The organism is Natrinema sp. SYSU A 869 (genome assembly GCF_019879105.1).
Taxonomy (GTDB): Archaea; Halobacteriota; Halobacteria; order Halobacteriales; family Natrialbaceae; genus Natrinema.
Genome location: NZ_CP082249.1, coordinates 3402327 through 3457621, shown reverse-complemented (window position 1 = coordinate 3457621; position 55295 = coordinate 3402327). Strand labels below are relative to the sequence as shown.

General features: G+C 62.9%; 59 protein-coding genes and 3 pseudogenes (2 of these 62 cut by a window edge). 34 read left to right on the top strand and 28 right to left on the bottom strand.

Annotation, left to right across the window (positions count from 1 at the left end):
* From crtI to K6I40_RS25335, 4 genes and pseudogenes are all read left to right on the top strand, one after another.
* A pseudogene (gene crtI, locus K6I40_RS25350) lies at positions 1-82 on the top strand (phytoene desaturase family protein); it begins 1408 nt to the left of the window's first position.
* A gap of 109 nt (positions 83-191) precedes the next feature.
* A complete protein-coding gene (locus tag K6I40_RS25345) occupies positions 192-1064 on the top strand; it encodes a prenyltransferase (RefSeq protein ID WP_222918106.1) in 873 nt (290 codons plus the stop codon).
* A 130-nt stretch (positions 1065-1194) separates the two neighbouring features.
* Positions 1195-2046 (top strand): bisanhydrobacterioruberin hydratase, encoded by an 852-nt coding sequence (cruF, locus tag K6I40_RS25340; RefSeq protein ID WP_255682173.1) that lies wholly within the window; start codon positions 1195-1197, stop codon positions 2044-2046.
* Positions 2047-2129: 83 nt separating this feature from the next.
* Positions 2130-2291, top strand: a complete 162-nt coding sequence (locus tag K6I40_RS25335) for a hypothetical protein (protein WP_222918104.1) — start codon at positions 2130-2132, stop codon at positions 2289-2291.
* A gap of 378 nt (positions 2292-2669) precedes the next feature.
* Here the strand turns inward: K6I40_RS25335 and K6I40_RS25330 are convergent, their stop codons facing one another.
* The 3 genes from K6I40_RS25330 to K6I40_RS28755 form a co-directional block, all read right to left on the bottom strand.
* Positions 2670-3623, bottom strand: coding sequence for a phytoene/squalene synthase family protein (locus tag K6I40_RS25330; RefSeq protein ID WP_222918103.1), 954 nt, complete (start codon positions 3621-3623; stop codon positions 2670-2672).
* Between the two features lie 121 nt (positions 3624-3744).
* On the bottom strand, positions 3745-3822 hold the full coding sequence (locus tag K6I40_RS28760) for a hypothetical protein (RefSeq protein ID WP_255682172.1): 78 nt from the start codon (positions 3820-3822) through the stop codon (positions 3745-3747).
* Between the two features lie 36 nt (positions 3823-3858).
* Positions 3859-4134, bottom strand: a complete 276-nt coding sequence (locus K6I40_RS28755) for a bacterio-opsin activator domain-containing protein (protein ID WP_255681863.1) — start codon at positions 4132-4134, stop codon at positions 3859-3861.
* 265 nt (positions 4135-4399) lie between these two features.
* Between K6I40_RS28755 and K6I40_RS25320 the strand changes: the two genes are divergently transcribed.
* Both K6I40_RS25320 and msrB read left to right on the top strand, forming a co-directional pair.
* Positions 4400-4561, top strand: coding sequence for an anaerobic ribonucleoside-triphosphate reductase (locus K6I40_RS25320; protein ID WP_222918102.1), 162 nt, complete (start codon positions 4400-4402; stop codon positions 4559-4561).
* Between the two features lie 123 nt (positions 4562-4684).
* On the top strand, positions 4685-5086 hold the full coding sequence (msrB, locus tag K6I40_RS25315; RefSeq protein ID WP_222918100.1) for a peptide-methionine (R)-S-oxide reductase MsrB: 402 nt from the start codon (positions 4685-4687) through the stop codon (positions 5084-5086).
* A 74-nt stretch (positions 5087-5160) separates the two neighbouring features.
* Here msrB and K6I40_RS25310 read toward each other — a convergent pair whose 3' ends face one another.
* Entirely contained in the window at positions 5161-7560 is a 2400-nt protein-coding gene (locus K6I40_RS25310) for an MEDS domain-containing protein (protein WP_222918083.1), read from the bottom strand.
* A 367-nt stretch (positions 7561-7927) separates the two neighbouring features.
* Here K6I40_RS25310 and K6I40_RS25305 point away from each other — a divergent pair, with 367 nt between their 5' ends.
* Positions 7928-8134: a DUF2196 domain-containing protein gene (locus K6I40_RS25305; protein WP_222918081.1), complete on the top strand. Its 207-nt coding sequence runs from the start codon at positions 7928-7930 to the stop codon at positions 8132-8134.
* A 168-nt stretch (positions 8135-8302) separates the two neighbouring features.
* Positions 8303-8476 carry a hypothetical protein gene (locus K6I40_RS25300; RefSeq protein ID WP_222918079.1) on the top strand — a complete coding sequence of 58 codons (174 nt, stop codon included), beginning with the start codon at positions 8303-8305 and terminating at the stop codon, positions 8474-8476.
* A gap of 43 nt (positions 8477-8519) precedes the next feature.
* On the opposite strand, the gene K6I40_RS25295 is transcribed toward K6I40_RS25300, so the two are convergent.
* Positions 8520-9182 (bottom strand): ERCC4 domain-containing protein, encoded by a 663-nt coding sequence (locus K6I40_RS25295; protein ID WP_222918077.1) that lies wholly within the window; start codon positions 9180-9182, stop codon positions 8520-8522.
* Positions 9183-9278: 96 nt separating this feature from the next.
* Here K6I40_RS25295 and K6I40_RS25290 point away from each other — a divergent pair, with 96 nt between their 5' ends.
* The 4 genes from K6I40_RS25290 (at position 9279) to K6I40_RS25275 (ending at position 14374) form a co-directional block, all read left to right on the top strand.
* Entirely contained in the window at positions 9279-12251 is a 2973-nt protein-coding gene (locus tag K6I40_RS25290) for a bacterio-opsin activator domain-containing protein (protein ID WP_222918075.1), read from the top strand.
* A gap of 113 nt (positions 12252-12364) precedes the next feature.
* Positions 12365-12511 carry a rubrerythrin-like domain-containing protein gene (locus tag K6I40_RS25285; RefSeq protein ID WP_222918073.1) on the top strand — a complete coding sequence of 49 codons (147 nt, stop codon included), beginning with the start codon at positions 12365-12367 and terminating at the stop codon, positions 12509-12511.
* Position 12512: 1 nt separating this feature from the next.
* A complete protein-coding gene (gene gdhB, locus K6I40_RS25280) occupies positions 12513-13838 on the top strand; it encodes a glutamate dehydrogenase GdhB (RefSeq protein ID WP_222918071.1) in 1326 nt (441 codons plus the stop codon).
* A gap of 365 nt (positions 13839-14203) precedes the next feature.
* Positions 14204-14374, top strand: a complete 171-nt coding sequence (locus K6I40_RS25275; protein ID WP_222918069.1) for a hypothetical protein — start codon at positions 14204-14206, stop codon at positions 14372-14374.
* A gap of 64 nt (positions 14375-14438) precedes the next feature.
* Here K6I40_RS25275 and K6I40_RS25270 read toward each other — a convergent pair.
* Together K6I40_RS25270 and K6I40_RS25265 are read right to left on the bottom strand one after the other, a co-directional pair.
* Positions 14439-15059: pseudogene (locus tag K6I40_RS25270) on the bottom strand (IS5 family transposase); the annotation flags it as partial.
* A 348-nt stretch (positions 15060-15407) separates the two neighbouring features.
* Positions 15408-16037, bottom strand: a complete 630-nt coding sequence (locus tag K6I40_RS25265) for a phosphoribosyltransferase family protein (protein WP_222918067.1) — start codon at positions 16035-16037, stop codon at positions 15408-15410.
* 123 nt (positions 16038-16160) lie between these two features.
* Here K6I40_RS25265 and K6I40_RS25260 point away from each other — a divergent pair, with 123 nt between their 5' ends.
* Positions 16161-16937 carry an NAD(P)H-hydrate dehydratase gene (locus K6I40_RS25260; protein ID WP_222918065.1) on the top strand — a complete coding sequence of 259 codons (777 nt, stop codon included), beginning with the start codon at positions 16161-16163 and terminating at the stop codon, positions 16935-16937.
* A 15-nt stretch (positions 16938-16952) separates the two neighbouring features.
* Here the strand turns inward: K6I40_RS25260 and K6I40_RS25255 are convergent, their stop codons facing one another.
* Positions 16953-17609, bottom strand: coding sequence for a class I SAM-dependent methyltransferase (locus tag K6I40_RS25255; RefSeq protein ID WP_222918063.1), 657 nt, complete (start codon positions 17607-17609; stop codon positions 16953-16955).
* Between the two features lie 364 nt (positions 17610-17973).
* Here K6I40_RS25255 and K6I40_RS25250 point away from each other — a divergent pair, with 364 nt between their 5' ends.
* From K6I40_RS25250 to K6I40_RS25235, 4 genes are all read left to right on the top strand, one after another.
* Entirely contained in the window at positions 17974-18264 is a 291-nt protein-coding gene (locus tag K6I40_RS25250) for a hypothetical protein (RefSeq protein WP_222918061.1), read from the top strand.
* A gap of 136 nt (positions 18265-18400) precedes the next feature.
* On the top strand, positions 18401-18865 hold the full coding sequence (locus tag K6I40_RS25245; protein WP_222918059.1) for a response regulator: 465 nt from the start codon (positions 18401-18403) through the stop codon (positions 18863-18865).
* 125 nt (positions 18866-18990) lie between these two features.
* Complete coding sequence (locus tag K6I40_RS25240) at positions 18991-20067, top strand: alanine--glyoxylate aminotransferase family protein (RefSeq protein ID WP_222918057.1); 1077 nt, start codon at positions 18991-18993, stop codon at positions 20065-20067.
* Positions 20068-20449: 382 nt separating this feature from the next.
* Entirely contained in the window at positions 20450-22288 is a 1839-nt protein-coding gene (locus K6I40_RS25235; RefSeq protein ID WP_222918055.1) for a carbon starvation CstA family protein, read from the top strand.
* A gap of 81 nt (positions 22289-22369) precedes the next feature.
* Here the strand turns inward: K6I40_RS25235 and K6I40_RS25230 are convergent, their stop codons facing one another.
* Entirely contained in the window at positions 22370-22978 is a 609-nt protein-coding gene (locus tag K6I40_RS25230; RefSeq protein ID WP_222918053.1) for a hypothetical protein, read from the bottom strand.
* Positions 22979-23235: 257 nt separating this feature from the next.
* Here K6I40_RS25230 and K6I40_RS25225 point away from each other — a divergent pair, with 257 nt between their 5' ends.
* Positions 23236-23430, top strand: a complete 195-nt coding sequence (locus tag K6I40_RS25225; protein WP_222918051.1) for a hypothetical protein — start codon at positions 23236-23238, stop codon at positions 23428-23430.
* A gap of 35 nt (positions 23431-23465) precedes the next feature.
* On the opposite strand, the gene K6I40_RS25220 is transcribed toward K6I40_RS25225, so the two are convergent.
* Complete coding sequence (locus tag K6I40_RS25220) at positions 23466-23708, bottom strand: hypothetical protein (protein ID WP_222918049.1); 243 nt, start codon at positions 23706-23708, stop codon at positions 23466-23468.
* Positions 23709-23895: 187 nt separating this feature from the next.
* On the opposite strand from K6I40_RS25220, the gene K6I40_RS25215 reads away from it, so the two are divergent.
* A complete protein-coding gene (locus K6I40_RS25215; RefSeq protein ID WP_222920481.1) occupies positions 23896-24165 on the top strand; it encodes a hypothetical protein in 270 nt (89 codons plus the stop codon).
* 104 nt (positions 24166-24269) lie between these two features.
* Positions 24270-24473, top strand: coding sequence for a hypothetical protein (locus tag K6I40_RS25210; RefSeq protein ID WP_222918047.1), 204 nt, complete (start codon positions 24270-24272; stop codon positions 24471-24473).
* On the opposite strand, the gene K6I40_RS25205 is transcribed toward K6I40_RS25210, so the two are convergent.
* Positions 24474-25721 carry a GTP-binding protein gene (locus K6I40_RS25205; protein ID WP_222918045.1) on the bottom strand — a complete coding sequence of 416 codons (1248 nt, stop codon included), beginning with the start codon at positions 25719-25721 and terminating at the stop codon, positions 24474-24476. It lies immediately after the preceding gene.
* A gap of 73 nt (positions 25722-25794) precedes the next feature.
* On the opposite strand from K6I40_RS25205, the gene K6I40_RS25200 reads away from it, so the two are divergent.
* From K6I40_RS25200 to K6I40_RS25190, 3 genes are all read left to right on the top strand, one after another.
* Positions 25795-26091: a hypothetical protein gene (locus K6I40_RS25200; protein WP_222918044.1), complete on the top strand. Its 297-nt coding sequence runs from the start codon at positions 25795-25797 to the stop codon at positions 26089-26091.
* On the top strand, positions 26091-27065 hold the full coding sequence (locus K6I40_RS25195; protein WP_222918042.1) for a TRC40/GET3/ArsA family transport-energizing ATPase: 975 nt from the start codon (positions 26091-26093) through the stop codon (positions 27063-27065). Before K6I40_RS25200 ends, K6I40_RS25195 begins: the two co-directional genes overlap by 1 nt.
* A 371-nt stretch (positions 27066-27436) precedes the next feature.
* On the top strand, positions 27437-28636 hold the full coding sequence (locus K6I40_RS25190; protein WP_222918030.1) for a redox-regulated ATPase YchF: 1200 nt from the start codon (positions 27437-27439) through the stop codon (positions 28634-28636).
* A gap of 295 nt (positions 28637-28931) precedes the next feature.
* Here K6I40_RS25190 and K6I40_RS25185 read toward each other — a convergent pair whose 3' ends face one another.
* Positions 28932-30920: a hypothetical protein gene (locus K6I40_RS25185; RefSeq protein ID WP_222918028.1), complete on the bottom strand. Its 1989-nt coding sequence runs from the start codon at positions 30918-30920 to the stop codon at positions 28932-28934.
* 198 nt (positions 30921-31118) lie between these two features.
* Positions 31119-31529 (bottom strand): SRPBCC family protein, encoded by a 411-nt coding sequence (locus K6I40_RS25180; RefSeq protein ID WP_222918026.1) that lies wholly within the window; start codon positions 31527-31529, stop codon positions 31119-31121.
* A gap of 209 nt (positions 31530-31738) precedes the next feature.
* Between K6I40_RS25180 and K6I40_RS25175 the strand changes: the two genes are divergently transcribed.
* On the top strand, positions 31739-33406 hold the full coding sequence (locus K6I40_RS25175; RefSeq protein ID WP_222918024.1) for a fused MFS/spermidine synthase: 1668 nt from the start codon (positions 31739-31741) through the stop codon (positions 33404-33406).
* Between the two features lie 56 nt (positions 33407-33462).
* Here K6I40_RS25175 and K6I40_RS25170 read toward each other — a convergent pair whose 3' ends face one another.
* A complete protein-coding gene (locus K6I40_RS25170; protein WP_222918022.1) occupies positions 33463-34257 on the bottom strand; it encodes an ArsR family transcriptional regulator in 795 nt (264 codons plus the stop codon).
* 238 nt (positions 34258-34495) lie between these two features.
* Here K6I40_RS25170 and K6I40_RS25165 point away from each other — a divergent pair, with 238 nt between their 5' ends.
* Positions 34496-35476: a DMT family transporter gene (locus K6I40_RS25165; protein WP_222918020.1), complete on the top strand. Its 981-nt coding sequence runs from the start codon at positions 34496-34498 to the stop codon at positions 35474-35476.
* A 75-nt stretch (positions 35477-35551) separates the two neighbouring features.
* Here the strand turns inward: K6I40_RS25165 and pth2 are convergent, their stop codons facing one another.
* Entirely contained in the window at positions 35552-35890 is a 339-nt protein-coding gene (pth2, locus tag K6I40_RS25160; protein WP_222918018.1) for a peptidyl-tRNA hydrolase Pth2, read from the bottom strand.
* A 327-nt stretch (positions 35891-36217) separates the two neighbouring features.
* On the opposite strand from pth2, the gene K6I40_RS25155 reads away from it, so the two are divergent.
* Positions 36218-36496 (top strand): HalOD1 output domain-containing protein, encoded by a 279-nt coding sequence (locus tag K6I40_RS25155; RefSeq protein ID WP_222918016.1) that lies wholly within the window; start codon positions 36218-36220, stop codon positions 36494-36496.
* Between the two features lie 56 nt (positions 36497-36552).
* Here the strand turns inward: K6I40_RS25155 and K6I40_RS25150 are convergent, their stop codons facing one another.
* Positions 36553-37368, bottom strand: coding sequence for a hypothetical protein (locus tag K6I40_RS25150; protein ID WP_222918014.1), 816 nt, complete (start codon positions 37366-37368; stop codon positions 36553-36555).
* Between the two features lie 220 nt (positions 37369-37588).
* Here K6I40_RS25150 and dcd point away from each other — a divergent pair, with 220 nt between their 5' ends.
* Positions 37589-38191 carry a dCTP deaminase gene (gene dcd, locus K6I40_RS25145; RefSeq protein WP_222918012.1) on the top strand — a complete coding sequence of 201 codons (603 nt, stop codon included), beginning with the start codon at positions 37589-37591 and terminating at the stop codon, positions 38189-38191.
* Between the two features lie 82 nt (positions 38192-38273).
* Positions 38274-39353, top strand: coding sequence for a Vms1/Ankzf1 family peptidyl-tRNA hydrolase (locus tag K6I40_RS25140; protein ID WP_222918010.1), 1080 nt, complete (start codon positions 38274-38276; stop codon positions 39351-39353).
* Positions 39354-39425: 72 nt separating this feature from the next.
* Here the strand turns inward: K6I40_RS25140 and K6I40_RS25135 are convergent, their stop codons facing one another.
* Positions 39426-40658 (bottom strand): hydroxyacid-oxoacid transhydrogenase, encoded by a 1233-nt coding sequence (locus K6I40_RS25135; RefSeq protein WP_222918008.1) that lies wholly within the window; start codon positions 40656-40658, stop codon positions 39426-39428.
* Between the two features lie 113 nt (positions 40659-40771).
* On the opposite strand from K6I40_RS25135, the gene K6I40_RS25130 reads away from it, so the two are divergent.
* Positions 40772-41758: a hypothetical protein gene (locus K6I40_RS25130; RefSeq protein ID WP_255681862.1), complete on the top strand. Its 987-nt coding sequence runs from the start codon at positions 40772-40774 to the stop codon at positions 41756-41758.
* Between the two features lie 47 nt (positions 41759-41805).
* Here K6I40_RS25130 and K6I40_RS25125 read toward each other — a convergent pair whose 3' ends face one another.
* Entirely contained in the window at positions 41806-42633 is an 828-nt protein-coding gene (locus K6I40_RS25125) for a DUF2250 domain-containing protein (protein ID WP_222918006.1), read from the bottom strand.
* 103 nt (positions 42634-42736) lie between these two features.
* Here K6I40_RS25125 and K6I40_RS25120 point away from each other — a divergent pair, with 103 nt between their 5' ends.
* A complete protein-coding gene (locus K6I40_RS25120; RefSeq protein WP_222918004.1) occupies positions 42737-43534 on the top strand; it encodes an alpha/beta hydrolase in 798 nt (265 codons plus the stop codon).
* Between the two features lie 127 nt (positions 43535-43661).
* Here K6I40_RS25120 and K6I40_RS25115 read toward each other — a convergent pair whose 3' ends face one another.
* Positions 43662-44939 (bottom strand): YihY/virulence factor BrkB family protein, encoded by a 1278-nt coding sequence (locus K6I40_RS25115; protein WP_222920456.1) that lies wholly within the window; start codon positions 44937-44939, stop codon positions 43662-43664.
* Between the two features lie 261 nt (positions 44940-45200).
* Here K6I40_RS25115 and K6I40_RS29075 point away from each other — a divergent pair.
* Positions 45201-45400, top strand: a pseudogene (locus tag K6I40_RS29075) (hypothetical protein).
* Between the two features lie 11 nt (positions 45401-45411).
* On the opposite strand, the gene K6I40_RS25110 reads toward K6I40_RS29075, so the two are convergent.
* Together K6I40_RS25110 and K6I40_RS25105 are read right to left on the bottom strand one after the other, a co-directional pair.
* Positions 45412-46530, bottom strand: a complete 1119-nt coding sequence (locus K6I40_RS25110; protein ID WP_222918002.1) for a tRNA (guanine(26)-N(2))-dimethyltransferase — start codon at positions 46528-46530, stop codon at positions 45412-45414.
* A 159-nt stretch (positions 46531-46689) separates the two neighbouring features.
* Complete coding sequence (locus K6I40_RS25105; RefSeq protein ID WP_222918000.1) at positions 46690-47886, bottom strand: ATP-binding protein; 1197 nt, start codon at positions 47884-47886, stop codon at positions 46690-46692.
* A 213-nt stretch (positions 47887-48099) separates the two neighbouring features.
* Between K6I40_RS25105 and K6I40_RS25100 the strand changes: the two genes are divergently transcribed.
* Positions 48100-48456, top strand: coding sequence for a hypothetical protein (locus K6I40_RS25100; RefSeq protein ID WP_222917998.1), 357 nt, complete (start codon positions 48100-48102; stop codon positions 48454-48456).
* A 211-nt stretch (positions 48457-48667) separates the two neighbouring features.
* Here K6I40_RS25100 and K6I40_RS25095 read toward each other — a convergent pair whose 3' ends face one another.
* The 6 genes from K6I40_RS25095 to K6I40_RS25070 form a co-directional block, all read right to left on the bottom strand.
* Positions 48668-49867 carry an orc1/cdc6 family replication initiation protein gene (locus tag K6I40_RS25095; RefSeq protein WP_222917996.1) on the bottom strand — a complete coding sequence of 400 codons (1200 nt, stop codon included), beginning with the start codon at positions 49865-49867 and terminating at the stop codon, positions 48668-48670.
* Positions 49868-51078: 1211 nt separating this feature from the next.
* Positions 51079-51741 (bottom strand): imidazole glycerol phosphate synthase subunit HisH, encoded by a 663-nt coding sequence (gene hisH / locus K6I40_RS25090; RefSeq protein ID WP_222917994.1) that lies wholly within the window; start codon positions 51739-51741, stop codon positions 51079-51081.
* A 53-nt stretch (positions 51742-51794) separates the two neighbouring features.
* Positions 51795-52253, bottom strand: coding sequence for a hypothetical protein (locus K6I40_RS25085; RefSeq protein ID WP_222917992.1), 459 nt, complete (start codon positions 52251-52253; stop codon positions 51795-51797).
* Between the two features lie 128 nt (positions 52254-52381).
* Positions 52382-52978 carry a uracil-DNA glycosylase gene (locus tag K6I40_RS25080; RefSeq protein WP_222917990.1) on the bottom strand — a complete coding sequence of 199 codons (597 nt, stop codon included), beginning with the start codon at positions 52976-52978 and terminating at the stop codon, positions 52382-52384.
* Between the two features lie 244 nt (positions 52979-53222).
* On the bottom strand, positions 53223-53801 hold the full coding sequence (locus K6I40_RS25075; RefSeq protein ID WP_222917988.1) for a DUF99 family protein: 579 nt from the start codon (positions 53799-53801) through the stop codon (positions 53223-53225).
* Positions 53802-53804: 3 nt separating this feature from the next.
* Positions 53805-53981, bottom strand: a complete 177-nt coding sequence (locus K6I40_RS25070) for a DUF5786 family protein (protein WP_222917986.1) — start codon at positions 53979-53981, stop codon at positions 53805-53807.
* Between the two features lie 220 nt (positions 53982-54201).
* Between K6I40_RS25070 and K6I40_RS25065 the strand changes: the two genes are divergently transcribed.
* Positions 54202-54813, top strand: a complete 612-nt coding sequence (locus K6I40_RS25065; RefSeq protein ID WP_222917984.1) for an MBL fold metallo-hydrolase — start codon at positions 54202-54204, stop codon at positions 54811-54813.
* 91 nt (positions 54814-54904) lie between these two features.
* On the opposite strand, the gene K6I40_RS25060 is transcribed toward K6I40_RS25065, so the two are convergent.
* A complete protein-coding gene (locus K6I40_RS25060; RefSeq protein ID WP_222917982.1) occupies positions 54905-55054 on the bottom strand; it encodes a 50S ribosomal protein L40e in 150 nt (49 codons plus the stop codon).
* A 91-nt stretch (positions 55055-55145) separates the two neighbouring features.
* On the opposite strand from K6I40_RS25060, the gene K6I40_RS25055 reads away from it, so the two are divergent.
* Positions 55146-55295, top strand: partial view of a hypothetical protein gene (locus K6I40_RS25055; RefSeq protein WP_255681861.1) — the beginning only. The gene runs 780 nt beyond the window's last position; only the first 150 of its 930 coding nucleotides appear in the window; its start codon is at positions 55146-55148; its stop codon lies beyond the right edge, outside the window.

Here is a 55295-nt window from a genome sequence, read left to right as displayed (position 1 = left end):
CGGAATCGGCGTCCCGATGTGTCTCATCAGTGGCGACCTCACGGCCGAGAAAGTGCTCGAGGATCACGGTATCGAGGGCTGACCGTGACGGAACCACGAGGGAGCAATCGGGGCGACCGACCGAACCGACCGGCTCTCCGAACCGAACCAACCGTCCGCGGCGGACGGCCCACGCACTCGAGACACCAGCGATGACCTCGGGACCGACGGCGACGAGCGAGGACAGCGTCGGCGAGCAGTTGTCGTACCTGCTGACGCTCTCACGGCCGCGGTTCTGGCTCTATCTGGCCGGCCCGGTCCTCGTCGGGGTCGCCTACGCCGCGGCGTCTGTCGAAGACCTGTTCACGCCGGCCACGATTGCGTTGTTCGCATACTTCCTCTTCCCGGCGAGCGTCTTTCTCTACGGAATCAACGACATCTACGACCGGGAGATCGACGCGGCGAACCCGAAGAAGGACGATCGGGAGGCGCGCTATCGGGGCCAGCGATACGTTCCCGCCGCCGTCGCCCTCTGTGCGGCCCTGCCACTGCTGTTCGCGCCGCTGCTCGCGACGGCCGCGATACCGTGGCTCGTTGTCTTTCTCGTCCTCGGCGCGGCCTACAGCGCCCCACCGGCTCGGTTCAAGACGACGCCGCTGCTTGATTCGGTCTCGAACGGCCTCTACATCACGCCGGGAGCGGCTGCGTACGCCACCGTCGCCGGTGCGCAGCCACCCGTCCTCGCGATTGTCGGCGGCTGGCTGTGGGCCATGGGAATGCATACGTTTTCGGCGATCCCCGATATCGAACCCGATCGTGAGACCGGAATCCGGACGACCGCGACGGTGCTCGGGAAGCGACGGACCGATGCCTACTGTGGCGCGTGCTGGCTGGCGAGTGCGGCCGCCTTCGGCGCGCTGGACGGTCGGTTGGGTGCACTCCTGCTCGTGTACCCGGCACTCGTCGTCGTGATCACCACCGCGGGCGTCGCCGTCGACCGCGCCTACTGGTGGTTTCCGGTGATCAACACCGTCGTCGGCGCGCTCCTGACTATGGGCGGCCTCTGGAGGCTCCTCTATGGATAGCGGAGACCCGACGCGCTCGCCCTCGAGTTCGAATTCGGACACGGACGGCGACGCGGGCACGGACGTCAACGCAGGTACGGACATCGACTCAAGCCCGGACGGAGACGACGACGCATCGAAGACGAGGGGGATGAACGAGACGACGCGAGTGACAGTTCAACGGCGACTCGAGGTGATCGTCCGCGAGAACCGATTCACCATCGCGGTGATCTTCCCGGTCATCGGCGCGATGATGCTGGTCGCCAGCGCCGAAGGGCATCTCCCGTCGCCGCTCGCGTACAATCCGCTGTTGATCCTGTTCGGGACGCTGGTGATGCGCTCGCCGCTGGTTGTCGCCCTGCTGCCGACGGTCGACCGGCGGGCAGTCGCGTTCCTCGGGATACTGACGGCCTACACCTACGCCATCGAACTCGTCGGCGTCCGGACGGACTGGCCCTATGGCGCGTTCGAGTACGGGATTCGGCTCGGGCCGATGCTGGGCGGTGACGTGCCGCTGGCGCTGCCGCTGTTTTTCGTCCCGCTGGTGCTCAACGCCTACCTGCTAACGCTGCTGATCCTTCGGGAACGAGCTGCACGCACCATCCTCCGATTGCTCGCGGCGATCGCCGCCGTTGTCGCAGTCGATCTGGTTCTCGATCCCGGGGCCGTCGCGATCGGATTCTGGGAGTACGTTCCACCTGGCGGCTACTACGGTGTTCCCGCGTCGAACTACTGGGGATGGCTCCTCTCGGGGACCGTCGCCGTCGTCCTCGTCGATCGGGCTTTCGATCGCGCGGTCCTACTCGAGCGCGTGCGGACCTGTGAGTTCGCACTAGATGATCTGGTGAGTTTCGTCCTGCTGTGGGGAGCGATCAACGTGCTCTACGGGAATTGGCTGGCCGCTGGCGTCGCTGGCCTGTTCTGTCTCGGTCTGTTCCGGACTGATCGCTACGAGCCGGCGATGGTCGCAACGGTACTCCCCAAGCGGTGGCGAAGCCGATGACGCTCGGCAATTCGGTGGCGTGCCGACGGACGGGACGAACATGCCGGCATTCCACTTTTCCTCGTGACTGTTCTGCTAGCCGTATGGCAACCCGAGAGTCGATCGAGTGTCCGGTCTGTCGCGAGCCGCCGGCCACCGGCCAGCAACTCGAGGAGCATCTGCTCGCCGAGCACACCAAGCGAAAGTTGGCGAAGTTCATCGTCGCCGAAACGACTGCGCTGGCTACCGACGATATCTCCGAATAACGCGGCCGCGTCGACCCGTGTTATCCTGGCTCGCTCAAACGAATAGGCCGAGATGGCGTCGCCGAACACGGGCAACAGTACCACGGCGGCGAGCGTTAAGGCGAGCCATACGCCGAGACCGATCGCCGTCGTTCGGGCCATTTGCCGTTCCTCATCGATGGTATAGTAGCCACTGAAAGTCACTGCACACCCGATCGCACGACGGTAGCGCGGTTCGGAACGAGCTACGTGAGCGAGAACCACGGACTATGCGATCGGCGTGTGAATCGTTTCAGTTGGTTCTATAGTAGAGTTCGACTCTGCGGACATATGCTAGTGTTCGAACCCAACAAGGACGAAAGAAGAGCCACTATATCGTGGGGCTTGATAACCTAGTGATTACGACTGAGTCGGAACGCTGTCCCCATGTTCCGGACTCCGACGGTCGCGTTCGGTCGTCGGCACCGCCGAGACCCGCTGGAACACCGCCTCGGGATCACGATTCCAGTGCCAGTGCCAGCGCGTCTTCGCGAGACACCACAGTTTCCGGGCCGTCGACAGCGACGGCTCCCGTGAGAGCACGTCGTACCCCTGATTGCGGATGACGGTATGGTGTTCCGCGTAGAGGACCGCCGCCAGCAAGACCGGGAGTTGGCAGTCCGCTGGCAGGTACCGGATCCCGGCGACGCCCTCGCGGTAGAGTTCCTCCGTGCGCTGGAGTTCGGCTGCCATCGCTGCCGCGAACGACTCGGAGTGCTCGAGTCGCTCGATCTGTACCGGGTCGACCCCGTGATCCCGAAGCGTCTCCTGTGGGACGTAGATCCGATCGCGCTCGAGGATGTCCTCGCGGACGTCTCGCAGGAAGTTGGTCATCTGGAACGCCTCGCCGAGTGTGACGGCGTGGGGGATCGCGACGTCCTCGGCGTCGGGCTCCATGATCGCGGTCATCATCACGCCGACCGACGCGGCCGACCCGCGCATGTAGGACTCGAGGTCGCCGTAGGTCTCGTATCGGCTGGTTTCGATATCGGTCGCCATCGCGTCGATGAACGTGTTGATCTCCTCGTCGTCGATTCCGTAGCGCTCCCGGAGTTCCCCGAACGCCTCGAGCACCGGGTCGTCGGGCTCGCGCTCTCCGAGCCCCTTGGCCCGGAGATCCTCGAGTTGGGCCCGCTGTGTCGCCGGATCGACATCGGCGGCGGCGTCGACGACTTCGTCGGCGATCCGAAAGAACGCGTAGAGGACGTGGGTCGCATGTCGCACTCGCTCGGGGAGAAACCGTGTTGCGAGATAGAACGTCTTCCCGGTCCGTTTCTGTATCGCCTTGCCTGCGTCGATGTGTTCCTGTTGCATTCTCTGCCCTGTTGACCCTGCCGCCAGTGAACGGATGTATACGGTACGACAGATACGTATAAAATAACCACCCCTCACTATGTTTAGCCGGCCCGGAGACGGCCTGCTGGCGGCGTTGTCATTACTTGAAGAGTTTGTCGAGCAGTTTCCGCTGGGCGGTCCGCAGGTGCTGGTGAAACATCGACTGGGAGATGTCCATTGATTCGGCTACCTTCTCGCTCGATACATCGCGGGGTCACTCGAAACAGTTCGCGGAGGAGGCCGTCCGAAGCGCCGTGAGCTGGCGGTCAGTCAGCGACGACTCGAGACGCGTCGTGGCGTCCTCTCGAGTGGGCGTCGGTCCCTCGGTCTCGTAGCAACTAACGGGTTCAACGGGGTCGGATCGCCGCTCGAACAGGACGTACGCTGAGCGGGCGGAGCGCCCGTTCAGGAGTTCAACGGTGAGGTCGGTGACGGCATCGGCGACCATCAGCTCCGAGATTACTGTGCCGTACTCGCTGAGTGCCGCCACCAGCCCATCGTTAGCGGCAACCTTGAGGATGGTTCCGCCCTCGTTTTCAGAGAGGATGAAACGATGGGACCGACCGAACTGGGTCGACGACGGCGCGTCACTGGACCCGGCCCGACCGAGTCGTCCTGTCTACACTCAACCCCTGACTGACGACATACTCGCGACCGATCGTCACGCGGCGATCGGTCGCACAACCCATTGGCGTCCGTGACGTTCTTCGACGGCCGAACAAACTCCTATGTGAGTCTATGGCATATCCAGAGACATGGTAAGCGACCAGATGACACACGAACGGTCACGGTGTCGGAACTGCGGATTCGAAGCACCCGGCGGGGACGACGAGTGGCGGCGGATCACGGTCCCGAAACTGGGCCGAATGACCCAATGTCCCGACTGTGGGAGTACGGACGTCATCACCAGTCGGTAATCGCGATACCCGGGTCGACAGGTTCGCTGCGGCCGTCCCCATCCCCACCCCGACTCGTCGAGTGACCGGCGAGCGGGTCGCCACGCAGACAGACTCTTGAGTGCCTCGCCCCTACTGGTATCTATGAGCAACGAGGCAGATCACGCCCCGACGAGCGACGACGAGTGGCGCGAACGACTGAGCGATGAGGAGTATCGAATTCTCCGCGAGGCGGGCACCGAGACGCCGTTCAGCGGCGAGTACGTCGATCACAAGGACGACGGCTCCTACGCTTGTGCCGGCTGCGGAGCCGAACTCTTCGATTCGGAGACCAAGTTCGACTCCAGTTGTGGCTGGCCCAGTTTCTACGACGTCGACGACGACCGAGTCGAAACCCGAACCGACACCAGCCACGGCATGCGCCGCACCGAGGTTGTCTGTGCGAACTGCGGCGGCCATCTCGGCCACGTCTTCGAGGACGGCCCCGACCCGACCGGCAAGCGATACTGCATCAACTCCGTCGCCCTCGAGTTCGAGGACGAGTAATCCGCGGCACGATCCGGATCCCGTGATCGCGGTAGCGGATGGTTCGATGCACGGGTCCTCGCACGGCTCGTCGATCACGCGGGAAGCGTAAACGAAAACGTCGATCCCTCACCGGGATCGGAGTCGACCCAGAGTTCGCCGTCGTGGCGCTCGATGATACGCTGGCAGAGCGCGAGTCCGATACCCGTTCCGTCGTACTCTTCGCAGCTATGGAGTCGGTCGAAGACCGTGAACACTCGGTCGTGATCATCGGGATCGATCCCGATCCCCTCGTCGCGGACCGAGATCACCCACTCTCGTCCTCGACGTTTCGCATCGACGTGAACCCGCGGCGGGTCGTCCCCGCTGTACGTGATCGCGTTGCACAGCAAGTTCTGGAGGACCTGCCGCAACTGGCTCGCGTCGCCCCTGACGCGGGGGAGTTGTTCCGTCGTAATCTCGGCGTCGCTCTCCTCGATCTGTAGCTGTAGATCCGCGAGGACGTCCTCGAGAACCGTCTCCAGTTCCATCGGTTCGAACGGATCACCCCGCGTTTCGATGCGAGAGTACTCGAGCAAGCCGTCAATCATTTCGCGCATCCGCTCGGCCCCGTCGACGGCGTACGCGAGGAACTCCTCGCCGTCCTCGTCGAAGGCATCGCCGTACCGGTTCTCGAGCAATTGGAGGTAGCTCGTCACCATCCGCAGGGGCTCTTGCAGGTCGTGTGAAGCGGCGTAGGCGAACTGCTCTAAGCGCTCGTTCGATTCCTCGAGCGCTCGTTCGCGTCGCTTTCGCTCGAGTTCGTACTGGACCCACTGCGCCATCAGGTGATGAAACGTCCGTTCGGCGTCAGTAAACTCTCGGTCGTGTGGCTCCGAGTCGACGAAGAAGAACGTCCGGTCGGACTCGTTCGCGAGTTCGATTTGCGTTCCGAGGTACGTTTCGACGCCGAACTCGTCGTAGGCGAGGGTGCCGCCGAATCCGGCATCGATTGGATCCGTCACCTCGGCCGTCGGTTCATCGTCGGCGATCAACCGACAGTAGGTTTCCGAGAGCGGGGCCTGTGCGCCGGGCGTGAGGTGGTCGTGGTCGCCGCTTACGGCTTCCACTTCGAACGAATCGGTCGCGGGATCGACGCGAGCCAACCCGCCGAGATCGAGATCGAACCGTTCACAGCCCAGTTCGAACATTGCCTGTATCTTCTCGTCGAACGAGCGATCGGGGTCGGCCGCGATCTCGTACAGCATGCGCTCGTGGGACTCCCGTTGGGTCTGCTCCAGTTGGTATTGCACCCACTGGCCCAGCAGGCGGTGGAACGTTAGTTCGTCGTCCGTAAACTCCTTGTCGCGCCGGTCGGAGGAAACGAAGAAGAACGTCCGGTCGTCGCCGCCTTCGACGGGGATGTAGGTGCCGAGATACGCTCGAATCCCATACTCATTGTAGACGGTGATATCGTCGTATCCGTCTTCTTCCGGGTTTGACACGCTTCCGGCGGCTTTGATCTCGGTGGCGACAGTGCAGTAGGTTTCCGACAGGGGGAGTTCGACGCCGGGTTCGAAGTGATCGTGATCGTCGCTGACGTACTCAATCTCGAACCGGTCGTCGTCGATGTCGACTTGAGCCATCGCCCCGAGTTCGAGGTCGAACCGCTCGCAGCCGAGTTCGAAGAGATCCTGCAGTTTTTCCTCGAACGAGCGATCGGAGTTGTTCGTGATTTCTTGTTGTCGCTCGAGGTGCTGCTGGTGGTCTTGCAACCCGGCGCGCGCTTCAGTCCGGTCTAGCAGCGTCCCCATCATTCGGTCGATTTCGCGCTCCGGTTGATCGGGCCCAAAGAACTCCTCGGGCGGCGTGTAGTAGAAGTTCTGACAGACCGTGTTGTCGTAGATCAGGTGGGGATGCGTCTTGATGACATCGCGAATGATCTCCGCGGGAAACCGCTCGCGATTGTACTGACAGAGTGCGATCCCGTTCGCGTCCGGGAGAACGCGGTTGAGTTTGCTCTCGTACTCGATGAGTTCCTCGAGCGGCGGGTCGTCGCCGAATACCCAGGTCATCTCGCCGGTGATCCGGAGCCCCTCGTATTCCGTCGTGGCCTCGTCGATCGCATCGGAGAGGAACGCGATCATGTCGTCGGGTTCGAACGCGCCGTTCCGGAGATAGGACTCCTGTGCGGTGTGCATCGTGAGCGCACCGGACTCGAGCGCGCTGTCGACATCAACGTCGGCGTCGCGAAGGGCCTCGAGCACCGCTGCGGTGTCGTTCTCGTCGGCGATGTAGAGACAGCGTTCGCCGCGATCGAGACCCTGCTTGATGTAGGGAATCGCTGCTGCGAACTGTTCAGCTTGCGTCTCGTAGAGTAATGCGAGATGATCGTACGAGCTGTGTTCGGGGGCCGGTTCGATGGGACCCTGGAACTCCGGACTCGCTCGGAGCGCTTCGAGACCGGTTTCGAGTCCGAGAATATCGTTCTCGGCGGTTCGTATAGGTTGACTCATTATTATATCTGGATCGCAGTCATTCGTTCGTCATCTTCCCGGCCATAGAGACGAATACGGCCGGTAGGTTCACACGCCGGTTGACGGGTGCGTCACCGGCTGGGAGTCGCTCCCAACCGTTCCCATGTCTCTTCAGTTGCTACCCACAGAAACTGGATACAGCCGGATAAGCACCTCGGTGAAGTGTTTATCAGAGATCACGATACCGGTGGTACTGCGACCAACCCGGAATCCCTAATTCTCCCTCGAGCGGACGAATACGTCCTCGAGACGGCGAATAACAGAACCGGGGCATGTCTCCACAGACCCCTCAACTGTAGCAAGTGCAGGCACCACGTTTTTCCAGATACCGGGCCCACCTCCGGCCATGTCCAACGAACGACCGACCGCCGAAGAGCTGCGGCAGGGGATGACCGTCGAAATTGTTCAGGACGACGCGGACCCCCAGTCCGAGGACACGGAGCCGATCATCGGCGAGGTTGGGACGATCTACAGCGACGAGCCCGAAGGGGCCCACGTGAAACTGAAAAGCGGTGTCGTCGGTCACGTTCAGTCGGTTGTCCCCGACGAGTAACGATCTCGTTCGATGACGCTATGACTGCCACATTATAGGTTCCAACATTTGAATGTCATCGGGAATTTGTTTAGAGATTAAACGAAAATGGCACATTATATCCAATGTCCAACTACTTATCATCCTCACTCCGAAACATTCATGGTGTCTGTGGAGAGATACCTCAATATGGCACCCGAAGCGACATCGGTCGGACGAGAAGTGGACGGGTCAAGCGACGTAGTTGCGGCGATCGACGAGATTGACGGTCGATCACATTTCGTCATTGCTGATATCGCTCAAGACGACGCCTGGATCGCTATGTCCGAGGCCGGAGCCGTCGCTGTCGCGGAGAACCGGTAAGCCGCTTCGGTTGATTTTTTCGCAGTACGAACCCACGGCGGGCTCAGCGCTCCGTCCCGTCATCGCGAAACGCCGTATGGATCGTGGCCGCTCGCGTAGGCCCGATGCCGTCGATTTCCACGAGTTCGTCGACACTCGCCCCAAGCAGCGCTTCGACGGTCGGATACCGATCGTATAGCGTGGCCGCGATTTCGGGGCCGATTCCGTCGATACAGCCGTACATCCGCTTCGTCGTGGGTTCGCGTCGACTCGGCACCGAGCCGACCGGTAGTTGGCTATTCGTTGGCTCTTCCGCGTGTTTCCGCCCGAGTCGGATCGCGAAATCGATCAGCTGCCGGCGATCCGTACAGGGGATGACGGGCACCCCCTGCCGAGCGGTGATCGACGCCATCGATCCACGGATCGACGCCGGCGAGACGTTGGTTCGAAGCGACTCGAGGTCATCGAAATCACCCTCGAGCAGGACGTACGAGTGGTCGTACGCGGCGGCCATCCGCTCGACCTGATCCGAGAGGTCCGACCCGTGCCGACCCATGGCGCTGGTGACGTAGTCACGGAGCGTCTTGCGTTCGAATCCGACCGAATCGATCGCGAGATCACCAGACTGCAGCCGGTCGACGGCCACCGCTGTGACATCGGAGTGAGTCCGAACTGCCTCGACGAGCCCAGCGGGCTCCCGATCGTCGACGGTGACGGCAACGCGCATACCCGACCTACGCCCCCGAGCGGTGAACGGGTGTCGGTCGCAGCGAGTGCAACCGGAACGATGGGTTCTATCGGCAGGAGGACGTACCGGGAACGAATGGCTTCCGCACGAACGCTCGACGACGCCCGGCTCCTCGTCGTCTCGCCTCCCGAGACAAGAACCGGTATGTCACCGGACGCGCTCGAGGACAAGGCAACTGACGTGACCATGGTGTCGAGTGCAGCCGCTGCGCTCGAGCACCTCGAGAGCCGCCCCGTCGACTGTCTCCTGACCGCGCAGTCCCTGCCGGACGCAGCGATGACCGGACTCGATCTCCTCGAGGCGGTTCGTGAGCGCGAGTGCGATCCCGCTCTCCCGGTCGTGCTCGCGCCGGTCGATGGCGACGAGTCGCTGGCCAGTGAGGCGATCGCCGCGGGCGTCACGGCGTACGTTCCACGCGACGGCACCACTGACGACTCGATCGAGGAGTGCCAAGGGGCGATCAAGCGGGCGCTCTCGACGGGCCGTGAACGACGACGCCGACGGGAACGCGCTCGCCGGTTCGACGCCATCTTTGAGGATCCGGAGACGTACTCGTGGGTGCTGGAGACGGACGGAACCGTTCGACGAACCAACGAGCCGGCACTCGAGGCGATCGACGCGGCCGCGAGCGACGTTCGCGGCCGGCCGTTACGGGACCTGCCCTGGTGGCGGTGTACCGCCGATGGGGGAGCGGCAATCGAGGACGCGATCGAACGGGCGGCGGCCGGCGAGGTCGCACACCGGGAACTGACACGGGTTCGCGCCGACGGCGCTGGTTCGGCCGAACGGGACGTGAGCGCCCCTTCGGGCAAGTTTACAGATTCAAACGAGACTCACACGTTCGAAGTCACTGTTCGGCCAGTCCGCAACGAGTCCGGCGACATCGTCTCGCTGCTCGCGCGGGCGACCGACATCACCGAACGCACCCAACTCGAGCGGGAGTTGCGCGAGTCCGAGGTGCTCCACCGGGTGACGCTCAACAATATGACCGATACCATCCTCATTACCGACGACGACGGGGCGTTTACCTACGTCTGTCCGAATGTCCACTTCATTTTCGGCTATTCGGACGATGAGATCCACGAGATGGGGACGATCGACGAACTGCTCGGACCGGATCTCTTCGACCGCGATACCCTCGAGGAGGAGGGCGTGCTAACAAACATCGAGTGTACGACGACCGACCGGGCGGGCCGCGAGCACACACTGCTGGTCAACGTTCGCGAGGTCTCGATTCAGAGCGGGACAACCCTCTATAGCTGCCGGGATGTGACGAAGCGAAAGCGCCGTGAAGAGGCGCTGACAGCGCTCCATCGGACCGCCCGCGAACTCCTGTACGCTGAAACCGATCACGAGATCGCCAACAGTATCGTTGACGACGCGACGGACGTGCTCGACCTCGAGGCCAGCGCCGCATACCTGTTCGACACGGACGAGAACGTGTTACGAGCGGCTGCGACCTCTCCGGGAATGGAGCGGATACATGGGCCAGTCCGCGACCATCGAGCGACGACCGATACGCTCCCCGGCCGCGTCTTCGTCGACGGCGAGAGTCGGTTCTTCGCGGACGTTCACGACGCCCCGTCGCTCTCGAACCGCGGAACGGACCTGCAAAGCGCCGCGTACGTCCCGCTGGGAGATCACGGCGTCTTCGTCGTCGGCTCTCCGGAACAGGACGCCTTCGACGATGTCTCTCGCGAACTGACTGATCTGGTAGCGGCGACCGCGGAAGCCGCACTCGACCGGGTCGAACGGGAGCGAACGCTGCGCGAGCGAGACCGGGAACTCGAGCGCCGGAACCGACAGCTTACCCGCCTTAACGGGATCAACGAGATCATCAGGGACCTTGATCAGGCACTGGTTCGAGCGGAGACCCGCGACGAGATCGAACACGCTGTCTGCGATCGGCTCACGGCCGCCGACCGGTTCTCGTTCGCGTGGATCGGCCAGCTTGACGCCGACGGCGACCGCCTCGAGTCACACGCTCACGGTGGCGCGACCGAGGGACCGGCGTATATCGACAGCGTGTCGCTCTCGCTCGCTGACTCGAGCGAACCTGCAGTCAGGACGGCGATCGAACGGGACGTGACCGTCGTGCCGAACGTCGTCGACGGGCTCCGCGACGAGCCGTGGCGGTCGGCGGCGCTCGCCCGCGAGTACCAGTCCGCGGTGAGCGTCCCACTGTCCTACGACGAGTTCACGTACGGGGTGTTGACCGTCTACGCCGATCGGCCGGAGGCGTTCGACGACATGATCCGTGCCGTCCTCGCGGAACTCGGGGAGACGATCGCCTCGGCGATTGCCGCGGTCGAGCGCAAGCACGCACTGGTCTCCGACGCGAGGACGCGACTCGAGTTCGAGGTGGCCGACGACTCGTTCGTCTTCGCTCAGCTCGCCCGCCGGACTGACTGCATGCTTTCTTTCGACGGAGGCATTCGCCAGCACGAGAACGGGACATCAGTGTTCGCGACCGTCGACGGTGCGTCGCCGGAAACCGTTGTGACTGCAGCCGAAGCACTCGTCGGCGTCGAGCGCGCACAGGTCGTCAGCAGCGGCGGAGCAAGTGGCGGGGACGACGACGGTCTCGGCGGGGCGATCCTCTTGGACCTCTCACGGCCAGTTCTCGTCCACCGATTCGCGGATCACGGAGTGGTGTTACAGGGCATCGAGGCGACCACCTCGAGCACCCGGGTCGTCGTCGACGTTCCGCGATCCGTCGACGCGAGGGAGAGCGCCGATATCGTTTCGACGGCGTTCTCGGATGTCGAACTGCGCTCCAAACGGACCGTCGAGCGGACGACGCCGCGCGACTTCCGATCGAAACTGCGCGAGCAACTCACCGACCGCCAGCTCGAGGTGGTCCAGCTCGCGTACTACGGCGGCTACTTCGAATCGCCACGCGAGAATTCGGGCGAAGACGTCGCCGACACGCTCGATATTTCGCCGGCAGCGTTCTACCGCCACGTCCGGACCGTCCAGCGGACGCTCTTCGATGTCGTGTTCGACGAGATCGGGGTACCGGCAAAGGCGTCATCAGGGGTTGAATAGTGAACGGCACTGTCTCGATGACGCTAGCCATCTAACGGATAGGTTCATCCTAATATCCCTATTATTCCTAGGTGCGATAATCACCGCGAGCACGACTGCTCGTTGTCTCTCCCATGAACCATAAAGACGCGGAACTCGATCCGCAGACGGAATCGACCTACGAATGCTTCGATTGTGGAACCGTCGTCCGTGCGACAGCGCCGGACGCCTGTCCCGAGTGCGGTGCTGAGATGCGGAATCGACGGACACCGATCGAGTAATATGTCCTCTCAGGAACGTTCGTCAACACCGACCCAGGAAGCGACGGCCGCATCGACCGATCCGGAAACCGCACTCGAGACCGCGCGCCGACAGCTCGACCGCGTCGCCGCACAGTTAGACGTCGACGACGCCGTCATCGAGCGTCTCTCACACCCCGCAGCGGTCCACGAGGTGACGATTCCCCTCGAGCGCGACGACGGCAGCGTCGAGGTCTTCACCGGCTACAGGGCCCAACACGACAGCGTCCGCGGCCCCTATAAGGGCGGGCTGCGGTATCATCCCGACGTGACTCGCGACGAGTGCGTCGGCCTGTCGATGTGGATGTCCTGGAAGTGTGCGGTGATGGATCTCCCCTTCGGCGGCGCGAAAGGCGGCATCGTTGTCGACCCAAAGTCGTTGAGCGCCAATGAGAAGGAACGACTCACGCGTCGGTTCACCCAAGAGATCCGCGACGTGATCGGCCCGAACACGGATATCCCGGCACCGGATATGGGCACCGACCCGCAGACGATGGCCTGGCTGATGGACGCCTACAGCATGCAGGAAGGCGAAACGATCCCCGGTGTCGTCACCGGGAAGCCGCCCAGCGTCGGCGGCAGTTACGGTCGCGAAGAAGCGCCCGGCCGAAGCGTCGCCATCGTCACTCGAGAGACGTGCGAGTACTATAACTACCCGCTCGCTGAGACGACCGTCGCCGTTCAGGGCTTCGGCAGCGTCGGCGCGAACGCCGCCCGCCTGCTCGATGAGTGGGGTGCAACCGTCGTCGCCGTCAGCGACGTCAACGGCGCGGTCTACGATCCCGACGGGATCGACGTCACTGCGATCCCCTCTCACGATGAGGAACCGGAAGCGGTGACCCGATTCGCAGCCAGCGTCGACGACAGCGCCGACGGCGTGCATCGGATCTCGAACGACGACCTCCTCGAGTTGGACGTCGACGTCCTCGTCCCGGCTGCCGTCGGCAACGTCATCACACCGAACAACGCCGACGCGATCGCCGCCGATATCGTCGTCGAAGGCGCGAACGGCCCGACGACGTTCGCCGCCGACACCATCCTCGAGGAACGCGGGATTCGGGTGGTCCCGGACATCCTCGCGAACGCGGGCGGCGTCACGGTCAGCTACTTCGAGTGGCTCCAGGACATCAATCGCCGCGCGTGGTCCCTCGAGCGGGTCAACGAGGAACTCGAGTCCGAGATGGTCGCGGCCTGGACCGACGTGAAAGAGACCGTCGAACGGCGGGACGTCTCCTGGCGCGACGCTGCGTATGCCGTCGCGCTCGACCGAGTCGGCGAGGCCCACGAGATGCGGGGCCTCTGGCCGTAAATAAGCGGGTTTGCCGAACTGTGATGGGGCCATTTCGCTTGTCACGGTCACTCCAACCGGATGAGAGTGGACGTAACAGTAGTTGGTAATACGGTTTTTATTCAGAATTAGCCACGAAACTCACGGTATGTGCAGATCAAGCAGTTACCGGAGCAGCTATCGACATCTCTGGGATCTGTTACAGTCCGCCTGATGAATACAGAGGGTATATCCAGCACAATAGTGCGATTTGGTTCTACTTGTATTACCTGGGGAGAAGTGGAAGAGGTGTCTGTGAAAATGACTGTCTCAGACGCTGTGAAACGAGGGCTCCCAATCCTTTGCATGCCGTGAAATTTTCCGTCTCTATACCCTCAGCATCATCTATGTCTGGATTGATTCAGCGAACGGCACAGGCGATCGATGATATGTGGCAGTCGATATGGCATGGGTCAAGTCGCGCCGAGAAAGTCGTAATCGCCATCGTGCTTCTGGTCACCGGATTAGCCATCCCGGTGATCCCGATCGTCTGGATCGCCCGGATTATTGCCAACTAATCAATGGAGCAGCGGGGCGAGATACGCGCCCTGGGTCTTGTTTAGATGCACGAAACCATCCGAGTTAGGTCGTGAGCGATTGTTCGATGTTTCTGACAGCGGTCTTAAGGACGAGTTCTCGGAACTGCCCAAACCACGTTCGTGCCTTAAGTGTTGAACCGAACCGTTTGCGCAATGCGAAAAACATCGATTCTGCGATAGAACGTTGATGGTTGGTTTCATCATCAATCCGAGCATTGTGTGCTGCATCGAGTGAGTAGAATTCACGGTGCTTGATTACCGGTCTAATACCCTCGTTTCGCAGCATCTGTCGAAGTTTATCCCAATCAAACCCTTTGTCAGCGACGACAGTTTCCACGTTGTTGAGATTTCTCTTCAGTACTTGCCACGCAATCTGCGTGTCATGTGGTAGGTTCATCGAGCAGTGTACATCGAGGATAGCCCTCGTGGAGCAGTCTACAAGAATGGTGGTCTTGACCGATTCAAACGTCCCTTTGACACGTTTTGCGTAGTTATGGCTCGACGAGCGATGAGCGATACTAGTTGAGTCGATTGCTTGTACCTCTCCGGTATCGAATAACACCACCGACAGCTGCAACAGCATCCGCCAGACAGGCATCTTGAGGTCTTGCTTCCGAGCACAAATGGTGGTGAAGTCCGGCAACTCATTCACTGAAAGACCGAGTATGGTTCGCGGAACTGGAGGTTCCGCGCTAACGCTCACTTCGTCTGCACACGGGCGCTTCGCCCCCGTTCGCATGGTATGCGGGACCTCTGGTCCCGCACTATTCGCTCATCCACTGGAAGACGCGAGCGTCTTCCACGCCTTCACTCACAAAGTTCGCGAAGACCTCGCACGGCTTCGTGCCACGGCTCACAGTCTGTTCACGGTTCCCTGCACTCACCGCTCACAATACCGAGGCCTTCACTTCGTTCAGGCCTCGCAGTTCGCCCTGGCCCAGCGCGCGCCGCCGCATGTCGGTTGACTGGTTGCTGCAGTACGTAGTTCGTCCGGATCGACCGGGAGCTCGTTTCACGATTCTCGATCGAGGTACTCGAGCGCCTCCTCGTCGCTCACCTGTCCGAAGGTTCGGTAGAATTGGCCGACGGCGCGGAAGTCCGTGGGCGTCTGCAGAGCGATCACCGCGTCGGCCTCCCGCTCGAGATCGTCAACCGCCCGCGGTGAGCCCACGGGGACGGCTAGGCCGACCCAGTCAGCCCCGGTCTCTTGGACCTGTCGGAGGCAGGCCGTCGCGGTCGCGCCGGTCGCGACGCCGTCGTCGACGAGCAGGACTCGCTTCCCCTGAAGGTCGGGCAGGCCGCCCGGTTCGCGGTAGCGATCCGCCTTTTTGCGCGCGTTTTCGGCTTCCTCGGCCCGGACCTCCTCGAGATACTCTTCGGAAGCGTTTATTCGATCGATCAGATCGTCGTTGTACCAGACGCTCCCGTCGCTCGCGACTGCGCCGAGCGCCAACTCGGGGTTCTGTGGTGCCCCCATTTTCCGTGCGACGACGACGTCGAGGTCGGCGTCGAGTGCGTCGGCGACCGGCCGCGCCACGGGTAGGGCTCCGCGGGGAATCCCGAGGACGACGTCGACCGCGAGGTCGCGGGCCTCGAGTTCCGCTGCGAGGCGTTCGCCGGCGTCGGTTCTGTCGTCGAACATGGTTCCATGTGGGCGTACGTCGGCGGCCTACTATGTGTTTGCGTCGCACACGCCGGGCAGACGCGAATCGAACCGGAACACGCCTGCCGAACGCCTACACGGTGTCGTTTCGGGAGGGGTGATATGGGACGGCTCCAGCAAACGCTCTCGAACGTCAGCGACGAGACGGGACGCGACAACGGCCGCGTCGGAATCGTCGGCGGGAGCGTCGCGTATCCAAACCAGCCCGCACTCGTCGGACAAGCTGCGCTCCGGACCGGGTCCGATCACGTCCGGGCGTTCGTCTGCGAACCGATTTACGAGATCGTCGCGAGTCACTCGCCGAACCTACTCGTCGACCACCACGGCCACGATGAGTTCTACGACGGCGCGATCGAACGCACACGGGAGGTCAGCGAGTGGGCCGACGCGTTCGTGATCGGTCCCGGCCTCGTCGATGCCGACCCCGACGCGGTCCGCGAGGTGATCGACCGCATCGAAATTCCGATCATCGTCGACGCGCTGGCGATCGAACCCGCGCTCGAGGCGGACCTCTCAAACGCCATCCTGACGCCCAGCGGTGCCGAGGACGACCCGATCTACGAGGCCTACGGCTCGCTCGAGACGTTTTCGGAGGAGACCGGGGCGGTCATCACGCTCACGGGCGATGTCGATGAGATCGTCGCCGAGGGCGAGCGAATCGAAAACGAGACGGGAACGTCGGCCCTGACCGTCGCCGGAACCGGGGACACGATGGCCGGCATCATGGCCTCGCTGCTCGGCCAGGGGATGGATCGCCGTGAGGCCGCCGAACTCGGCGCGTGGATCCTTGGCAAGACCGGCGAACTCGCGACGGCCGAGTACGGGCCCGGCGTTGTCGCAACTGACGTCATCGAGCGGATACCGAACACGATCCGGTAGCCGCAGGTCCCGATTTCACCGGCCGATCGAGAGCGACAGGTCGCGCTGCTGTCGGAGCCGTCCCCGAACGACCGGCGTCGCCGGAAACAGCCCAACGCCGGTCCGTTCGATCTCGAGGACATCAAACGCGTCGTACCCGACGAACCGCTCGACTGTCTCGCGGTTCAACTGGCAACCGGCCGCAGCGCGTTCCCACAGCGGATTCAAACGGTCCTGTGCCCGCGCGCGCCAGCCATTGTCGCGGATGTGCTCGAGAAAGCGCAGTTCGCCGCCCGGCTGCAGGACGCGGGCGACCTCCTCGAGCGCTGCGTCGGGGTCGGCGATGGTACAGAAGACCAGACTCGAGAGGACGACGTCGAAGGCGTCATCGGCATACGGCAGTGACTCGGCGCGAGCGTCGCGGAGGTGGACCTGCATGTCGGACCTGTCGGCCGTGCCGGCCGCTCGGCGTCGCATGTTCGGGTCCGGCTCGACCGCGTGGTACTCGAGGTCGGCATCGCCAGCGTCGGCCGCGTAGGGTATCATCGCGCCAGTGCCCGCGCCGAGGTCGAGGACGCGACCGGAGACGTCGGCCGCGAGGTACTCGCGGTGGGGACCGACCAGGAATCGATCCGGCATAACCCGATCGTAGAGGGCTGCAAACACCGGGTGTTCGATCCGCCGTTCGCCCATCGTGCGCCGTGAATTGCAGTCTGCCATCTGTGTCTCAGTGCAACCGACGAGACTCTGATTGATACGAATTTCGAGCGCATACCTGCGTCTTCAGGCGCAGGTCGAGCGGTAGGCGCAGCGTGTCACCCGCAGCCGGTGATCAGGACGGATTTCCATCGTAATCGTTTTAGTGTGATAGCACGTAACATAGGATGCTACGAATACCGTGAGAGGCCGTTCCCGAACAGACAAGGGATGGTGAGGAGCGCGGTCTGTTCCTCACACGGCGATGACATGGTATTCGATGGGGCCTATTTGACCGGGCCACAGCCCTATACAGGGGAGGAAACGAGAGTTCCCCCGGTGTGTCGCCGGTTCCCCTTGAGTGCGGGTTGGAACCTCGAACGTCGCACTCGGCGGAAATCCGATGGTCGGATTCCACGTCCTTCAGGGCGTGGAGGAGGTCAAACTCGTTGTCCCGCCCGTTCGCGGCACCGACGGACCGTCCCCTGGGAGCCGTTTCGTACGAATCGCGGCAGGGACACCGCTCGGGAACAGCCTCATCATCTCGCTGCTCATCACCGGCCCGGGTTCATTCTCCTCTATTCCAGCACTCGGCTGCCGGCGCTCGACATCCACGCCGAGTTCCACGCTGCCGGGAGTCAAGCGGCCGTGAGCGAGCGGCCCTGCCGATGCGGCTCGGCAGCCGGCGGGACGAGCGGAACCCATCTCGTCACTGCCGCGATTTTATGCGGACAGTCAATCCGTTCCAACCACCAATTTCATACACTCTCGAACCAATTATCGTAGGCATGAGTGATTCACCCCCGGATTCGAGCGACCCTCACAACCTGCTGTTAGTCGAGGACAATCCGGGGGACGCTCGACTCGTCGAGGAAGCGCTCAGCGAGTCCCCGCCCGAAAACATCCTCCATACCGTCTCTGACGGGGACGAGGCGCTCGATTTCCTCTATCAGCGCGATGCATACGCGGATGCGCCGCGGCCCGATATCGTCCTCCTCGATTGGAATCTCCCCGGCATGAGCGGTGCAGATGTGTTGGCGGAACTGAGCGACGATCCGGCCCGCCGCGTCATTCCGATTATCGTACTCACGGGGTCACAGTCCGAAACGGACGTCGTCACGGCGTACACGAACTGTGCGAACGCCTGTATAACGAAGACAGGCGACCCGGATGCGTACATCACCACCATTCGCGTCTTCGAGAAATTTTGGTTGTCGGTCGCCGAATTACCCAACCCCAACGGGAAGTGGTGAGACGGTGACACCGGGACTCCTGCCGTGGGTCGGGAGCAACTGACCGAATCCAAGACCGCGAAACGCGTTCGACGGCTCGTGTCGTCTCGAGTGGTTTTATGCCCAGACGCCCCGGTAACAGCCGTATGACCGACGATCGACTGCGCATGACGCCCGGGCCGACCGAGGTGCCCGCAGCCGTCCGCGAACGGATGAGTGAACCGACGCCGAATCCCGACGTCGAACCCGAGTTCTTCGACTTTTATCGTGACCTCACGAGCAAACTCGAGGCGGTCTACGGCGACGACGATATCGCGATCCTCGGCGGCGAGGGTATCCTCGGGCTCGAGGCCGCCATCGCGTCACTGGTCGAGCCCGGTGACCGGGTGCTCTGTCTCTCGAATGGGCTCTACGGCGAGGGGTTTGCCGACTTCGTCGAGATGTACGATGGCGAAGCGGTGGTCTGCGACGTACCGTGGCGAGAACCGCTCGACCGCGAGGCCATCGAATCCGAACTCGAGGACGAGGCGTTCGACGTGGCGACGATGGTCCACTGCGAGACGCCGACGGGCGTCCTGAACGATCTCGAGCCGGTACTGGGCGTACTCGAGGACCACGACGTCATCAGTGTCGTCGACGCCGTCTCCTCACTCGGCGGGGTACCGGTCCCGACCGAGACGATCGACGTCTGTCTCGGGGCCTCCCAGAAGTGTTTCAGCGCGCCGCCGGGGCTGACCGTCTGCTCGGTCAGCGACCGCGCCTGGCGGAAAATCGAGTCATTCGAGACGAACGGTCTCTACACCGACCTCGAGCCGTGGCGCGACGCTGCCGACGAGGAGTGGTTCCCCTACACGCACCTGTCGTCGAACCTGTACGGACTCGACACCGCGATCGACCTGCTGCTCGAGGAGGGGATCGAGGATGTCTTCGAGCGACACGAAGCGGCCGCGACCCGGTGTCGCGAGCGAGCGGCCGAACTCGGGCTGTCGATCTACCCCGACGAGGCACGGTCGTCGCCGACTGTGACGGCGCTCGAGGTCCCCGGTCGAGCGGCGGCCCTCCAGCAGACGCTGGCCGAGGAGCACGATATCGTCCTCGTGACCGGTCTCGGTGATCTCGCAGATGACGTGCTCCGAATCGGGCACATGGGGCACAACGCGCGCCTCGAGCGCGTCGACCGGACGATGGACGCGCTCGAGACAGTCCTCTCGGTCCGCAACTGAACGGTCACTGTGCTCGACCGGGTCCGGATCGTCTCCACGTTCGGCCGTTCGAACCCATTAAATTTCAAACCACTTTGAAGATGTTTCGAGTCTCTTCTCTCGCTCCCGCGCTTCTGGACGCGGGTCGTAATTACTATTGGACAGATATACGGTGGGATGCTGGCTTCGTTCCCGTTCTTCATTGACGGTTGACCAGTTTTCAGTGTTGGGTATCGGCCCAAAATTGATCCCTGAGTCCTTCTATCGCTCTTCTCGCACCTTTCCCGGAAACCGGTCTTCGCAATCCGCGTCTGAAATACAATTAAAAAATATAGCTAGCTCCCCTAACAAAGACAAATAACAATTAAGGTTATTGGACCCACTGTGTTTGTGTAGACGTAGCATGACACAGATAATCTGGATCATTGCGGCAGTATTGGTGACCTTTACCGTCGGCTACGTGGGGTACTCGCGATATCTCACACAGTTCGTTGAGCTCGACGAGAATGCGGAAACACCAGCACACAAATACGAGGACGGACAGGAGTACGTGCCATCGAAGAAACCGGTCCTGTTGGGCCACCACTACTCGAGTATCGCGGGTGGGGCACCGATCGTGGGACCGATCACGGCCGGTGCCATCTGGGGATGGGTGCCCGCCTTGCTGTGGATCGCGCTCGGGAACCCGCTGATGGGTGCCGTTCACGACTTCGTTTCGCTGTCGGGGAGTCTCCGCCACGAGGGAAAGTCGATCGGTTACATGATCGGTGAATACGTCGGGAAGAGCGGCAAAAACATGCTGTTGTGGTTCGCGTTCCTGACGATCATGTTGGTTGTGGCAGTGTTCGCACTGGTCGTGGGGATCGTCTTCAACGCGTATCCACAGGTGGTAACAGCGTCCCTGCTCTACATCGGGCTGGCACTGGTGTTCGGTGTCTACCTCTACCAGTTCAACGGCCCGTTCATCCCCGGGACGATTCTGTTCGTCGCGGGGGTCTTCGCGGCCGTCTGGGTGGGGCTCGAGTACCCGCTGGCGCTGTTCGCCGGCGACTACCCGGCCGAGACGATCGTGCTACTTGGCGGTACCGGCGACTGGGTGCCGGGGGCGGCCGCACTCGGCGGTAACACAGCGGGGTGGATTCCGCTCGTAATGGTTTACGCTGCGATCGCGAGTGCACTCCCGGTGTGGGTGTTGCTCCAGCCACGTGACTACCTGTCGTCGTTCCTGCTGTACACCGGTGTCGGCGGGGCGATCGTCGCGATCATCGTCGGAACGATCCTCGGAACGTCGTCCAGCCCGCTCGTCATCGATAGTTCCATCGGCGCGTTCGAAGGGTTCTGGGGAGTCGAAGCCGCCGGATTAGCGCCGCTGTTCCCGCTACTGTTCATTACGATTGCCTGCGGGACGATCAGTGGATTCCACTCGCTGGTCTCCTCGGGGACGACCGCCAAACAGCTCAACAACGAGACCGACGCCCGGCTGATCGGCTACGGCGGGATGCTCGGCGAAGGGCTCCTCGCGGCAGTCGCGCTCTCGACGCTCGCGGTGGCGGGCTTCGCCGACCCCGCGGGCGGAATCGGCGCTGCGCTTCCGAACTTCGCCGAAGGTGGCGGCATCATCCTGACGAGTCTCGGTATTTCCGAGACCGTTGGCGCCGTGTTCATGGCGCTCGTCCTCTGTAGCTTCCTGCTCACGTCGACCGACACGGCCGTCCGTCTCGGTCGATACATGATGGAGGAGCTCGTCGGCACGCCTGCGGGACGCACCGATACGGGACTGAACCTCGACCCGCGCTCGATCGCACGCGGCCGGTACACGAACCCGGTCGTTCAGATCATTCCCGCGTACCTGCTCGTCGTCTCCGGCCAGTGGGTCGTCCTCTGGCAGCTGTTTGGCGGCGCGAATCAGCTGCTCGCGGCGCTTGCACTGCTGACCGCGACCGTCTGGCTCGCCAACTGGGACGACAACAAACAGCTCATCTCGACCGGCGTCCCGATGGCGATCATGGTCACGATCACCATTCTCGGACTGTCGATCCTGGTGTTCTACGAGAACCTCTACCTGAATCTGATTCAGGGCGGCGCTGAAACCACCGGGGCAATGATCTCCTCGGGCGTCCAGATGGCTCTCGGTCTCGTGCTCATCGGCTTGGCGCTCGCACTCGTCCGGCTTGGATACAAGAACATCCGGACCGTCCGTCGCGGACCCGAGACGCCCGCAGCCGAACCGGGCGACGACTAACGGCTAACGACCACCGTTCGTTTTCTTTCAGCCGCTGAATGCGACAGATCGTCAGAACAGTCCGATCCTGCCGCCACGTCGCTACTGCCAGAACCGCTTTGCGAACCGCGAGAGCAGACCCTCCTCGGGCGTGCTCACGGTCTCCCAGAGGGTAAACGCCTCCACAACGTCAGCGACCTCGCTGCCGACGTGGTCCTCGGTATCGGGGTCGACGATGACGAGATTGATTTCGTAGTGGCCGTGATAGCCGAACTTCAGTAACGTCCGATCGCGGAAGTCAGCGACGAACTCGCGGACATCGTCAGGTATCTCGTCGGCGACGAGGACGAACGTGAAATCCGTCCCGAAGTGTTCCTCGTCTGCGACGACGCGCTCGTTGGCGAGGTCGTGACCGAGGTCGACGAGTCGCTCGAGTTCCGCGACCGTCGGTCGGGAGTCACGCCGGGAAAAGAGGAACTCTTCGGCCTCGTGATCGGCGTAACTCAACGCCGGGTGGAAGAACTGTTTCTGGCTTCGCACGCGCATCTTCCCGTAGAGGTCCCACCGCTCGCCGCCGGCGCGGCGATCTTTCTCGAGGTCGTAGTTGTACATCAGCCGGTCTGACACCCGGTCGAGATACTCGTCGTCCCAGTTGGGCACCGCTTCGCGAATCTCCGCTGGCAGGTCTGCCGGCGTCGCGTCGTCGCTCATCGGACGCGGATGGAACGTGACTGCGACCGATCACGACAGTCCAGCGGTTCCGTTCTCTCTCGAACCATGACTCGTTCTCTCATACCACCGGTTACCGTCGGGGTATCAAATAATCGTCGGTGGATCGGGTGTCGAGACCGGCGTCCGATCGTCGCCGCACACCGAACCAGCCGGTAGGTTTTAGCCGTCGGAGACGAACTATCGTGCAAGAGAGTCCCATGGGAGGAAAGAAAACCGAAGCCTGTGGACGGTGCTCCATGTCGACGGTCGTCGACGTCACCTCGTCTGGCGACGACGACGGAGCCGACGCCGACACGAGCCGAGATCCGTTCAGCGAGGCCGCAATCAAGGTTGATGACGAAGAACTCCAACGGGTATCGCCGGGTGCCTGGGCCGGACGGGTGACCGAGCGACTCGACGATCTCGGGCAGCGGCTTGTTTACGGCCGATAGGGGAATCACCCAGTCCCGGCCCACCGCGGTCGCGCTCACGACATCGTCACAAGATACGTCATCGCGAACAACAGTATCGCGGCCGTGGCGACGTTGACGAACCCGAACTCGAGGACGTCTAGAAACGACAGTCCCCAGACGATCGACCACGCGAACAGCGTCGACAGGACGGCGTTCATCGCGATCAGGACGCGAGGATCGCCCTGCGAGGACGACGCACCCGCCTCGAATCCGCCGCCGTTCCCGTCTCCGTCACGTTCGGTGTCACCATCGCTCATACAGGGAGAGGTCGTCACCGCCACTTATACTGTTCGCTGTCAGCACCGACCATCTCCGTCGACGGAGTCGACAAACGTGGCCGAACCGTGACAGCGCGCGGTATAACTCTTTGTCATTCGACGGGTAACGGACCTATATGCACCTCCGAAACCGCCACGGCGTACAGGTCGATCCCGTGCCGTTTTCGTGGTCGTCGGGATCGCCTTCATGATACTCCTCTCGTTCGGCCCGCTGTACGGACAGGCGCTGGGATTACCGCTCGAGATCGCGATCGTACTCTCCGCGGCGGTGTTCGTCGCCGCCGCCGTGGTCGCCTTCCATCGACAGGTGTGGACGTTCCGTCCGGAGTACACCGCCACCGTTCCGTCTGCAGTCCGCGCCGAACGACTGTTTCAGCTCATTCCGATCCTTGCGGCGCTTATCGTCGCGCTCGCGGTTCCGCTCGTCGTTGGCTAACCGAGACGCTCACGACACGTTTGGACATCTCCTACACCCCACGGCCGTGCAGCCATGACACATAGTCGCATAACATTATTGCCGTCCCCGGTGAACCGTCGCGTATGGGACTCATCGAATCGATGAAAGCGGCTCTCACCTCACCCGCATCGACGGGCCGCCCCGACGACGGCTCCGAGGGTGCCTACTGGTGTGACGACTGCGCCGTCCGGATCAGGGACGTCGATATCGAGGGGGAGCCGGTCTGTCCGGACTGCGGCACGGAGATGCGGTTCGAACGCTCGACGGGCCGCGACTGCGCGTGCTGACTACGGCTCCCGGATGACGGTCTCATCGCCCTGTGCTGTGGGGAACGGGCCGTCGAACGCCGTCTCCCACTCCTCGTCGGTGACGAGCGCATCCTCGAGCACCGCTCGGAGTTCCTCCTCGTCATAGTCGGTGCCGATACAGACGAGTTCGGTCCGACGATCGCCATACTCGTCGTGCCACTCGAGGTCGGGGCGGTTCGACCGATACATGTCGCGCTCGACCTCGGGGAGGCTCGCGATCCAGGGCCCCTGTGCGGTGGCCCTGACCGACGGACCGGCCTGGGCGACCGAGACCCGCATTTCGTTGTCGGCGAGCCAGACGGTTCCCTTGGAGCGGACGATCGATCGCGGGAGATCCCGGAGGAACGCGGCGAACCGCTCGGGGTGGAACGGTCGGCGAGACCGGTAGACGAACGACGAGACGCCGTACACCTCGTCGGGGTGGTGATGGCCGTGGTGGTCGTCCTCGTCCCGATCGCTGTCGTGAGCGGCACGCCCACTCTCGTCGTGGTCATGGTCGTCGTCGGCCGACTCGAGCGCTCGCTTCCAGCCCGGAAGGTCGTTCACACGACTCGAATCGAACAGGTCGGCACCGAGCAGTCGATCGGGATCAACGGCCGAGAACTCCGTCGGGATCGTCTCGGCGTCTGGCTGGAGCGCACGGACGAGTTCTTCGGCCTCCGCGAGTTCCGCGTCGGAACACAGATCCGCCTTGTTGAGCAAGACGAGATTCGAGACCTCGACCTGCTCGACAAGCAGATCCGAGAGCGGCCGGTCGTCCTCGCCTCCTCGCCGCTCCGGCCGTTCCTCGCCCGCGAAGGCCTCGAGAAATGCGGGTGTGTCGAGGACGGTCACGAGCGTGTCGGCATCGTAGAGTGCAGCGACGCGGGATTCGGTTGTGAACAGCCGGGCGACGGGGGCGGGTTCGGAGATGCCCGACGACTCGACGACAAGGTGGTCGAACGACCGATCGCGAGCCAGTCTGACCACGGCAGTCTCGAGGTCGTCCTGGAGCTCACAGCAGATACAGCCGTTCGAAAGCTCCGCGATGCCGTCGTCGAGTTCGAGTTCCGAGCCCTCGGCGACGAGTTCCGCGTCGACGTTGACCTCGCCCATGTCGTTGACGAGGACCGCCAGCGTCCGATCGCCCGCGTTCGACAGCAGATGATTGAGCAGCGTCGTCTTGCCGGCACCGAGACTCCCTGAGAGGATGGTCACCGGAATCTCCCCGCCTGTGTCCGTCTTCATACCGGATACTGGGATCGGAGCGCCTTGAAAGCGAGCCACGACAGTTTTTAGCGTTCGATACTGACATACACGCATGGATCTGGCCGACCGGATCGACGCGTTTCGCGAGACGCTGGACGAGTGGTTACGAGGGCTCTACCACGGAATGATCTCACATCCGGCCTACGAGAAGATCGAGAAGGAAGCCGAGGACGCCGAAGACGCGTTCATTCTGGCGTGTTTCCCGGACGCCTTCGGCATCCCGTCACCGGTTTCTTACTACACCGCGGAACTGCTCCCCTACCTCGAGGACGAGTTCGAGTCGTGGGAACGGCGGCTGTGGGACCGCGGAACGTACCTCGAACGCAAGGGCCAGCAGTACCACTTCTAATGGAGCCGTTCGTCTTCTTCGGTGGGAAGGGCGGCGTCGGCAAAACGACGGTGTCGTGTGCGTACGCGCTCCGCTGTGCACGCGACGGCCAGCGGACGCTCGTCGTCTCGACCGATCCGGCCCACTCCGTGACCGACGTGTTCGACCAGCCGTTCGATGACTCCCCGCAACCAGTCGACGGGATCGACGGGCTCGACGCGATGGAGATCGATCCCGAGGACGAGGTGACCCGTCACCTCGATGAAATCCGACAGGACCTCTCCGAGCAGGTGTCGGCATCGATGGTCAACGAGATCAACCGTCAACTCGAGATGGCTCACGGAACGCCGGGTGCCTATGAATCGGCGCTATTCGACCGGTTCGTCGACGTGATGCGGAACTCGGAGCCGTACGATCGGGTCGTCTTCGACACCTCGCCGACGGGCAGCACGCTCCGGCTGCTCGGCCTCCCCGACCTGCTGGAGGGCTGGATCGACCGACTGATGCACAAGCGACGGACGAGCATCGACCTCTTCGAGAAGGCCGCCGTCGGGAACAACGAACCGCGCCGCGTGATGGAGGGTGATCCCGTCCTCGCGCGACTCCAAGGCCGCAAGGAATTCTTCGAGTTCGCCGGCTCGGCACTGCACGATGACGCCGCCTTCTTCCTCGTCCTGAACCCGGACGAACTCTCGTTGAACGAGACCGAACGTGCGATCGCCGACCTGCAGGAGAAAGACCTCGCTGTTCGAGGCCTCGTCGCCAACAAACTCACACCATTGCCCGACCCCGACGAGGACGGCCGCGGCGCGCGTTACCTCCGCGAACGCGTCGAGACGGAGACGGAACGTCTCGAGACGATCCGCTCGGAGTTCGGACCGCCGCTAGTCGCAGAGATCGGCTGGCGGAGCGCGGAGGTCAAGGGCGATCTCCTGGCCGATGTCGCCGCCGAACTCGACATCGAAACGGCGGTCGAGCCGCCGACGCACGTCTAACTCGAGTTGGCGGGACGGACTTGCACCGTCCTCTCATACCACTCCAGTAACGGAACAAAACCCGTTTAGCCGGGCCGCGCGAGGGACTGATACTGAGTACGAGTTGCTGCGGGTCGGACTCGTCGGCAACCCCTCTGTTGGCAACTCCTCCTTCTTCAATGCCGTCGTCAGAGTGAAGCTCTGACGGGCCGCAGAATCGCATAGCGATTTTGCGACGGCGACGATGAACGACGTGCCCGAAGAAGATTATCCGTTCACGGTGCTACCCTGTTGCTGCCCTGGATGATTTGAGTCCACTCATGGTAGGTATAATCATACCACTCCAGCAACGGAACAAAACCCGTTTAGCTGGGCCGCTCGAGGGACTGATAATGAGTACGAGTTACCGGATCGGACTCGTCGGCAAACCCTCCGTCGGCAAGTCCTCCTTCTTCAATGCGGCGACGATGAACGACGTGCCCGAGGGGGCCTACCCGTTCACGACGATCGACCCTAGCGTGGGCGAGGCCTACGCTCGTGTCGACTGTGCGGCACCCGAATTCGACGAGGAGTGCACGCCAAACGTCGGCTACTGCGACCACGGGACCCGTTTCGTCCCGACGAAACTCGTCGACGTCGCCGGGCTGATCCCCGGCGCACACGAGGGCAACGGGCTGGGCAACCAGTTCCTCTCCGACCTCAACGAGACCGATGTACTCGTCCACGTCGTCGACTTCTCCGGGAAGACGGACGCCGAAGGCGAGCCCACCGAGGGCCACGACCCGCGAGACGATATCGGGTTCTTAGAGGAAGAGCTTGACCAGTGGTATCTGGGCGTCTTAGAGAAGGGGATCAATCGATACGAGTCGGGCTACACCACTGAGGACGACGCTATCGAGGAAGAGCTTGCCGAACAGATGAGCGCGTTCAAGACGACCGAGGACGAGATCAAACGACTCATCCGGCGCATCGATGTCGGCTTCGATCCCGCTGCATGGGACGAAGACGACCAGCTCGCGCTCGCCCGCGAGATCCGGAAGGAGACCAAGCCGATGGTCATCGCGGCGAACAAGATGGACACGCCCGAGGCACAGGCCAATTACGATGAGATCACGACCGATCCCGACTACGACCACCTGACGATCGTTCCCTGCAGCGCCCACGCCGAGAAGGCCCTGAAGTCGGCCGACCAAGCCGGCGTCGTCGACTATCGGCCCGGCGATGCGGAGTTCGAGATCGTGGACGATATCTCGGGCGAGCAAGAACAGGGCTTAGAGCAGATCCGTGACTTCCTCAACGAGTTCGGTGCGACGGGCGTCCAAGCGGCCCTCGAGACCGCACTGTTCGACGTGCTCGGCGTGACCCCGGTGTTCCCCGGCGGTGCGAACGGGTTGGGCAACGAACGCGGCGAAGTGCTGCCGGATTGCTACCTGATTCCGCCGAACTCGACCGCGGAGGACTTCGCCTACAGTCTCCACTCCGATATCGGCGATGGCTTCCTCCACGCGATCGACTGCCGAACGAACCGCCAACTGGGCAAGGACTACGAAGTCGAGTCTCGAGATGTAATCGAAGTGATCACGACGAACTGATCGACGGCAGGTCGTTTAACCCCTCACGGTACCGTCTGTTCGTCGCCGACTCGATTTTACCGAGGAAGAGCGCGGAGAGCCGTCTCTGGCCCGATACCACCACGGAAGCGGCAGCGACGTTACCGTGTAACTCCTGTAACAAAACACCAAATCGGCACTCTCAGGCACGGCGAGTTGCACAAAAATACGGAGAAGTGTCGGTTTCCGAGATGTTAACGGTGCGGTATCGGTCCGAACGGCACGTCACCGCTCGGCACGGTCGGGCGACCAATCGGAGTCGAGACCGAGGTATCCGTTACTCCCGGGGCGGATGGACGTAGCCGACCGAACGGACGTCGCCGTACCGAAGCGTCGCGTACTGGATCTCGTCGGCGTCGACGGGGACGGTATCGCCCTCCGCGAACTCGCCGTCGATTTCCTCGTCGAGATCGATTTCGGTGGACTCGTCGGCCGCCCGGACGTGAAGCGTGAGTTCCGACGCGGGAACCGAATCGCCGCCAACGTGTTCGATCGTCTCCTCGTCCTCGTCGAGTTCGAGTTGGATCCGCGGTCGCGGATGGGTCCCGCCGACGTGGATCTCATCCTCGCCCCAGACGGCGGTGACGTCCGCTCCGACCTCGACGTCGTCGACCTCGATCGTTGCCCCCGAGGTGACGGTCTCTGCCTCGTCAGTCCACTGCGTGTCGGCCGGTTCGTCGTCGATCAGCAGTTCATACTCGTCGGCCGAGCGTTCGCCCTCGTCCTCGAACCGGAGCGTCGCCGAGAGCGTCTCGCTCTCGAAGTCGTAGTTGAACTCCACGGCGCCCGGCGGTCGGGCGCGGAATTGTGCGATACTGTCTTGGTGCGTCGTTCCGTCCCAGCAGACGAGGACGGTGTCACCGGGGCGGACGTCCTCGACGGTCGCCTTGTCGCCCGTACTCATCGTTCCGGACCACGGCTGGACGGTCGTTCGCGGCTCGACACCGTCCTCGCGGGCGCGGTACGTCGGTTGTTCGTCGTAGGCGACGATGGAGACCTGCTCGCCGTCGAGCGGGAACTCGTCCGCGTACTCGACGGTAAGCGTCCCGGCGTCGACGTCGTAATCGTACTCGAACTGGAAGCGACTGAGGATCGTCGTCCCGCTCGAGCTCCCGCCGAGTTCGTGGTCGTGACGGAGCCGAATCGACAGGTTCGGCTCGACGTCGTCCATGTCGATGACGATCGTATCGCCTTCCTCGAGGGTGCCGTGACCGTCGGCCCAGATGTCGCGGTCGTACTCCTCGCCGCCGACTTCGAGCGTGAGATCCTCGATCGGGGTCGGATCGCCGCGACCGATTTCGATCTCGAGAATGTCATCGTCGAGGTCGACGTCTCGCTCGGGCTGGAGGTATCCCGGACTCTCATGTTCGCGGACCTTTCGTTCGGCCTCGAGGTCGCGCTCGACGGAAACGGTCACGACGGAGCCGTCGACCTCGACTTCGGGCTCGCCGATGGTCGCCATATACGACATCTCTCCTTTCAGCGACTCGACCAGTTCGTCGGTGACGTTGGACGCGTCTTCGAAGGCGATTGCGGTGTTCATCTCGATCGTGTCCGGACCGAGCACGGTCAGCGCTTGAGCGATGTATTCGACGGTAACGTCGTCGCTGATGTTCGATGGCTGATAGCTGCCGCCGATCCGGACGTGGTAGCCGGCACTGTCTCCCGCGAAGAGGTCGAAGGCCTCCTCGAGCAGGGGTTCGGCGTCCAGCAAGCGCTCGGTCTCGCCCGCGTTCGCGGCGAAGGCATCGCCGATTGTTTCGTTATCTTCGGCGAGCACGGCGACCGTATCGGTGACACCAGCGACCATCTCGTCGGTCTCGTGGCGTTCGTACTCGACACCGCCGTCGGTCTCGTGGCGTTCGTACTCGACACCGCCGTCGGTCTCACGCGTTTCGCCCTCGCTCCCGAGGTCGAAATCACCGGAGATGACGTTAATCGGCGTCGAATATCCGTCCTCGGTGCTGTAGACGATGGCCTGCTTTGAGACGGATTCGGCGTCGATTTGGAACGGCCCGGTGGTGGGGTGGGGTTCAGTGGGTTCGTTCGCCTCTCGTCGGCGCTCGAAGTCGATCATCCTCGCCATCAGCGAGTCCGAGTGAGCCGAGGCCGGGAAATAATCGAGGAGGCTACTCACCGATGCTAGCTCGGAGTCTCCGTCGGACTGTACAGCCGCATCCGTCGCGCTAACGGCGTTTCCGGCCAGTGCGACGGTCATCGTTGTGCCGATGCTTCCAAGGAGGGCACGTCGGGGACACTGTGGCATACGAGTTATATTTCTTCCCGGCAATACAAGTAGGTTTTCATCACATTCTGTTTCGTTAACTACTTCCCCCGGTCGAATCGAGCAGTCGAAACGACTGCCCCGATCCGTTACGCTCGAGAACGCGGGAACGAAAGCGGAGAATCCCGCTACGGACGAGCGGCGAGGGTCTCACGTATCCTGCGGGCCCATCGTCCGTCCTCAGCCGAGTTCGGTTTCGATCGTCTCGATGATACCTTCGAGTTCTCCGTTCCGTTTCCAGGCGGCGATCCGGTCGCCGAACGGCAGCGGAGCAGCGAGTTCGACCGCCGACCGGATCGTCACGCGGGTTCGCCCGGCGTCGACGGGCTCGGTCTCGAGCCACGTCTCCATCTCCGAGAAGGGGCCGTGCTCGCCCGCTTGCGTGTAGTAGATCTCGTCCTCACGGTCCTCGAATCGCAGCGGCAACTGAATGCCGGGGCCGCTGGCCACGACGATCGTCGCGTCGTCCCCGTCGTCGACGGTCTCGACCGAAAAGCTCCCCTCGGCTTCGACGATCGCCGCCGGCTCGAGCCACGCCGATAGCTCGGCCGGAGAGACGTCGACGACTCGAGAGACCGTCACCTCGCGCATATCGATTTCGTCCCACCGGACCACCAAAAAACCCGCCAAACAGTGGGAACGAACGCGATCGTATCGACTCCGCACCGAACACGCGCTTGCTTTCTCTCCGGACACGCATCATCGGCGGCCGAAGCCGTCGCCGGCGAGGCGACGCGAGTAGCGGCGACGACCGTGGTGAGGCGACAGGTTCTCATCACCGGCTCACTACTGATCCGATAATGAATGTGCGGCAGCTGTCCGCTTACCGGCCGACCAAACCCGACATCGCGGTGTTCGTCTCCGGTATCATCAGCATGGGACTGGAGATTCTCGCCGGTCGAATCATCGAACCCCAGTTCGGCAGTAGTATCTACACCTGGGGAAGCATCATCACCGTCTCCCTCGCCGCCCTCAGCCTCGGCTACTGGCAGGGCGGCAAACAGGCGGAAAGCGCATCCACCCGGCAGCTAATCTGGCTCCTGCTGGGAACCGCAGGCTACGTCGCGATCATCATCTACGCGCGCGATCAGCTGTTACTCTCGGCATCGGTGCTCCCGCTTCCGCCGCGATTTGCCTCGCTGCCGGCCGCGATCATCCTCTTCGGGCCGCCGACCTACCTGTTGGGCTTTATCAGTCCGTACTCGGCCGAACTCTCACAGAAAGAGGGAACCGGTGAGGCGTCGGGCCACGTCTACGCGCTGGGGACGATCGGCAGCATCGTCGGCGCGGGCGCGACGACGTATTTCCTCATCCCGGCACTGGGTATCGACGCGATCGGCCTCCTGTTCGGATTTCTCCTCGTCGGCACCGCGCTCGCACTCACGCTCCCCACTATCACGCCGAAGCCGGCGGTCGCGAGTATCGCCGTCGCATTGTTACTCGTCGTCGCGGCCGGCATCGGTCCCGTGGCGTTCGACCACCGCGGTGACGTCGTCTATGAGACGCAGACGGCCTACCAGGAACTCGAGGTCATCGATGACGGGGACGAGCGGACGCTGTATCTGGACGGAGCCCGTCACAGCGCAATGGATCTCGAGGACCCTGACCGACATGTCTTCGAGTACACGCGGTACTTCCACATACCCATGCTGATGGTCGACGATCCCGCCGAGGTCGAGAACGTCCTGTTTATCGGTGGGGGCGGGTACACCGGGCCGAAGGACTACGGGCGGACGTACGACGTCGACGTCGACGTCGCCGAACTCGATCCCGAGGTCTCCCGGACCGCCGAGGAGTACTTCCGACTCGAGGAGGGCGAGAACCTGACCGTCCACACAGAAGACGGCAGGCAGTTCCTCCAAGAGACCGACAAGAAATACGACGTGATCGTTCTGGACGCCTACCAGAAGGACCAGGTCCCGAACCATCTGACGCAACTCGAGTTCATGGAGCTGGCCGAAGAGCAGCTGACCGACGACGGGGTGTTCCTCGCGAACGTCATCTCCGCGCCCAGCGGTGCCGGGTCGGATTTCTACCGCGCACAGTACAAGACCATCGACGAGGCCTTTGCGTCGACCTACAGCTATCGGACCTCGAACTGGGATTCGGTCCAGAACATCGAGGTGGTCGCGACGAAAGCGGACACCGACTTCACCGAAGCTGAACTCACTGAACGAAACGAGAATCGGGATCTGGGGATCGACCTGAGCGGCGAGATCAGTGCGTCCCTGAGCGAGCCGAACACCGATGACGTTCCGGTGCTGACCGAAGACCACGCACCCGTCGACAGCTTGCAGGCGTCGACGGTCGGCCAAGAGTACGTTATCGAGCAGACGGGAGAGGAGGAGACGGAGCCGGAACCCGCGTCGATCACAGTCGGATCGGCCTCGTCCACGCTCGCACGACCCGCGCCGGAACTCGGATCGGGCGCTGCTGAACCGGGAGCACTCGAGCCCGCACCGGCATAGAGTCTCGAGCAGAACCCTGCCGCTCGATCGGTACTGCGCTTGAGGAGATCAAGTCCTCACTCGGACAGCGTCTCGGACTCGAGGGGCGTCGCAGTCCGCCAGTAGTGGTCCAGCGAGTCTTCGGCCCACGATCGCACGGCGTCGTCGTCGGTGTCGACGGAGGCCCGTAGGACTCCGTTTTCGTCGCGTAAGAGGAGGTAGACGACTTCGTCGACGATCATGATTGCAATCGGGACGCCCTCTTCGCGGACCCTGATCTCGGCGTCCTCGGCCGCGAGGAGTTCCTCGAGTTGCCCTCGAAGTTCCGACTCGTCGGCGAGCGCGTCGATCGCGCTCCGGCCGAAAACCCCCTTGAACCGTTGGTCGCCGGCGGTGACGCGCTCACGAACGACCCGCAGCGTCTGTTCGTTGAACGTGTGTGAGAACGTCCGGACCTCGGCACCCTCGCGGAGGAAATCGAGCAACCGCCCCAGCGGCGCGTTCGGTCGCGTCGCCGTCGGGACCGTGATCGTCGCGTCCGAGAGTCGCCGCAGATCGAAGTCCATCGCGTGGGTCGGCAGGAAGTCGACGATATTACGGAGCTTGCCTTCGGTCTCGAGGATTTCCTTGAGGTCGGTAAACCCCTCCGCGACCAGTCGGCCTGTCGCGGTCGCGACGTACTCACTGCCGTCGTGCCTGATCCACGATCGGTCCTCGAAGTCCCCCAGAATCCGTCCCAGGGTCGCCTGCGAGGCACCGGTCGCACCCGCCAACTCGGTACGCGTCTGTCGCCCCTCCGCGAGTAGCCTGAGCACCTCGACGCGGTTCGACGAGAGCGCGAGGAACTCGATCTCCTCGAGCGCAGATTCCATACGTCCTCTCGTGTCCACGGTGGTAAACAGGTTTCGCACCGTGAAACTGTTGCAGGGTCTGCAACGATATCGTGTGTACCAGCTCTTTCCCACCTCGCCGCCCTATCTTCCCGTGAAATATTTTCTGAACGAAACTATAAACCCGTAGCTCATACGTATGAGTACGATGATTTTCGCTATCCACGCGTCGACCGAGATCGGTTCGACGCAGACGATTCCGACGGGGGTGACGGCATAGATGGTCTCCCGTCGCACTGCCGTTTTCTTCGCCCTCTCGAGTCTGTTCTTCGGCGGCACGTTCGTCGCCGCGAAGGCCGGGCTCGCGTACTTCCCGCCGCTGCTGTTCGTCGCCCTTCGGTTCGACGTTGCGGCCGTCGTCATGCTGGCGTACGTCGGCCTGACGTCGTCCCATTCGGAGCTGATCCCGCAGACTCGCGGTGACCTCGCGGGTATCCTTGCGACCGGCGTACTCGCGATCGGCCTGACGAACGCCCTGCTGTTCGTCGGCCAGCAGTACGTTACCAGCGCCGTCGCCTCGATCGTCTACAGTCTCAATCCGATCATGACGCCAGTGTTCGCCGCGGTGTTGCTCTCGGACGAGCGCCTCTCCCCACGGGGCGCTGCCGGATTGCTGCTGGGACTCGTCGGCGTCGGACTCGTCGTCAGCCCCGATCCCGCGAACCTACTGGGCGGGGCCGTCGGCAAGGGGATCCTGTTCGTCGGCGCGATCGCCGCCGCGCTCGGCGCAGTGTTGATCCGCCGGGCCGACAGCGATCTCTCGAGTACGGTCCGCGTCGCCTGGGGGTTGCCCTTTGCCGCGGCACTGTGTCACCTGCTGGCCTGGTCGGGCGGTGAATCGATGGCCGCGGTCACGTGGACCACCGAAGCGGTCCTGGCGCTGGCATACGTCAGCATCTTCGCTGGCGTCGTCGCATACATCGCTTACTTCGGCCTGCTCGATGAGACCGGCGCGATCAGTGCGAACCTGATCTTCTACGTCGTCCCCGTCGTCTCGACGCTCGGTGGTTGGGCACTGCTCGACGAGACGATCGACGCCGTCGCGATCGCCGGCTTCCTGACGATCTTCGCCGGCTTCGCGGTCCTGGGAAGCGAGGCGATCGACGTTCGCTCGCTGCTTCCCGGTGTCGTTACCGACGCGCCGCTCCCCGACGACGATTCGACAGTCAGGGAGGAACCGCGCGGTTACCGCTCGGATTAGCGATTCCGTTCTGCCCTTTGTTCTTGTCCTCGCACTCGAGTCGCCAGTCCGTCTGACAACCGATCCCTGAACCGATTAGAAGAGCGAAAGTTCGCCGGTTACGCTGTCGACGCGGTCGTCCGCTGCCGGCCCGACGGCCAGCGCGGTGACGGTTCCAGGCTCGAGTTGGGTGTGACCGGCGTCGCGGACGATCGCATTGGGAATCCCATCGCGTTCGGCGATTTCGGAGAGTTCGTGCAGTTGGCGTTCGCTTTCGCCCTTCAGCACGACCTTCTTCTGCCCGCCCTGTTTCCACTGGTCTCGTAACTGGCTGTCAGCCTTCTCATACGCTGAGAGTGACGCGTGGGCGACCTGTGCGGCGAGCTTTCCCTGTCCCATACCGATGTCCGTGCGGGCGACGATGGCCTGTTTCATGCTCGAGACGAGAACGGGGAAACCTTTAGCCGTACCTATACCGATGGCCGTCGGTCAGCAGGCGGTTCCCCGGCTGTCTCGGCGAATCCTGCACAGTTTCGGCAGACACTCCGGCCGATCGACGGACCAGCAGCGAGTCAGCGTTTGTGATGAAATTCCTCTCCGTCTGACGGAATGGCTACGCGATCCGTGTTATTATCCGGGTGAAGACACCGTTTTCTCGTGTGGGATGATAACATCCGACGTGAGTGATAGCAGCAAAAGCGGGACGAGGACTGCGATCCACACACCTCGTTCGGCCCGTGACGGCCAGTCGTAAACGAACCCATGAATCCACATGATATCGACAGAGGCGGGGACATCCACGTCGATTACACCGAATACGAATCAGTGTCTCACGCGCTTGCAGTAACGATAGCCGCAGTAGAAGACATCCGTGTGACCGAACTCGATCCGCTCTTCGAGTACGTCCATTTGGAAGCCCTCAATCGGCTCGTTCAACAGACAGAGGCGGCCGATGACCTAATCATAGATATGATCATCGACGGCCACGCCGTCACGATCAGGGACGATGGATGGTTGACCGTTAGCGAATCTATCACATAACGATACCCGAAGAATGTGGCCGTTTTCTGCGGGTTACAGCGTTCGATTGGTCCGAGTCAATGGATTATTTCGCTCTCGAGGATGAACGTCCGTTCCGTCCGTCTCGCTTCTGGACCCGCGTCGACGAGGACCGGCTTGTCGACCGGCTCCGCGAATCGGTCGGGATCCGGCTCGACGCGCTCGAGCATCGCCGAGAAGACCGAGCCGCGTCGGCCGCTCGCTGAGACGACACCACCGTATTTGCGCTCCTCGAACGGCGTTTCGTCCGGATCGGGGAACTCCTCACGGATGGTTTCTGCGGTCTCTCTGAGGTATTCCGCTGCCTGCTTCTGGGAGAAGAGGCTTTCTTCGTAGTACGTTTCGGTATGCTCGTCGCCGAGTTCTTCCGAGCAGTGCTCTGGCGATTCGTAGCGGACCGACTCCGTCGTTGTGTATCCGCTGGCAAACCGGATGTTCATCGTGAAACTATCGGGATAGCGGAGGATCAGCGGGGCGTACAGCATGTCCGTAATCGTGGCTTGCTGTTGTGCCCGCCACGCACCCTCGAAGTAGTACGCGGTGAGCGCACCGATCCGGTCGTCGCGATCGCCGCGGTGATATGCCATCGCGATCTCTTCGTAGTCCTCACCGGCGATCTGTCGGAGCCGCCGCTCGAAACTTTCAGAAACGTGGTCGATCTGTGCTTCGTAGGCGTCCAGTACGGAAGCTCCGGGATCGGCGAGCAACTCCGCCTTCCGCTCCCGGGAAGCGGCCACGTTCATCATGTTCTCGTGGAACACCTGCTCGGCCTCCGCGTCCAAGAGCGGTATTCTGACGGCTCGCTGATGCAGAACCTTCGTGTCTCCGGTGAACCGGCCCTGCTCCCCACCCATGCCCAGGCCTTCGTCGTGCGGCGTTATAATGGCTTAGGCCGTTTGAGTGGGTATTCAGAATATGCAACACTAATGGCTAGTACCGATCACACGAATCCCGACATAATGTCACAGTTATATACCATCTGGAGCCCCTCGAGACGCGTGCTTGATTCGTGACCGCCTCGGAGGTCGACCTCGGACCGAGGAATTTAGGGCCCCGTGTTCGCTCCTACTCCGTATGATCCTCTCCGATGCAGACATCCTCGAGCGCCTCGAGGCCGGCGACCTCGTCGTCGAGCCCCTCGACGATCCGGAACTGCAGATTCAGCCCGCGAGCGTCGACCTCCGACTGGGCCGTGAGTTCCTCGAGTTCCAGCGGACGAACATCCCTTGTATTCACCCAAACTCCGAAGACGAGGTCGACGATTACGTCACCGAAACCGTGGTCGACGATGACGACGATTTCATCCTCCACCCTGGGGACTTCGTGCTCGGAACGACCCATGAGCGCGTCGAGATCCCGGCGGACCTGATCGCCCACGTTGAGGGCCGCTCCTCACTGGGCCGGCTCGCCGTCGTTGTCCATGCGACGGCCGGCCTCTGCGATCCCGGTTATCGGGGCCAGATCACCCTCGAGCTATCGAACCTCGGCTCCGCACCGGTCGCGCTCACGCCCGGCATGCGGATCTCGCAGCTCACGTTCACGGAGCTCAAGACGCCCGCGGAGCGCCCTTACGGCAGCGATCGCGGCTCGAAGTATCAGGATCAGGACGGTCCGCAGGCCTCCCGCATTCAGAGCGACGACGAGTTCGGCGGCGATCAGCTCGAGCGCGGGGACTGACGCCGATAACCGGCGTGAGGGGTGAACACGCCGGCAGGGGGTTCAACCCCGGGTCGCTCGTAGCCGCGGGCACTGATTGCAGATGTCTCTCGCGAACTACGAACTCCACGAGCGACTCGGCCGCCTCTCGACGGCGTCGGCGGACCGCGACGTACTCGTCACGCTGACCGTGCCGCCCAAATCATCGATCGGGAAAGCGCGCCGGCCCGTCGAGACCGACTACGCCGAGGCGACGCAACTCGACGAGCAGTCGATGCCCCGGCCGCTCGTCGACGCCCTCGAGGAGGCCCGGAGACGTCTGAACGAGTACGATGAGATCCCCGAGCACGGGCTGGCGATCTACGCTGGCGTGGTCGACGGCGACCTCGTCGCGACGACCGTCGACGACCTGCCCGTGCCGATCGAGGAGTCCAGATACGAACACGGCAACGAGTTCGATCTCGAGCCCCTCGAAGACGTCACGGAGCCTGAATCGACCTACGGCCTGCTCGTCGTCGAACGCGGCGGGGCCGCATTGGGGCGGCTGGACGACGAGGGTGTCGAGCCGATCGAGACCCTCGACAGCAACGTCCCGGGCAAATCCAGCGCCGGCGGCCAGTCGGCCGAGCGGTTCGAGCGCGACCGCGAGCGCCAGAAACGCGACTTCTTCGACGCGGTCGCCGAGCGTGCTGAGATGGAGTTTCTCGGCGACGACCCCGCCGACGGCGTCCTCCTCGGGGGCACGACGGGCATAGTTGAGGACTTCCGCGAGGAGGCGGACCTCAATCACCGGCTTGCGGACCGCCTCGTCGGCGAATTTCCCGTCGAGTACGCCTCCGAACAGGGCCTCCGACAGCTCGCAGCGAAAGGTGAGGGCGCGATCGAGGAGCGCGACCGCGGTGACGTCCGCGAGACGCTCGGTGCGTTCTTCGAGAGGATCCGAGATGATGACGAGCCCGTCGCTTACGGCGTCGACGAGGTCGACGACGCCCTCGAGTACGACGCGGTCGAAACGCTGTTGCTCTCGATGGGACTCGAGGGCAGTGAGCTGCAGGAACTGGGCGACCAGACAGCCGAGCAGGGTGGGGAAACCGTCGTTGTTCCGGACGACTTCCCGGACGGAATCCGATTCGGCGACGCGTTCGACGGCGTCGGCGCGCTGTTGCGGTTCCCGATCGACTGACGAGGCGGCTCGCGGCCGTTGTCCGGCCGTGTTCCGCGTCCCCTCGTCCTCAGTGAGTGGCAGAGCGATATCTCAGAGGGCGTTCCTGAAGACTTCCTCGAGGTCGTCTTGGGAGACGCGACGCGGGTTCCCGACCAGCAGTCGCTGGATGTCTTCGGTCTTCTCGGCGAGCCGCGGGACGTCAGCGTCTTCGACGCCGAGGTCGGTGAGTCCCGACGGGATGCCGATGTCGGTCGAGAGCTGTTCGACGGCAGTGGCGGCGCGTTCGCCCTTCTCGCGGTCGGCGAGCCCATCGACGGGTTCGCCGAGGAGTTCGGCGACGCGGCCGTAGCGGTCGAACGCCGTGGGCGTGTTGTATCGCATGACGTTCGGCAGCAACACGGCGACGGTGACGCCGTGGGGCGTATGATTCTCGCCGGCGACCGGGTAGGCCATCGCGTGGGTCGCGCCCAGCCCGGCGTTCGTAAAGGCGATCCCCGCGAGGAGGCTCCCGAGGGCCATATCGCGGCGGGCATCGACGTCCGATCCGTTGTTGACCGCCCGCCGCAGACTGCCACCGATCAGCTCGATCGCCTTCTCGGCGTAGAGGTCGGTCATCGCCGTCCGGCCGCCGTAATCGGGGCGGTCGGCAGCGGTTTCCGGCGCTTCCTTCGCGTCGTAGCGGCGAGTCGTATACGCCTCGATCGCGTGCGTGAGCGCGTCCATTCCCGAAGACGCAGTGATCGTGGGCGGTAACGACACGGACAGCAGCGGGTCGACGACCGACAGCTCGGGATAGAGGTGGCGACTCGAGATGCCGACCTTGAGTTCGCGGTCCGGCAGCGAGACCACGGCCGCGGGCGAACTCTCCGATCCGGTTCCAGCGGTCGTCGGCACTGCAGCGACGAGCGTCTCGGAGTCGGGAACCGACTTGCCGCCGCCGATCGGCGGCGCGACGTAGTCGAGTACGTCGCCGTCCGCGGCGATGAGCGCGCCGGCGACCTTCGCGACGTCCATCGAACTCCCGCCGCCGACGCCGGCGATTGCGTCGGGACCGACCGCCGCTGCAGTCTCGATCGCGGACTCGTAGACGTCGACGTCCGGGTCGGGCTCGACGTCGTCGAAGACGTTGATCTCGATCTCCGCGGCGACCGACTCGAGGACGGTGTCGACGACTCCTGCGTCCCGGAGCTGTTCGTCTGTAATCACGAGCAGACTCGAGACGGAGCGCTGTGCGAGTTCGGACCCGAGTTCGTCGACCGCACCGCGACCAAATTTGATCGTGTCAGCGATCGCAAAGTCCCACGCTGAATCGGACTGGTACATCGTTCCTGAGGTGTATTGGGCGGATTTACTTAACTATGTAGAGGGTCCCCACACCGGCGACCGGCGAGCCCGGCGTCAGTACCAGTCCGTCTCCGCGTCAACGTTGCCCTTCTGTGGGTAATTCGCCGTACGGTTGGGCCCAGCCGGAACGAGACGGTTTCGGTAACGTCCTCAGCGATACGGCCGTCGGCACAAACCACAGCCTGCCGTCTCTCAAGGTCGCCCGTTGCAGCGGCGATATCATGGTTGGCACCTATCTCGAGACGCACCCATCAGGAAGCGACCGTGGAGGGTACCGCCTCGTCCCGGCCGTTGCAGGCATCACGGGCTTGCATCGAGTGCCGGTAGCCGATGCTATGTGCGCCACGTTTACCGACGACGATCTCGGCAAGCCCGTCGAGAACGACAACGGCGAGTCGGTCGGCGTTGTTGCGGCGGTCGAGGGGAACGTCGCCCACGTCAGACCCGATCCGTCGGCCGTCGAGTCGATCAAGTCCTCGCTCGGCTGGGAGAAGGGGGCCGAGGAGATGATCACGCTCGATCACGATTCGGTTCGGGAAATCACCGACGATGCGGTCCAACTCGAGAGTGAACTCCCGGTTCGAACGGAATCGGACACCGAACCGAGCGTCGGCCATGACGAGTCGCCGGATCAGAGGCCGGAGACGGATCCCACCGGCAGCACGAGCGGAACCGACGAAACGGAAATCGCCACGGACATGGCTGACGACGACGGTCTGGACGCGGCCGAGGAGATGGACCAGATCGAGGAGCGGGGCCGAGGGGCAACGGTCGATCCGACCGAACTGGCGGACCGCGATTCGGGACTCTCGGTCCAGCGCGACGAGGACCTCGAGCGGACGGACGCAGCAGTGGACATCGACGAGGACGCTCAGCGAACGGACGCGGCCGTCGACCCTGAGGGAGAGACGAGTCAGACCGACGCCGAGGTGGATCCGGACGCACTCCGCGAAACGGAGGCAACCGATCGAGGACCGACGACCGAGGACGGCGCGCAGTCGGTCGAGGACGCCCCCGAAACGGAACGGCTCACGGACGCCGGCTCCGATACCGATAGTAACGGACGCGAGGACGAGTAGGGGCGTGATCACGAGCGATCCGCTCGGGGCCGAGACAGCGGGATCGCTCACTCATCGTTGATCGTCCGCAGAATCCGGTCGGCGACGTCGGTCGTCACGTAGTAAGTGTGTTTCCGGTGCGTCTCGTCTTTCGGCTTGAGTTTCCGCTCGGTCCCCTTGATGATCGACCCCTCGTAGGTCGTGACGAGTCCGACGGCCTCCATCGCCTGGTACCGGTGCCGAACGGCCGTGAGTTCGAGCCCGAGTTCGTTCGCGGTCATCCGTGGATAATCCGGGCCGCCCCGCGAGAGGCGGCGAGCGAGGCGTTCCGTCCCCTCGATCCATCGGAGGAACCGCCGTTTTCCCTTTCGTTCCTCGAGAAACGACAGTATTCCGTCGCCGTCGTCGGTGAGCCGATACGCAGAACGCGTCCGATCGTCGCCCACGGGGAGTTCCGTGAGCAGTCCGCTCCGCTCGACCGCCGCGGACAGGTCGACGACCGTCTCGTGGTCGGCGTCCAGCGCCCCCGCCATCGAGCGCGAGTCGTCCGTCCCGACCGTCTCGAGGTGGTCGAGGATCAAGACGGCGAGCGGCTCCGGCGGCACGGCGGCAAGTTCGCCCGCGACGGCCTCTCGTTCGTCGAGTTTCGCCGCGAGTTCGCCGGCGCGTTCATATCGCTGCTGGGCGTTCTCGGCGGCGCTCTGGTCGAGATCCAACGCAACCTCGGTCGAGTCGCCGGTCGGGGTCTCGAGCTCGAGCGTTAGTTCCCGGTCGTCCCAGTGCTCGCCCGGCCGGTCGCGTGCTCGCTCGAGGGCCGCAGTGACGGTGTCGATCCGCGTGAAGATCATCTCGGCTTCCGTCCGTAGCCGCTCAACGTCCGCTCTCGAGGCGATCATCTGCAGTATGGCGTATCGACGGACTCGCGCCGGAAACTCCTTGCGCTGCCCGTGTGTCGCCGGGCTGACTACTAAGACCGTCCTTGTGATACACCCACTGGCTATGGACTGGACAGGCGAAAGCGGCAGTGACGAGGGCGTCGACGTTGCCGGCCCAGCAACCGCGCAGTCGATCGTGTTCGTCCACGGCGCAATGTTCACCCGGAAAATGTGGCTGCCCCAAACGCGCGAACTCTCCGAGGAGTATCACACCATCGCCCCCGATTTACCGGGCCACGGCACCCGCGCCGGCAAGCCGTTCCGAATGGAGCCGGCGATCGACGTCCTCGAGGAGAGTTTCGAGACGCATGCTGATGGATCGGCGGTGCTCGTCGGGCTTTCGCTGGGCGGCTACGTGGCGACGGAGTACGCCTACCGCCATCCCGAGCAGGTCGACGCACTGGTGCTGTCGGGGAGCAGCGTGAACCCGGTGAACACGATGCAACTCGGCACGCGGCTGACCGGCGGGCTGGCGCGGCTTCTGACCAAACCGGACCTGGGAAAACGTGCCGGCAAGAAGCTCGCGGCGCGCTGGGTGCGAAATCGGGAGCTCCCGCCGGACATCGAGCGGGAAATCATCGACTCGGGGTTCTATCCGAAGCAGTTCGGCGACGCGGCACCGGACATCGCGGGCGAGGATTACCGGGCGAAGCTCTCGAGCTATCCCGGCTCGACGCTGATCCTCAACGGGGAGAACGACAAGCTCATGCGTCGCGGCGAGCAGGCCCACGCCAAGGCTGCACGGGACGGCCGCGTCGAAGTGCTCGCGGGCGTCGGCCACATCTGTAACCTCCACCGGCCGGCGACGTACACCGACCGGGTCCGCCGGTTCGTCCGGCAGACTGTTCCCACACAGCAGTGAGGGGTTCGGAGTTGGGACTCCACTCTGTCATCTTGATCGTCAAGCCCGACGCTGTTCGCACCATTGGCACGAGTCGGAACGGGGCCGAGTGTGAAAGGGGCGGCGACGAGGAGCTAGCCGCGTGCCATTAGGAGCGGCGCTCGCCGACCAAGTTTCGAATGCGGCCGGGAATCCCGAGTAGGGAGATCCCGAAGCCAAACAGGACCATCAGGACGTAGACGCCGAGCGTCGAGGTCCAGACGACGATCATCGAGAGGATCGCCCACGGTCCCTCGAGGAAGTAGAACGCGGCGATCGACATCGCCGTCCCGTACAGTAAGACGAGATACGGACCCCAGTCGTGGGCGTGGCCGCGCCGTACCCGCCGCCGCACGTATCGTTTCAGCTCACCCTCGAGGGATTCCTTTTGAACGGTCCTGCCCTCGACGTCGTCTTCGAAGGCGTCCACGCGGTCGCGCAGCCGCTCGATCTCCTCGCGGAGGACTTCGTCGTCACTCGAGCGATCGCGCGTTCGGGCGCTGGCGCTCCTCGCGGTCGCACGGTCGCTCGCGCGGTCCTCCGCGGCTCCCTCGTCGGCACCCGTAGCGTCGTCGGTCATCGCTTCTGTCGGAATCTGTCGGTGTCCGGGACTTTGTAGCTGCCGATCCACTTCACGGTCGGCGAGGACAGCATTGAGGACGGCACCGAAGACGAGGATGATCGAGCCGACGTACAGCCAGACGAGGACGAGAAAGACGGCTCCGAGCGCGCCGTAGACCGCATATCCGGTTATCAACCCGGTATACAGCGAGAAGCTGCGACTCAGCGCGTACCAACCAATAGCGGCGACGATCGTCCCCGGAGCCGCCTCGCGGAGATCGACGTTCGCGTCCGGAAAGACGATGTACAGCGGGAGAAACGTCGCGATCAGGCCGAGGACGACGAACAGCTGTCCGACGATCAAGAGCCAGTATCCGGGAACGAATCGGATCACGAGCTCGAGGAGACCGACCACCACGAGCCCCAGCGTGATGCCGATGGACACGATCATCGCGTCCCAGACGGTGTCGAGCAGGGTTTTGTCCCCTGCGGTGCCGTACACCTGCGAGAAGGCCCGATCGAGCCCGCGGAGGACTCGACTCGAGCCCCACAGGAGCCCGAGAACACCGACGATGGTCGCCCCCTGCCGACCGGCGTCGTCAACGAGTGTCTCTGCGAGCAGTTCCCGGGCCGCCGGCGTGAGGACGTCGCTGGCCGCTGCTGTGAGCCGTGCTGCGAGCGCTTCGCCGCCGATGGATGCGGCGATGCCCAGCGCGAGTAACATGAGCGGCACGAGCGAGATGAACCCGTAGAATGCGACGCCCGCCGCCAGCAGCGTCAACTGTTCGGTCCGTGCGAGCCGAAGCGCCTCTCTCGTTACCGCCAGTCCCCGTGTGCGGTCGATCACGCGCAGCCCTTCCACGCGGGCCGCTATATGTAGTCCCGTCGGACAGACCCACAACGGAGTCTTACACTGTGGCACTCGTCACGGTGTCTACAGCCCAGTCGCGACTGCAGCACTGTAGCCGTCCGTTTCGCTCGGCGAACCGATGTACGGGGCCGAATATCGGTCGGAGAGTCATTGCCCGATCCGTCGCTAGACGGTGCTCGAGCCAACCATTTTCAATTGGTGTGCTAACACCACTACATGGAGCAACGACGCTGTCCGGACTGTAGTGTGACGATGGAACCGGTCACCGTTCGCGACGGTGAGGGCATGCCGCCGTCTATCTCGACCGGGAAACGTGACGGGTTGCTGGGAAAGATCGGGCTGAAAATACGACGAAACTGCAGGGCGTTTGTTGTCCCGAATGCGGGCTCGTCCGCCTATACGCTGACGTGGAGTGACGCGGTCTCGATCAGTCGAGGTTCCCCGCAGTCGCGGCGCGGATCTCGTCGACGCTCGCGTCCGTCTTGAACGTCGTCCCGCCGTAGTGAGCTCGCGAGGCCGCATACCCCGCCTCGCGGAGGTCAGCTAGGAACTCGTCCATCGCGTTTGCGGGCAGTCCCCAGTTCCGACAGAGCTTGTGCTGGTCGTAGTGGATCGGTTCGTCGAGTTCCGCTGCAAGCGTGTCGCAGAGTTCGCGGGCCTCCGGTGCAGTGTTGAACGTATAGGGGATTTCGTCCCGAACCGCGCCGATGAACGCCGGGTCCTGGACGGCCCCGAGCCAGACGGGGCCGGCGGTGAGCATCCGATTGCCATCGCAGTGTGGACACCTCTCGAGCGGGTCGGCGATCAGCCCGAGATCAGCTTCTCGGTAGAGACAGTCTTCACAGTGATAGAGATGGCCTAACTCGTCTATTGCGGCGTCCGAAGCGGTGGGCTTGTGCTCGAGCTCGAGGTAGGTCCGGACGTAGTGGCTGGTCGCGTGGGTCAGGATCGGCTCGATACCGACGTCGAACCGGGCGGCGCTACGTGCGAGCGCGGAGATGAGGATTCGAACGCCCATCTCGGCATGATAATCCGTGTTTTGGGGGATCGCGGAGTACGAGCGGACGCCGCTGTTGAAGTGGGCACCGCACAGCGGCGCGGTGTCCGTCGCGGTGACACAGACGAGGTCGCGGCAGTTCGCGAACGCGGCGTCCGCGAAGGGCATCGGCGTCCCATAGGGGTCGAGATCGATCACGTCGAACGGCTCGTCGTGCATGAGAGCGCTGACGTTGCGGTGCTCGACCCGCGAACCGTCGCAGTCGTTTCGATCGAGGTTCGCCCGCGCGAGGTCGACCGCCTCCTCGTCGACGTCACAGCAGGTCACGTCCCAGCCGTCAGCGGCGGCCCGAACGCCGCGGACGCCGCTCGCAGTCATCGCGTCCAGATACGAGGTGGCACGGTCCTCGCGCTCGCGATACGCCCGCAGCGTCGCGATCGTCAGATCCCGGTTCAGTTCCTGTCGCGGATTGTAGAAGACCGCCTCCTCGATGCCCTCCGTCTGTTCGCCGGGGACCTCGAGTTCGACCCCGCCCTCGGTGACGCGCATACTCCGTCTGGACGGCGACGGTCGAAAAGCGTCGTGATCTCGACCGGGCGTGAGTCATCGGGAGTCGGTTCCGAGCCGACCGTCCATGTGGCCCGCGTGGCACTCGAGTTTGCGATCGTCCTGGTGGGGTACCGGCGGCGGGAAATCGAAGCCGCCGAGTCACTCGCCACGGTCCGAGACCGCCGGCAACGTCATCGAGAACGTCGATCCCTCGCCGGGTTCGGACTCGACCCAGATCTCACCGCCGTGGCGCTCGACGATCCGTTTACACAGCGCGAGTCCGATTCCCGTCCCGGCGTACTCATCGCGGCTGTGGAGCCGCTGGAACACCTCGAAGATACGATCGGCATCGGTCGGATCGATACCGATTCCCTCGTCCGCGACCGATACCGTCCAGTCCGTTCCGTTTCGCTCGGCAGTGACGGTGATCCGGGGCGGGTCGTCGCCGCTGTACTCGATCGCATTACTCAACAGATTCTGGAACAGCTGTCGTAACTGGTTTCTATCGCCTTCAACATGGGGTAATGCCGCTGTTTCGACGGTAGCATCGCTCTCGGCGAGTTGCACTTCGAGATCTTGCCGGACGGCCGTAAACACCGCCTCTAAGTCAACCGGTTCGAACGCATCGCCCTGCGTCCCAACGCGGGAGTACGCGAGCAGGCCGTCGATCATCTCGCGCATGCGGTCTGCGCCGTCGACGGCGTACTCGATGAACTCTCGGCCGTCCGCGTCGAGGTCGTCACCGTACCGACTTTCGACAAGCGTGAGGTAGCTCGTGACCATCCGCAGGGGCTCCTGTAAGTCGTGTGAGGCGGCGTAGGCGAACTGTTCCAACCGCTCGTTCGACGCCTCGAACTCATCGTTAGCCGCCTCGAGTCGAGCAACCGTCTCGTCGAGTTGCTCCTTCGTTCGCCGTAGTTCCCGGTTGCGAACTTCGAGTTCGAGCGCCCGCGTCTTGGCCAGTGCATCGTGGAGGCCAACACCGAAGCCGGCGGCGCTCCCGAACGCCGTGAGAACGAGTGCAGCTCGGAACGGATCGCTCACACTCTCGGCAGGCTCGAATTGATACAGCACGAGGATGCCGAGCAATAGTCCGAGCCCACCGAGACACCAGTTTGCGATCGTGGGGTAGAATTCGGGGCGGATGTCAGTTCGTGGCAGTCGATAGCCGCCGTATAACAGCGCCAGGCCGGGCAGTCCGATGAAGCTAGAGACGAGCACGACGTTCGAAACAGGGTTTCCGGCGGTCAGTTGGCCGGCCGCCCAGCCGAACGCGAGCACGACGTAGAGCGCTCCGAGGGTCGCGATTGCACTCCGTCCCCTGACGAGGAACGCCACTCGGTGCCAGTTGACCATTATCCCCACTCTGCACTGAGTCTATTTTGGATTGTGCTAGTGATCAGTTACCTCGATTTTCGGTTTTTCGTTCACATCCCGCGTTTGATCGCCAACGGGCCAGTCTCATCAGACATCATTTAATCCGCAGGAATCGAGTAGGGCGCGTTGATCGTCCCGCTATCACGGCGACACAACCAAACCGATTTTACAGTTCGATACACAGTTTCAGTTGTGTCGAAGGCCAACCCCGTCGAGCAATGGCAAGCCGCTCTCGAGGAGGCCGGCGAACTCACGCCGGAGATCGTCGGCGAGATCTCGGAGATCCATGGCGACCGTGGGGTTCAGGCTATCGAGGCAGTGGGCGAAAACCGCGTGAAGTCCTACCGCGATTTCACTATCGTCGTCGGCTACGACGACGAGTACATCGTCGAGGACGGCGGCTGTACCTGCAAGGACAGCGAGTACAACTTGGACGCCAACGATCCAACCGAGCGCTGCTGGCATTCGCTGGCGGTCGCGATCGCCCGCCGAGTAGGCCACGTCGACTACCACGACATGTGGTACTCGGAAGTCCGTGAACTGATTTGAGAACGTCACCCCGACCGAGGAACCAGCGTGCGGAGGATGTGGTTATCCCTGACCACCACAAGTGGACGACACGCTGTTTTCCGCTTCTTTACGCTACCTTCCGTCGTTTCTTCGAGTCTCAACTCCGGTTTCCGTCGCTCCCCTCAGACCGCAACCGTTCTCCGGATCACGGACCGAAAATTGACGACGAACGAAGGCATCAAGGGTACCGCTAGTCGGACTCGTTACAGGCGGCGATAATGACATCGGGATCGTCGATCAGTCGATTCTCCATGTAGTTACCCTTCCCCTTGCCGGCCCACTTGCGCTCCTGATCGATAATCGAGAGGAACTCGAGTTCCGAGAGGATGTCCCGAACCCGGCGTAGTTTCAGGTGCTCCGAGCCGTCCCGATCACAGAGTCGCTTGTAGAGGTCGTAGGCCTCGTTGGTCGTCACCGGCGCGTTGTCGTCCGCTTTCTGCTGGGTCAACAGCGCCATCGCCTCGAGGACCAGTTTCGCGTGACTGGGGCTCTTGGAGATCAGTTCGGCAAGCCGGCTCGTCTCCTCGCGCTCGTGGGCCTGATCAACGCAAGCCTCTGTGACCCGCTCTCGATCGTTTTCCTCAGCGATCTCGCCCGCGAAGCGGAGAATATCGATCGCCTTCCGCGCGTCGCCGTGTTCCCGGGCAGCCAGCGCGGCGACGCGGGGGACGACGCCGTCCTCGAGAACGTCCTCGTGGAACGCATCGGCTCGAGTGCGAAGGATCTCCCGAATCTGAGTCGCGTCGTACGGCGAGAAGACGTACTCGCGCTCGCAGAGGCTCGATTTGATCCGCTCGTCAAGCGAGTCCTTGTATCGGATCTTGTTCGAAATGCCGATGACGCCGACAGTACTCTCGGTAAGTTTGCCGGATTCGACAGCCCGCGAAAGCTGCATCAGGATGTCGTCGTCCTCGATCTTGTCGACCTCGTCCAAGATGATCAACGCGACGTCGTAGCGGGTATCAACGATGTGCCACAGGCGGCGGTAGTACTCGGCGGTGCTCAGTCCAGAATGGGGGATCGAGACATCCGTCACGGACTGGTCGTTGAGCTGGTGGCCGGCCGACTGGACGGCCTGCGTTTCGGTCGACTCCTGGAGGCAATCGACGTAGGCGACGCCGATCGAGACCTCGTTGCCCTTCCCGCGTTCGATGGCCTGATTCGTGATGAACTTCGAGCACAGCGACTTTCCGGTCCCGGTTTTCCCGTAGACGAGGACGTTGTTCGGCGTATTTCCTCGCATCGCGGGTTTGATCGCGTTCGCGAGATTCGTCAGTTCGTCCTCGCGGCCGATGATCCGATCACCGTCGGGAAGATGCGAGACCTGCAGTAGCTCCTTGTTCTGGAAGATCTCGTTCTCGCTTCCGAAGTAGTCCATCGAATCCGACATTCAGATACTGATTCCATTCGGGGTCGGGTACTTAACCGTTCGGAACCGGAGTGCCGCTGTATACTCGAGAATATCACGATTCAGCTTCGTTGATGTGATAATCACACCCCTCGGTGCCGCTGTATCGGTGGGTTCACACCCCTCGGTGCCGCTGTATAGCTGATCCGGACACGCTGCACCGTCACCGAGTGATACCAGTCACACCGGGAACCATAGCGTGTACTGGCAACCCCGGAGTGCCGCTGTATCGGTGGGTCCATACCCTTCGGTTCCGCTGTATAGCACTCCCGGTTCGCCACTTCGCTCGTCGGCGGACCCCGGAGTGCCGCTGTATAGCACGGCACCTGCGTGACGACAGAAGCAATCCGACCAACGGTAGCGACGGGATCAGACGTCTATTTCCGGCAGAGGTTGGTCCAGTCCGGTGAACGGGACGGATACCGTAGTTCCGCTGTATCGAATAAAAAGAGTTTCCATAGGAAGTGAGTCGTCCGGTTTCCACCCCTCGGTGCCGCTGTATGCGGAGACACACACCCCGCGTTGCCGCTGTAACGATCTGTGGTGTGGGTCGACTCGAAGCGGTGGTTGGGTGGTGACTCGCGAAGCGGTGGTCAGGTGGTGACTTGCAGAGTGGTAATCAGATGGTGACTTGTGGGGCGGCGGTCAGGTAATAACTCACGGAGCGGTAGTTGGCGCGCGACGGGAACAACGGCAGAACCGGCGATAGGACCAACGATAGAGGTACCGATGGAATCGACAGCAGTACGGGCCGAGATCACGGCGTCAGCGGTAGGGACAGCGGTGGAAGTGACGAGTATAGTCACCGACCGGGAACAGAGAAGTTCGTCTCGAGCGGCGCACCCTCGCCCAGCTACTCAATGGTCGGTAACACACAACTAGTATTTAGAATTGATGATCCCTTATAGAGATAGATCTCTGATCGGTAGTCACACAACAGTCGCTAGTACCGGTATCCAGTAATTTATCGAGAGAGAACCTATCTTCCGGGCCCATACAGCGGCACTGCGGGGTGTGTCTGCATCTGTCCACGAACCACTCCCGAACGACCTCGTCCATGAACCACTCCGTCCACCGACCCAGCATCGCCTGCCGATCGAGCAATAACGGATTGAACGGCATCACTGCGGATCGAACAGCATCACTGCGGGCCGAACAGCGACCGAAAACCGAGTGATCGCGCCGCGACGCGACTACTCTTCGGCGCAGATCTCGACGAAGTTCCGCAGGATCTGTAGCCCCGTCTCACCGCTCTTCTCGGGGTGGAACTGTGTGCCGAAGACATTTCCTTCGTCGTTGGCCACGATCGAGGGGAACTCGCGCTCGTAGTCCGTCGTCGCGACCGTCGCGTGCTCGTCGTCCGGAGCCGCGTAGTAGGAGTGGACGAAGTAGGCGTAGTCGCCATCCACACCCTCCACGAGCGGGTGGTCACGCTGGATGTGGAGCTCGTTCCAGCCCATGTGCGGAACCTTCTGGCCCTCGGCGAACCGAACGTTCGTTCCGGGGATCAGATCCAGTCCTTGGACGGCCGACTCGCCCTCGTTGTCGCCCTCCTCACTGGTCGTGAGCAGCATCTGCATGCCGAGACAGATCCCGAAGAGGGGGGTGCCACTCTCGGCAACCTCGAGGAGGTCCTCGCGGAGCGGGTCCGCGTTCTCGACGCCCTCGCGGAACGCGCCGACACCGGGAAGGACGACGCCGTCGGCCGCAGCGAAGGCCGCGGGATCTTCGGTGATCTCGACGTCGGCACCCGCGCGCTCGAGACCCCGAGTAACACTGCGGAGGTTCCCCAGCCCGTAGTCCACGATGACGACGGAGGCGAGGGACTGCTCCTGTGGAGACGAAACCGTGCTCATACACGTACTCGGTGGGGCGCGTTGAAGTGAATTGCCATTCGGGCAATCGGCTACTACTCGAGTACCGATTGATCACTCGAGGACTCGGCCGTTCCACGGCCCTCATCGCCGTCGCGACCGTCGAGGCGCTGCCGTCGCCGGTACACGTAGTAGCCGACCGCTGGAACCGAGAACAGGTACGGAACCGCCAGTACTGCCCCGGCGACGTGACTGAGCCCGAGCCCGCCCGCGAGCCACGGATTCGGATTCCACGCCGGCTGTTCTCGTAGCGCGAGCGCGTCCATGAGCAACGCGACCGCCACGACAGCGGCGAACAGGTACGACAGCCAGCCGGCGAGGACGGTCACGACGAAGGAGGCCAGTCCGACACCGAGGGATTCTGCGTCGGCAGCCAGTACAAAAAGACGGAGTGCAACGTTAGAACTCAGTGTCAAGAGCGGTGCGATCGGAAACAGGTACACACCGTACCGCCACGCGGGATCAGCGGGACCGAATTCGGAGACGGGAGACATGCGTCCCAGTTCTTGACAGCCAATACTAATATACTCGGTGAACGTTCTCGCCTCCGTCCGGATACTCGCCGACGCAACCCTCTCGGCGATTAGTCACCGAAGTCGCCGACAGGGTCACGCCCGGTCGTTCAAAACCCGTCGAGTCGCGACTGTCCGCCCTCGCTGTCCGCGACGCCCGCGAGATCGGCCGCCCGCTGCAAGGCGTTTTCGAAGGTTTCCTTCTGGCTGCGGTCGTACAGCGTCGCCGCCGGATGCACGCAGATCAGGAGTCGCTGTGGCGCGCCGTCGATCCGAATCTCCTCGAAGTCACCCGCCTCCTTAGTCACCGCGACTGACCGCTCGAGGAGGTGCTCGCTGGGCACTTTCCCCAGCGTGACGATCACTTCCGGATCGAGCGCGGAGATTTCCTGCTCGAGGTAGCCCCGGCAGTTCGCGAGTTCGTCTTTCGTCGGATCGCGGTTCTCCGGGGGCCGACAGCGCACGCAGTTGGTGATGCGGATGTCGCCGCGCTCGAGGCCGACGATTCGGAGCCCGTCGTCTAGGACGGTGCCGCTGCGGCCGACGAAGGGCTCGCCCTGTTCGTCCTCGTTGGCACCGGGCCCTTCGCCGACGAACAACAGGTCGGCGTCCTCGGGACCGACACCGTTGACGATTCGGCTGCGGGACTCGACGAGCGCCGGACAGCGCGTACACTCCGTGACACAGCAATCCTTCATCTCTCCCATACAGGTGGCTCAGGCGGTTGCCTCCTACGTCTTTCGGGACGCAGATGCCGGTCGTGATCCACGGCTGGTTCCCGTCGGTAACGGAGCGACGAATACAGTGAAAGGGCTTGCGCTCGCGAAGACCCTGAGCGCACAGGCCCCTTTCAGTCCCGCCCAGATGTGATCGGTCGAGGCAGCTACTGGCCAGCCTCCGGTAGTCGAGCTCCGCGGTCGGCTTTACGATACGGATCACTCTCACTCCGGTTCATTCGAACGAACGAGCGTACGAATCTGCCGCTCGAGCCGCCATCTTCGCGACCCGAATCGGCTCTGGACGGCCGCCTTCGGGCGTGAACGCCCGGACGACATCGTCGGCCTCGGCGGGCTCGAGACCGACATGCCTCACGTAGACGGTCTCGTCGTCGACCGACAGTTCGCGTCGGTCCGGCAGCGCTCGGTAGGTCGCGAGCCGTGCCTCGAGTTCGGGGCCGGAAAACGCGTCTCGGAGGCCGGTCTCGAGGCCGTCGCTAGCCTCGAACGTGACGGCGATGACCGGCCGATCGACTGCCTCGTGAATCCGCGAAAGTGCAAAAAGGTTGTACCACGCAGGGGCGATAGCACCGAGCAGGACGTACCGGGCGTCCGGACGGTCGAGTTCGTCAATAATCTCGATGACGGCGTCGGTTCCGTCGGTGCCGCCGATGCGACAGGTGCCGTATGCGAGTCCGTCACAGATGCGATCGGCACGAACGACGGCACCGGCGAGCGTACTCCGGTTCCGATTGCAGTCGCGGTCGCCGCGGTACGATTCGGCGATGCCCAGCGCCCGCACCCCGGCTTTCATTCGTCAATCGCTCTCGTCTTTGATCTCTTTGAGCCGGTCGAGCAACTCGTCGCTCGACGCCCCATTTTCGAACTCGATGGTTCCATCGTGGCTGTTCTCTCCCGACTTGACCGCATCATTATCGTCAAAATCAGCGTCGACTTCCTGTTTCTCGGATTCGTCGTAGCTCCCGAATCCCATACGATGTTACCTACAGGGTTCCGATTGAAAAAGTCCATGGCTATCAGTTTATTATAGTTTCCCAGGTAGTCAACATTCCCAATAGAGTCCCCAGTATGGATGGTCCATCGATCGAATAGAAGAAATCCGTCAGATGAGAACCGGGTCGATACTGCCGAAAACCATGGCCGTCTCGTTACCGATAGCACCGTTTTTGCCGTCGGCCATCGAGTGGCCACGTATGGAAGTCCACCACGTCACCGAGGACGCAGAGACGTTCACCTGCAACGCCTACCTCGCCGTCGGCGACCGGACGACGCTGGTCGACGCCGGTGCGATGGACGGCGTCGTCGAGGAAATCCGCGAACACACTGACGACCTCGAGGCCATCGTCATGACCCACCAGCATGGCGATCACGTCGCCCAGCTCGAGGCCGTCTGCGACGCCTTCGATCCCGAGGTGTATGCCTACGCCGATCACCCGACGCGGACCCAGGCAATCGAGGACGGCGACACAGTTCGGATCGGTGACGAGGAGTTCGACGTCGTCTACACGCCAGGTCACGCCGATGACCACGTTTCGTTCGTCTCGGAGTCATCGCTGTTCTCCGGCGACGTCGTCGTCCACGATGACGGGGCCTTCGACTACGGCAGCTTCGGCCGCACCGACATGGCCGGCCAGTCTCGCGAGCGACTCATCGAGAGCATCGAGGACCTGCTCGAGCGCATGCCCGAGAGCATCGAGCACATGTACGCGGGTCACGGCGGCGTCTTCCACGGCGACGTCCGCGACGTGGTGACGACGGCGCTCGAGCGGGCCGAGAAACGGGAGCCAAAGTACCCCGACGAGTAGCGAGCGTGGCTCCCGCTCTCCGCCAGGCAGCGGTATCACTGCAACGTAGCAACCGAAAGAAGACGGATCGAGACGCGATCCGTTGAGTCGATTACGCGGCGCGCGCTTCCTTCGCCTTGGGACGGAGATTTTTGTATCCGCACTTCCGGCAGCGGGTGGCTCGCTTGGAGTTGCGAGCGTTACAGCGCATACAGATCATCTTCTCAAGCATCCGTTTCTCTGCGGCGTCGAATTTGGCCATACCCCGCCTTTGCCCGTGGTGCATTTAATCGCTATGGTCCGGCTGCCGGGCGATGTGTTCACGAGATACGTTGTAGAACGAACACTTAGGAGTGGGCGACGCGTACGGCCCGATGATGGCGACCGATCCGATAGCATGGACGTTCGGTCCGCACAACAGCTGGCTCTCTCGGATCGCGACGTACGCACCGTACGGGATCGGCGGCGGACTGGGCCTCTTGGGAGTGCTGAGCGGCGTGACG

Bases quoted from the DNA above. Each gene is read 5' to 3' on its own strand.
- K6I40_RS25085 (WP_222917992.1), bottom strand. From the start codon at position 52,253: ATGTCTCCCGTCTCCGAATTCGGTCCCGCTGATCCCGCGTGGCGGTAC.
- K6I40_RS25285 (WP_222918073.1), top strand. From the start codon at position 12,365: ATGAACCATAAAGACGCGGAACTCGATCCGCAGACGGAATCGACCTAC.
- K6I40_RS25290 (WP_222918075.1), top strand. From the start codon at position 9,279: ATGGCTTCCGCACGAACGCTCGACGACGCCCGGCTCCTCGTCGTCTCG.
- gdhB (WP_222918071.1), top strand. From the start codon at position 12,513: ATGTCCTCTCAGGAACGTTCGTCAACACCGACCCAGGAAGCGACGGCC.
- K6I40_RS25345 (WP_222918106.1), top strand. From the start codon at position 192: ATGACCTCGGGACCGACGGCGACGAGCGAGGACAGCGTCGGCGAGCAG.
- K6I40_RS25320 (WP_222918102.1), top strand. From the start codon at position 4,400: ATGGTAAGCGACCAGATGACACACGAACGGTCACGGTGTCGGAACTGC.
- K6I40_RS25210 (WP_222918047.1), top strand. From the start codon at position 24,270: ATGGGACTCATCGAATCGATGAAAGCGGCTCTCACCTCACCCGCATCG.
- K6I40_RS25305 (WP_222918081.1), top strand. From the start codon at position 7,928: ATGTCCAACGAACGACCGACCGCCGAAGAGCTGCGGCAGGGGATGACC.
- K6I40_RS25065 (WP_222917984.1), top strand. From the start codon at position 54,202: ATGGAAGTCCACCACGTCACCGAGGACGCAGAGACGTTCACCTGCAAC.
- K6I40_RS25195 (WP_222918042.1), top strand. From the start codon at position 26,091: ATGGAGCCGTTCGTCTTCTTCGGTGGGAAGGGCGGCGTCGGCAAAACG.
- cruF (WP_255682173.1), top strand. From the start codon at position 1,195: ATGAACGAGACGACGCGAGTGACAGTTCAACGGCGACTCGAGGTGATC.
- K6I40_RS25080 (WP_222917990.1), bottom strand. From the start codon at position 52,978: ATGGGAGAGATGAAGGATTGCTGTGTCACGGAGTGTACGCGCTGTCCG.
- K6I40_RS25170 (WP_222918022.1), bottom strand. From the start codon at position 34,257: ATGGAATCTGCGCTCGAGGAGATCGAGTTCCTCGCGCTCTCGTCGAAC.
- K6I40_RS25200 (WP_222918044.1), top strand. From the start codon at position 25,795: ATGGATCTGGCCGACCGGATCGACGCGTTTCGCGAGACGCTGGACGAG.
- K6I40_RS25110 (WP_222918002.1), bottom strand. From the start codon at position 46,530: ATGCGCGTCACCGAGGGCGGGGTCGAACTCGAGGTCCCCGGCGAACAG.
- K6I40_RS25205 (WP_222918045.1), bottom strand. From the start codon at position 25,721: ATGAAGACGGACACAGGCGGGGAGATTCCGGTGACCATCCTCTCAGGG.
- K6I40_RS25075 (WP_222917988.1), bottom strand. From the start codon at position 53,801: ATGAAAGCCGGGGTGCGGGCGCTGGGCATCGCCGAATCGTACCGCGGC.
- pth2 (WP_222918018.1), bottom strand. From the start codon at position 35,890: ATGAAACAGGCCATCGTCGCCCGCACGGACATCGGTATGGGACAGGGA.
- K6I40_RS25125 (WP_222918006.1), bottom strand. From the start codon at position 42,633: ATGATCGCCTCGAGAGCGGACGTTGAGCGGCTACGGACGGAAGCCGAG.
- K6I40_RS25180 (WP_222918026.1), bottom strand. From the start codon at position 31,529: ATGCGCGAGGTGACGGTCTCTCGAGTCGTCGACGTCTCTCCGGCCGAG.
- K6I40_RS25190 (WP_222918030.1), top strand. From the start codon at position 27,437: ATGAGTACGAGTTACCGGATCGGACTCGTCGGCAAACCCTCCGTCGGC.
- K6I40_RS25235 (WP_222918055.1), top strand. From the start codon at position 20,450: ATGACACAGATAATCTGGATCATTGCGGCAGTATTGGTGACCTTTACC.
- K6I40_RS25155 (WP_222918016.1), top strand. From the start codon at position 36,218: ATGAATCCACATGATATCGACAGAGGCGGGGACATCCACGTCGATTAC.
- K6I40_RS25335 (WP_222918104.1), top strand. From the start codon at position 2,130: ATGGCAACCCGAGAGTCGATCGAGTGTCCGGTCTGTCGCGAGCCGCCG.
- K6I40_RS25275 (WP_222918069.1), top strand. From the start codon at position 14,204: ATGTCTGGATTGATTCAGCGAACGGCACAGGCGATCGATGATATGTGG.
- K6I40_RS25150 (WP_222918014.1), bottom strand. From the start codon at position 37,368: ATGGGTGGGGAGCAGGGCCGGTTCACCGGAGACACGAAGGTTCTGCAT.
- K6I40_RS25220 (WP_222918049.1), bottom strand. From the start codon at position 23,708: ATGAGCGATGGTGACACCGAACGTGACGGAGACGGGAACGGCGGCGGA.
- K6I40_RS25240 (WP_222918057.1), top strand. From the start codon at position 18,991: ATGACCGACGATCGACTGCGCATGACGCCCGGGCCGACCGAGGTGCCC.
- K6I40_RS25135 (WP_222918008.1), bottom strand. From the start codon at position 40,658: ATGTACCAGTCCGATTCAGCGTGGGACTTTGCGATCGCTGACACGATC.
- K6I40_RS25300 (WP_222918079.1), top strand. From the start codon at position 8,303: ATGGCACCCGAAGCGACATCGGTCGGACGAGAAGTGGACGGGTCAAGC.
- K6I40_RS25230 (WP_222918053.1), bottom strand. From the start codon at position 22,978: ATGAGCGACGACGCGACGCCGGCAGACCTGCCAGCGGAGATTCGCGAA.
- K6I40_RS28760 (WP_255682172.1), bottom strand. From the start codon at position 3,822: ATGGACATCTCCCAGTCGATGTTTCACCAGCACCTGCGGACCGCCCAG.
- K6I40_RS25225 (WP_222918051.1), top strand. From the start codon at position 23,236: ATGTCGACGGTCGTCGACGTCACCTCGTCTGGCGACGACGACGGAGCC.
- K6I40_RS25255 (WP_222918063.1), bottom strand. From the start codon at position 17,609: ATGGGCGAACGGCGGATCGAACACCCGGTGTTTGCAGCCCTCTACGAT.
- K6I40_RS25105 (WP_222918000.1), bottom strand. From the start codon at position 47,886: ATGGTCAACTGGCACCGAGTGGCGTTCCTCGTCAGGGGACGGAGTGCA.
- K6I40_RS25070 (WP_222917986.1), bottom strand. From the start codon at position 53,981: ATGGGATTCGGGAGCTACGACGAATCCGAGAAACAGGAAGTCGACGCT.
- dcd (WP_222918012.1), top strand. From the start codon at position 37,589: ATGATCCTCTCCGATGCAGACATCCTCGAGCGCCTCGAGGCCGGCGAC.
- K6I40_RS25140 (WP_222918010.1), top strand. From the start codon at position 38,274: ATGTCTCTCGCGAACTACGAACTCCACGAGCGACTCGGCCGCCTCTCG.
- K6I40_RS25295 (WP_222918077.1), bottom strand. From the start codon at position 9,182: ATGCGCGTTGCCGTCACCGTCGACGATCGGGAGCCCGCTGGGCTCGTC.
- K6I40_RS25060 (WP_222917982.1), bottom strand. From the start codon at position 55,054: ATGGCCAAATTCGACGCCGCAGAGAAACGGATGCTTGAGAAGATGATC.
- K6I40_RS25120 (WP_222918004.1), top strand. From the start codon at position 42,737: ATGGACTGGACAGGCGAAAGCGGCAGTGACGAGGGCGTCGACGTTGCC.
- K6I40_RS25260 (WP_222918065.1), top strand. From the start codon at position 16,161: ATGGGACGGCTCCAGCAAACGCTCTCGAACGTCAGCGACGAGACGGGA.
- K6I40_RS25245 (WP_222918059.1), top strand. From the start codon at position 18,401: ATGAGTGATTCACCCCCGGATTCGAGCGACCCTCACAACCTGCTGTTA.
- K6I40_RS25185 (WP_222918028.1), bottom strand. From the start codon at position 30,920: ATGCCACAGTGTCCCCGACGTGCCCTCCTTGGAAGCATCGGCACAACG.
- K6I40_RS25265 (WP_222918067.1), bottom strand. From the start codon at position 16,037: ATGTTCGACGACAGAACCGACGCCGGCGAACGCCTCGCAGCGGAACTC.
- K6I40_RS25175 (WP_222918024.1), top strand. From the start codon at position 31,739: ATGAATGTGCGGCAGCTGTCCGCTTACCGGCCGACCAAACCCGACATC.
- K6I40_RS25330 (WP_222918103.1), bottom strand. From the start codon at position 3,623: ATGCAACAGGAACACATCGACGCAGGCAAGGCGATACAGAAACGGACC.
- msrB (WP_222918100.1), top strand. From the start codon at position 4,685: ATGAGCAACGAGGCAGATCACGCCCCGACGAGCGACGACGAGTGGCGC.
- K6I40_RS25165 (WP_222918020.1), top strand. From the start codon at position 34,496: ATGGTCTCCCGTCGCACTGCCGTTTTCTTCGCCCTCTCGAGTCTGTTC.
- K6I40_RS25095 (WP_222917996.1), bottom strand. From the start codon at position 49,867: ATGTCGGATTCGATGGACTACTTCGGAAGCGAGAACGAGATCTTCCAG.
- hisH (WP_222917994.1), bottom strand. From the start codon at position 51,741: ATGAGCACGGTTTCGTCTCCACAGGAGCAGTCCCTCGCCTCCGTCGTC.
- K6I40_RS25310 (WP_222918083.1), bottom strand. From the start codon at position 7,560: ATGAGTCAACCTATACGAACCGCCGAGAACGATATTCTCGGACTCGAA.